At 42.1% G+C, this 57,254-nt stretch carries 65 protein-coding genes; 63 read left to right on the top strand and 2 right to left on the bottom strand.

What is annotated here, in order from left to right:
- Window positions 1-50: 50 nt before the first annotated feature.
- The 28 genes from fliS (LD028_RS12235) to LD028_RS12100 all read left to right on the top strand — a co-directional run bounded on the left by fliS (LD028_RS12235) (window position 51) and on the right by LD028_RS12100 (window position 21,291).
- Window positions 51-464 carry a flagellar export chaperone FliS gene (fliS, locus tag LD028_RS12235; protein WP_237811969.1) on the top strand — a complete coding sequence of 138 codons (414 nt, stop codon included), beginning with the start codon at window positions 51-53 and terminating at the stop codon, window positions 462-464.
- Window positions 465-478: 14 nt separating this feature from the next.
- Window positions 479-1,615 (top strand): flagellin N-terminal helical domain-containing protein, encoded by a 1,137-nt coding sequence (locus tag LD028_RS12230; RefSeq protein WP_237811968.1) that lies wholly within the window; start codon window positions 479-481, stop codon window positions 1,613-1,615.
- A gap of 81 nt (window positions 1,616-1,696) precedes the next feature.
- Window positions 1,697-2,134, top strand: coding sequence for a YaaR family protein (locus LD028_RS12225; protein WP_006320059.1), 438 nt, complete (start codon window positions 1,697-1,699; stop codon window positions 2,132-2,134).
- Window positions 2,135-2,145: 11 nt separating this feature from the next.
- Window positions 2,146-2,553, top strand: coding sequence for a TIGR03826 family flagellar region protein (locus LD028_RS12220; protein WP_237811967.1), 408 nt, complete (start codon window positions 2,146-2,148; stop codon window positions 2,551-2,553).
- Between the two features lie 66 nt (window positions 2,554-2,619).
- Complete coding sequence (gene flgM / locus LD028_RS12215; RefSeq protein ID WP_237811966.1) at window positions 2,620-2,877, top strand: flagellar biosynthesis anti-sigma factor FlgM; 258 nt, start codon at window positions 2,620-2,622, stop codon at window positions 2,875-2,877.
- 14 nt (window positions 2,878-2,891) lie between these two features.
- Window positions 2,892-3,344, top strand: coding sequence for a flagellar protein FlgN (locus tag LD028_RS12210; RefSeq protein ID WP_237811965.1), 453 nt, complete (start codon window positions 2,892-2,894; stop codon window positions 3,342-3,344).
- A 12-nt stretch (window positions 3,345-3,356) separates the two neighbouring features.
- Window positions 3,357-4,898, top strand: a complete 1,542-nt coding sequence (flgK, locus tag LD028_RS12205; RefSeq protein WP_237811964.1) for a flagellar hook-associated protein FlgK — start codon at window positions 3,357-3,359, stop codon at window positions 4,896-4,898.
- Between the two features lie 11 nt (window positions 4,899-4,909).
- On the top strand, window positions 4,910-5,782 hold the full coding sequence (flgL, locus tag LD028_RS12200; protein ID WP_237811963.1) for a flagellar hook-associated protein FlgL: 873 nt from the start codon (window positions 4,910-4,912) through the stop codon (window positions 5,780-5,782).
- Between the two features lie 14 nt (window positions 5,783-5,796).
- On the top strand, window positions 5,797-6,351 hold the full coding sequence (locus LD028_RS12195; RefSeq protein WP_237811962.1) for a DUF6470 family protein: 555 nt from the start codon (window positions 5,797-5,799) through the stop codon (window positions 6,349-6,351).
- Between the two features lie 13 nt (window positions 6,352-6,364).
- Window positions 6,365-6,802 (top strand): flagellar assembly protein FliW, encoded by a 438-nt coding sequence (fliW, locus tag LD028_RS12190; RefSeq protein WP_237811961.1) that lies wholly within the window; start codon window positions 6,365-6,367, stop codon window positions 6,800-6,802.
- A 12-nt stretch (window positions 6,803-6,814) separates the two neighbouring features.
- Window positions 6,815-7,063 (top strand): carbon storage regulator CsrA, encoded by a 249-nt coding sequence (csrA, locus tag LD028_RS12185; protein ID WP_237811960.1) that lies wholly within the window; start codon window positions 6,815-6,817, stop codon window positions 7,061-7,063.
- Window positions 7,053-7,238 carry a hypothetical protein gene (locus LD028_RS12180; RefSeq protein WP_035047206.1) on the top strand — a complete coding sequence of 62 codons (186 nt, stop codon included), beginning with the start codon at window positions 7,053-7,055 and terminating at the stop codon, window positions 7,236-7,238. The genes csrA and LD028_RS12180 overlap by 11 nt, the downstream gene beginning before the upstream one ends.
- A 141-nt stretch (window positions 7,239-7,379) precedes the next feature.
- Window positions 7,380-8,198, top strand: a complete 819-nt coding sequence (locus tag LD028_RS12175; protein WP_237811959.1) for a flagellin N-terminal helical domain-containing protein — start codon at window positions 7,380-7,382, stop codon at window positions 8,196-8,198.
- A gap of 105 nt (window positions 8,199-8,303) precedes the next feature.
- Window positions 8,304-8,555, top strand: a complete 252-nt coding sequence (locus LD028_RS12170; RefSeq protein ID WP_237811958.1) for a hypothetical protein — start codon at window positions 8,304-8,306, stop codon at window positions 8,553-8,555.
- A 21-nt stretch (window positions 8,556-8,576) separates the two neighbouring features.
- Window positions 8,577-10,505, top strand: coding sequence for a motility associated factor glycosyltransferase family protein (locus tag LD028_RS12165; protein WP_237811957.1), 1,929 nt, complete (start codon window positions 8,577-8,579; stop codon window positions 10,503-10,505).
- Window position 10,506: 1 nt separating this feature from the next.
- On the top strand, window positions 10,507-10,869 hold the full coding sequence (locus LD028_RS12160) for a hypothetical protein (RefSeq protein WP_237811956.1): 363 nt from the start codon (window positions 10,507-10,509) through the stop codon (window positions 10,867-10,869).
- Entirely contained in the window at window positions 10,866-12,287 is a 1,422-nt protein-coding gene (locus tag LD028_RS12155; RefSeq protein WP_237811955.1) for a motility associated factor glycosyltransferase family protein, read from the top strand. The genes LD028_RS12160 and LD028_RS12155 overlap by 4 nt, the downstream gene beginning before the upstream one ends.
- Window positions 12,288-12,455: 168 nt before the next feature.
- The gene (gene pseB / locus LD028_RS12150) at window positions 12,456-13,424 is read left to right on the top strand and encodes a UDP-N-acetylglucosamine 4,6-dehydratase (inverting) (RefSeq protein WP_237811954.1); all 969 of its coding nucleotides are present in this window, start codon (window positions 12,456-12,458) and stop codon (window positions 13,422-13,424) included.
- Between the two features lie 18 nt (window positions 13,425-13,442).
- Window positions 13,443-14,624, top strand: coding sequence for a UDP-4-amino-4,6-dideoxy-N-acetyl-beta-L-altrosamine transaminase (pseC, locus tag LD028_RS12145; RefSeq protein WP_237811953.1), 1,182 nt, complete (start codon window positions 13,443-13,445; stop codon window positions 14,622-14,624).
- Between the two features lie 12 nt (window positions 14,625-14,636).
- Complete coding sequence (locus tag LD028_RS12140) at window positions 14,637-15,368, top strand: cytidylyltransferase domain-containing protein (protein WP_237811952.1); 732 nt, start codon at window positions 14,637-14,639, stop codon at window positions 15,366-15,368.
- 14 nt (window positions 15,369-15,382) lie between these two features.
- Entirely contained in the window at window positions 15,383-16,474 is a 1,092-nt protein-coding gene (pseG, locus tag LD028_RS12135) for a UDP-2,4-diacetamido-2,4,6-trideoxy-beta-L-altropyranose hydrolase (protein WP_237811951.1), read from the top strand.
- A complete protein-coding gene (gene pseH, locus LD028_RS12130; protein ID WP_237811950.1) occupies window positions 16,471-17,028 on the top strand; it encodes a UDP-4-amino-4,6-dideoxy-N-acetyl-beta-L-altrosamine N-acetyltransferase in 558 nt (185 codons plus the stop codon). Before pseG ends, pseH begins: the two co-directional genes overlap by 4 nt.
- Window positions 17,025-18,080 carry a pseudaminic acid synthase gene (gene pseI / locus LD028_RS12125; protein ID WP_237811949.1) on the top strand — a complete coding sequence of 352 codons (1,056 nt, stop codon included), beginning with the start codon at window positions 17,025-17,027 and terminating at the stop codon, window positions 18,078-18,080. The genes pseH and pseI overlap by 4 nt, the downstream gene beginning before the upstream one ends.
- A gap of 178 nt (window positions 18,081-18,258) precedes the next feature.
- Window positions 18,259-18,615: a flagellar protein FlaG gene (flaG, locus tag LD028_RS12120; protein WP_237811948.1), complete on the top strand. Its 357-nt coding sequence runs from the start codon at window positions 18,259-18,261 to the stop codon at window positions 18,613-18,615.
- Window positions 18,616-18,632: 17 nt separating this feature from the next.
- Window positions 18,633-20,120 carry a flagellar hook-associated protein 2 gene (locus tag LD028_RS12115; protein ID WP_237811947.1) on the top strand — a complete coding sequence of 496 codons (1,488 nt, stop codon included), beginning with the start codon at window positions 18,633-18,635 and terminating at the stop codon, window positions 20,118-20,120.
- Window positions 20,121-20,140: 20 nt separating this feature from the next.
- Complete coding sequence (gene fliS / locus LD028_RS12110; RefSeq protein WP_237811978.1) at window positions 20,141-20,542, top strand: flagellar export chaperone FliS; 402 nt, start codon at window positions 20,141-20,143, stop codon at window positions 20,540-20,542.
- Window positions 20,542-20,892, top strand: a complete 351-nt coding sequence (gene fliT / locus LD028_RS12105) for a flagellar protein FliT (RefSeq protein ID WP_237811946.1) — start codon at window positions 20,542-20,544, stop codon at window positions 20,890-20,892. Before fliS (LD028_RS12110) ends, fliT begins: the two co-directional genes overlap by 1 nt.
- 9 nt (window positions 20,893-20,901) lie before the next feature.
- Window positions 20,902-21,291, top strand: a complete 390-nt coding sequence (locus tag LD028_RS12100) for a DUF8042 domain-containing protein (RefSeq protein ID WP_237811945.1) — start codon at window positions 20,902-20,904, stop codon at window positions 21,289-21,291.
- A 183-nt stretch (window positions 21,292-21,474) separates the two neighbouring features.
- Here LD028_RS12100 and LD028_RS12095 read toward each other — a convergent pair whose 3' ends face one another.
- Entirely contained in the window at window positions 21,475-22,557 is a 1,083-nt protein-coding gene (locus LD028_RS12095; RefSeq protein WP_094240448.1) for an HD-GYP domain-containing protein, read from the bottom strand.
- 173 nt (window positions 22,558-22,730) lie between these two features.
- On the opposite strand from LD028_RS12095, the gene hpf reads away from it, so the two are divergent.
- The 10 genes from hpf (at window position 22,731) to LD028_RS12045 (ending at window position 33,740) form a co-directional block, all read left to right on the top strand.
- Entirely contained in the window at window positions 22,731-23,279 is a 549-nt protein-coding gene (hpf, locus tag LD028_RS12090) for a ribosome hibernation-promoting factor, HPF/YfiA family (RefSeq protein WP_032101209.1), read from the top strand.
- Window positions 23,280-23,342: 63 nt separating this feature from the next.
- A complete protein-coding gene (locus LD028_RS12085) occupies window positions 23,343-23,924 on the top strand; it encodes a coiled-coil domain-containing protein (RefSeq protein ID WP_237811944.1) in 582 nt (193 codons plus the stop codon).
- A 115-nt stretch (window positions 23,925-24,039) separates the two neighbouring features.
- Entirely contained in the window at window positions 24,040-26,544 is a 2,505-nt protein-coding gene (secA, locus tag LD028_RS12080) for a preprotein translocase subunit SecA (RefSeq protein ID WP_237811943.1), read from the top strand.
- Between the two features lie 80 nt (window positions 26,545-26,624).
- Window positions 26,625-27,732 (top strand): peptide chain release factor 2 gene (gene prfB / locus LD028_RS12075; protein WP_148284872.1). Its coding sequence is split into 2 segments (ribosomal slippage): window positions 26,625-26,696 and window positions 26,698-27,732, totalling 1,107 coding nucleotides; the frame shifts between segments, so codons are not numbered across the junction.
- 142 nt (window positions 27,733-27,874) lie between these two features.
- Window positions 27,875-28,735 carry a YitT family protein gene (locus LD028_RS12070; RefSeq protein WP_237811942.1) on the top strand — a complete coding sequence of 287 codons (861 nt, stop codon included), beginning with the start codon at window positions 27,875-27,877 and terminating at the stop codon, window positions 28,733-28,735.
- A gap of 58 nt (window positions 28,736-28,793) precedes the next feature.
- Entirely contained in the window at window positions 28,794-29,120 is a 327-nt protein-coding gene (gene cccB, locus LD028_RS12065; protein WP_237811941.1) for a cytochrome c551, read from the top strand.
- A gap of 160 nt (window positions 29,121-29,280) precedes the next feature.
- Window positions 29,281-29,967 (top strand): cell division ATP-binding protein FtsE, encoded by a 687-nt coding sequence (gene ftsE, locus LD028_RS12060; RefSeq protein ID WP_035047253.1) that lies wholly within the window; start codon window positions 29,281-29,283, stop codon window positions 29,965-29,967.
- On the top strand, window positions 29,957-30,850 hold the full coding sequence (gene ftsX, locus LD028_RS12055; RefSeq protein ID WP_237811940.1) for a permease-like cell division protein FtsX: 894 nt from the start codon (window positions 29,957-29,959) through the stop codon (window positions 30,848-30,850). Before ftsE ends, ftsX begins: the two co-directional genes overlap by 11 nt.
- Before the next feature lie 19 nt (window positions 30,851-30,869).
- Window positions 30,870-32,129: a murein hydrolase activator EnvC family protein gene (locus tag LD028_RS12050; protein ID WP_237811939.1), complete on the top strand. Its 1,260-nt coding sequence runs from the start codon at window positions 30,870-30,872 to the stop codon at window positions 32,127-32,129.
- 174 nt (window positions 32,130-32,303) lie between these two features.
- On the top strand, window positions 32,304-33,740 hold the full coding sequence (locus LD028_RS12045; RefSeq protein WP_237811938.1) for a S41 family peptidase: 1,437 nt from the start codon (window positions 32,304-32,306) through the stop codon (window positions 33,738-33,740).
- Between the two features lie 40 nt (window positions 33,741-33,780).
- Here the strand turns inward: LD028_RS12045 and LD028_RS12040 are convergent, their stop codons facing one another.
- Entirely contained in the window at window positions 33,781-34,209 is a 429-nt protein-coding gene (locus tag LD028_RS12040; RefSeq protein ID WP_237811937.1) for a MerR family transcriptional regulator, read from the bottom strand.
- A gap of 177 nt (window positions 34,210-34,386) precedes the next feature.
- Between LD028_RS12040 and LD028_RS12035 the strand changes: the two genes are divergently transcribed.
- The 25 genes from LD028_RS12035 to LD028_RS11915 all read left to right on the top strand — a co-directional run bounded on the left by LD028_RS12035 (window position 34,387) and on the right by LD028_RS11915 (window position 57,250).
- Entirely contained in the window at window positions 34,387-35,553 is a 1,167-nt protein-coding gene (locus LD028_RS12035; RefSeq protein WP_237811936.1) for a PDZ domain-containing protein, read from the top strand.
- A 1-nt stretch (window position 35,554) separates the two neighbouring features.
- Complete coding sequence (locus LD028_RS12030; protein ID WP_237811935.1) at window positions 35,555-35,779, top strand: CsbA family protein; 225 nt, start codon at window positions 35,555-35,557, stop codon at window positions 35,777-35,779.
- Window positions 35,780-35,887: 108 nt separating this feature from the next.
- Window positions 35,888-37,861: an excinuclease ABC subunit UvrB gene (uvrB, locus tag LD028_RS12025; RefSeq protein ID WP_237811934.1), complete on the top strand. Its 1,974-nt coding sequence runs from the start codon at window positions 35,888-35,890 to the stop codon at window positions 37,859-37,861.
- A gap of 3 nt (window positions 37,862-37,864) precedes the next feature.
- Complete coding sequence (gene uvrA, locus LD028_RS12020; protein ID WP_237811933.1) at window positions 37,865-40,717, top strand: excinuclease ABC subunit UvrA; 2,853 nt, start codon at window positions 37,865-37,867, stop codon at window positions 40,715-40,717.
- 78 nt (window positions 40,718-40,795) lie between these two features.
- Window positions 40,796-41,125 (top strand): magnetosome magnetite crystal formation protein family, encoded by a 330-nt coding sequence (locus LD028_RS12015; RefSeq protein ID WP_006320154.1) that lies wholly within the window; start codon window positions 40,796-40,798, stop codon window positions 41,123-41,125.
- Window positions 41,122-41,319, top strand: coding sequence for a PspC domain-containing protein (locus LD028_RS12010; RefSeq protein ID WP_006320155.1), 198 nt, complete (start codon window positions 41,122-41,124; stop codon window positions 41,317-41,319). Before LD028_RS12015 ends, LD028_RS12010 begins: the two co-directional genes overlap by 4 nt.
- Window positions 41,316-41,660, top strand: a complete 345-nt coding sequence (locus LD028_RS12005) for a phage holin family protein (RefSeq protein WP_077429045.1) — start codon at window positions 41,316-41,318, stop codon at window positions 41,658-41,660. Before LD028_RS12010 ends, LD028_RS12005 begins: the two co-directional genes overlap by 4 nt.
- Before the next feature lie 75 nt (window positions 41,661-41,735).
- Entirely contained in the window at window positions 41,736-42,671 is a 936-nt protein-coding gene (hprK, locus tag LD028_RS12000) for an HPr(Ser) kinase/phosphatase (RefSeq protein ID WP_035019909.1), read from the top strand.
- A gap of 14 nt (window positions 42,672-42,685) precedes the next feature.
- Window positions 42,686-43,495, top strand: coding sequence for a prolipoprotein diacylglyceryl transferase (gene lgt / locus LD028_RS11995; RefSeq protein WP_237811932.1), 810 nt, complete (start codon window positions 42,686-42,688; stop codon window positions 43,493-43,495).
- 18 nt (window positions 43,496-43,513) lie between these two features.
- Window positions 43,514-44,449 (top strand): nucleoside recognition domain-containing protein, encoded by a 936-nt coding sequence (locus LD028_RS11990; protein WP_237811931.1) that lies wholly within the window; start codon window positions 43,514-43,516, stop codon window positions 44,447-44,449.
- Window positions 44,439-45,086 (top strand): pyrophosphatase PpaX, encoded by a 648-nt coding sequence (gene ppaX / locus LD028_RS11985; RefSeq protein ID WP_077429049.1) that lies wholly within the window; start codon window positions 44,439-44,441, stop codon window positions 45,084-45,086. Before LD028_RS11990 ends, ppaX begins: the two co-directional genes overlap by 11 nt.
- Window positions 45,083-45,571 carry an acyltransferase gene (locus tag LD028_RS11980; protein ID WP_077429050.1) on the top strand — a complete coding sequence of 163 codons (489 nt, stop codon included), beginning with the start codon at window positions 45,083-45,085 and terminating at the stop codon, window positions 45,569-45,571. Before ppaX ends, LD028_RS11980 begins: the two co-directional genes overlap by 4 nt.
- 152 nt (window positions 45,572-45,723) lie before the next feature.
- A complete protein-coding gene (locus LD028_RS11975) occupies window positions 45,724-46,908 on the top strand; it encodes an ATP phosphoribosyltransferase regulatory subunit (RefSeq protein WP_237811930.1) in 1,185 nt (394 codons plus the stop codon).
- Complete coding sequence (hisG, locus tag LD028_RS11970; protein ID WP_012576030.1) at window positions 46,902-47,543, top strand: ATP phosphoribosyltransferase; 642 nt, start codon at window positions 46,902-46,904, stop codon at window positions 47,541-47,543. The genes LD028_RS11975 and hisG overlap by 7 nt, the downstream gene beginning before the upstream one ends.
- Window positions 47,533-48,810, top strand: a complete 1,278-nt coding sequence (gene hisD / locus LD028_RS11965) for a histidinol dehydrogenase (protein ID WP_237811929.1) — start codon at window positions 47,533-47,535, stop codon at window positions 48,808-48,810. The genes hisG and hisD overlap by 11 nt, the downstream gene beginning before the upstream one ends.
- On the top strand, window positions 48,807-49,394 hold the full coding sequence (gene hisB, locus LD028_RS11960; RefSeq protein ID WP_237811977.1) for an imidazoleglycerol-phosphate dehydratase HisB: 588 nt from the start codon (window positions 48,807-48,809) through the stop codon (window positions 49,392-49,394). The genes hisD and hisB overlap by 4 nt, the downstream gene beginning before the upstream one ends.
- Window positions 49,395-50,027 (top strand): imidazole glycerol phosphate synthase subunit HisH, encoded by a 633-nt coding sequence (gene hisH, locus LD028_RS11955; RefSeq protein WP_077429053.1) that lies wholly within the window; start codon window positions 49,395-49,397, stop codon window positions 50,025-50,027.
- Window positions 50,027-50,755, top strand: coding sequence for a 1-(5-phosphoribosyl)-5-[(5-phosphoribosylamino)methylideneamino]imidazole-4-carboxamide isomerase (gene hisA / locus LD028_RS11950; protein ID WP_077429054.1), 729 nt, complete (start codon window positions 50,027-50,029; stop codon window positions 50,753-50,755). Before hisH ends, hisA begins: the two co-directional genes overlap by 1 nt.
- Window positions 50,752-51,510 (top strand): imidazole glycerol phosphate synthase subunit HisF, encoded by a 759-nt coding sequence (gene hisF / locus LD028_RS11945; RefSeq protein ID WP_006320176.1) that lies wholly within the window; start codon window positions 50,752-50,754, stop codon window positions 51,508-51,510. Before hisA ends, hisF begins: the two co-directional genes overlap by 4 nt.
- A complete protein-coding gene (gene hisIE, locus LD028_RS11940) occupies window positions 51,507-52,121 on the top strand; it encodes a bifunctional phosphoribosyl-AMP cyclohydrolase/phosphoribosyl-ATP diphosphatase HisIE (RefSeq protein ID WP_237811928.1) in 615 nt (204 codons plus the stop codon). Before hisF ends, hisIE begins: the two co-directional genes overlap by 4 nt.
- A gap of 83 nt (window positions 52,122-52,204) precedes the next feature.
- On the top strand, window positions 52,205-53,650 hold the full coding sequence (locus tag LD028_RS11935; protein WP_237811927.1) for a tetratricopeptide repeat protein: 1,446 nt from the start codon (window positions 52,205-52,207) through the stop codon (window positions 53,648-53,650).
- Window positions 53,651-53,744: 94 nt separating this feature from the next.
- Complete coding sequence (gene trxB / locus LD028_RS11930; protein WP_006320194.1) at window positions 53,745-54,692, top strand: thioredoxin-disulfide reductase; 948 nt, start codon at window positions 53,745-53,747, stop codon at window positions 54,690-54,692.
- 229 nt (window positions 54,693-54,921) lie between these two features.
- The gene (locus tag LD028_RS11925; RefSeq protein ID WP_237811926.1) at window positions 54,922-55,380 is read left to right on the top strand and encodes an NUDIX hydrolase; all 459 of its coding nucleotides are present in this window, start codon (window positions 54,922-54,924) and stop codon (window positions 55,378-55,380) included.
- A gap of 17 nt (window positions 55,381-55,397) precedes the next feature.
- On the top strand, window positions 55,398-56,288 hold the full coding sequence (gene rapZ / locus LD028_RS11920; protein ID WP_035019915.1) for an RNase adapter RapZ: 891 nt from the start codon (window positions 55,398-55,400) through the stop codon (window positions 56,286-56,288).
- The gene (locus tag LD028_RS11915) at window positions 56,285-57,250 is read left to right on the top strand and encodes a gluconeogenesis factor YvcK family protein (RefSeq protein WP_006320197.1); all 966 of its coding nucleotides are present in this window, start codon (window positions 56,285-56,287) and stop codon (window positions 57,248-57,250) included. Before rapZ ends, LD028_RS11915 begins: the two co-directional genes overlap by 4 nt.
- The last annotated feature ends 4 nt before the right edge of the window (window positions 57,251-57,254 follow it).

Raw genomic sequence — 57,254 nt, 5'->3', positions numbered from 1 at the left:
AATCGTGACGATAAATAAAATAGGTGAACGATGAAAGGGAGAGTGAGCGCGTGGAGTTTTTAACAGAAGAAGTGGTGTATAAAAAAACGCCACAACAATTAACAGCGCTACTTTATGAAGGATTAATGGAAAGTGTAGAAGAAGCGATCGCAAGCACAAAAAAAGGCGACTATATTCATGTCAACAAACGACTACAAAAAGCAAATGATATTTTACGTCGCCTTGGCGTTGGTTTGAAGTATGATGCGGGCATTATCGCCCACCAATTAGACGCGCTATATAACTATATGGCGGAGCGTCTTATCGACGCAAATATGAAAAAAGATGTAGCGATGATGGAAGAAGTGCTCACGATCGCAAAAGAAATCGCGACCGCATGGAATGAAGCGTTGAAAAAACAACCGACAACAAACGTCGCAGCGAAAAAAGCAGCGGCATATGAGCAATTTATTAAGACGGAGTAAGGGAGAGAAAAAAGATGAGAATTAACCATAACATTCAAGCATTGAACGCTTATCGTAACTTGGCAGTGAACCAATCAAACACAGCGAAAAACTTAGAAAAACTTTCTTCTGGCTTGCGCATTAACCGCGCCGCAGACGACGCCGCAGGTTTGGCGATTTCCGAAAAAATGCGCTCGCAAATTCGCGGTTTAGAAGTCGCAGAACGTAATGCGTTAGATGCCATTTCGTTAATTCAGACAGCGGAGGGGGCGCTAAGCTCTGTTCATAGCATGCTCCAACGCATGCGTGAGTTAGCGGTGCAAGCGTCTAACGACACAAATACTGCTGAAGATCGTGCAGCATTAGACCAAGAAATTCAACAGTTGAAAACAGAGATTACACGTGTAGCGACATCAACCGATTTTAACAAAACAGCGTTGCTGGATGGAACTTTTGGAACAAAAGTCGATCAAGATTCATCGAAAACGACTGCTTTATCGGTAACAGGGGTGGCTAATATCACAACTGGCGGTGGTTTGAAAGCAGGAACTTATACAATATCTTGGAATGGTACAGATAACGTTTATGAGTTAACAGATAGTAGCAGTACAGTAATCGGTAAAGCGACTGATTTGGCTACGGACGGTGCAGGTTCCATTACTTTTAAAGGCTGGGATAGCACGAACAGCAAATACACAGGGGTTTCATTAATTACGGTTACTACAAATGGCGCATATACGTTGAATAGTTTAACTGGCAATGTTGAAATCACCGGAACAGAAAGTAACTTCCAAATCGGAGCGAATGAAGGACAAGTAGTTGGACTAAGCATAAGTGATATGACTACAACTGGCTTGGGGATTGATAGCGTAACTGTAACGGATCATGCTTCTGCACAATCTGCAATTTCGGTTATTGACGAAGCGATTCGTAAAGTATCTGAAGAGCGTGGTAAACTTGGTGCCTACCAAAACCGCCTCGAGCACACGATCAACAACTTAAAAACAGCGCATGAAAACTTAACATCGTCCGAATCCCGCATTCGCGATACAGATATGGCGATGGAGATGACGAACTTTACGAAAAACAACATTTTAAACCAAGCGGCACAGGCGATGCTCGCGCAATCGAATCAGTTGCCGCAAGGAATTTTACAATTGTTAAAAAGCTAATGGGTAAAAAGGGTAGGTCGATGCGACCTCGCCCTTTTTTTGTAACTGTGGCATAATAAAAATAAAAAGGTGTGAACGTTGATGGAAGTGCAAAAAGTGTCGCGGGCGTCGTTGAACCGTGTGGCGAAAAAAGAGGATGCACCGATGGAATCGGTGTCGTTTACGGAAGTGATGCATAAGAAAAAAAGCGATGTGTTATTTGAACGTTTTCAAACGATGGCGCAACAAATTGAAGCGCAAGGGAAAAAATTAGCTGAGTCGCAAACGGTGGAAGATTTAAAACAATATAAAAAATTAGTGAAACAATTTTTAGACGATGCGGTGAAAAATAGTTTGCAGCTTGAAGAACAGCGCGGATTTAGCCGAGGGGGACGGTCGAAAATTTATAAGCTTGTAAAAGAAGTCGATCAAAAGTTAGTGGAGCTCACAAACGCCGTACTAGAAAAAGAAAAAAAAGGGCTCGATTTGCTTGGACTTGTCGGTGAAATTCAAGGATTAATTATTAATATTTACACGTAAGGGGGAGCAACATGTTAGATAACTGCCCAAAATGCGGGAGTTTGTTTGTGCGGACGCAATTTCGTGATGTGTGCGAGGCATGCTATAAAGAGGAAGAGAAATTGTTTGAAAAAGTGTATGCATTTATTCGAAAACGAGAAAATCGCACGGCAACAATGCCTCAAGTCGTTGATGCGACGGGGGTAGAAGAAGCGTTAATCATTAAATGGATTAAAAAAGGACGGTTGCAGCTCGTTCATTTTCCAAACCTCGGCTATCCGTGCGAAAAATGTGGGGCAACGATTCGTGAAGGACGTTTATGTGCTAAGTGTATCGGCGGCATTCAAAAAGAGATGACAAAAATTCAACAAGAGGAAGAACGACAAAAACAAGCGAAACATCAGACGACATATTTTACCGAGCGACGCAAAGAGAACTAAACATTTTTTTCTTTTTGCCGATAATAAATATAAGAAAACAAGGCGGGAAAAAAGTGAGGTGGGAATATGAAAATTAATCGCATTCAGCCGATGAACGTTAACCCATATGAGCGGACGTCACGTGTCGAAAAGCCAACGAAGGCGATGAAAAAGATGGATCAAGTTGAAATTTCTAGCGCAGCGAAAGAACTGCAAGAAGCTGCGAAATTTTCTTCGGAACGGTTAGAAAAAGTGGAACGGCTAAAATCAGAAGTTGAAGCAGGTACGTATACAATCGATGCACGAGCGATTGCAGAAAGCGTATTGCGCTATTATAAACGATAACGGAGCGAGTAAATATGATCGATGTGATGCAAAAGTTGCTGACGTTTCATCGTGGGTTATTGCAACTAGCAGAACAAAAAACAGAAGCGATTAAAAAAGGCGATGTCGGTACGTTACAGCAAATGATGATGAAGGAACAAAAATATGTGATGGCCATTCGCCAGCTAGAAAGCGAACGAATGAGCCTTCTGTCGCATTTACCCGAGAAAGAACGAACGGTGAGCCGATATGCTGAACAGGTGGAAGAAAGAGAACGAATGAAGCTTCTTCAACTAGCCAATGAACTAAGCGACACGATTGTACGATTAAAAGAGCAAAACGAACTGAATATGCAACTATTGCAACAATCGCTCCAATTTATTCATTTTACATTAGATTTGATGATACCGAACGAGCAAGATGTGACGTATGACCCGAAGCGAACGGGTGAATTGCCGCCACGGTCGTCATTTGAAGCAAAAACGTAAGGGGGTTTTTTTGTGCTTTCGACATTTCACGGATTAGAAACGGTGCGGCGTGGGATGACTGCCCAACAACAAGCATTATACGTCACCGGTCATAATATCGCGAACGCCAATACGCCAGGTTATTCGCGCCAGCGCGTCAACTTTGAACAAACGCCACCGTATCCGTTTGCCTCGAAAAATCGCCCCGTCATGCCTGGACAAATGGGAACAGGTGTGGAAGGTGGTACGGTGCAACGGATGCGGGAAGAATTTTTAGATGTGCAATATCGCGGCGAAAATATGAAATACGGCTATTGGCATACGCGCGCCGAAGCATTGTATAAAATGGAAGAGATTATGAATGAGCCATCGGATGAAGGATTGGCAAAAACGCTTGATCGCTTTTGGCAATCACTGCAAGATTTAGCGGTAAACCCGTCAAACCCTGGCGCACGTTCGGTCGTTCGTCAGCGCGGCATGGCAGTCGCAGAGACGTTTCATTATTTATCAAGTTCACTTAAGTCGATTCGCGATGATTTAAAAAATGAGTTAGACGTCACAGTAAAAGCGGTAAACTCGTTAGCTCGTCAGCTTAATGATATAAACAAACAAATTAGCGAAGTCGAAGTGCACGGCTATTTGCCGAACGATTTATATGATGAGCGCAATCGGCTGTTAGATGAGTTGTCGCAATATGTGAACGTGAAAGTTACCCCTGTGTCAAGCGGTGGCAGCTCCTTAAAAATTGCGGAAGGACGTTTTACGGTCGAGTTAGTGGATCGTACAGGAAGCACGGTGATTGGGACGCTTGTTGATGGGCGACTAGGACAAGTAAATGAGCTTCAACTAAGCTATCAAGACAATGTGACAAAAACAGGGCCAATTGTTGGCTTTTCACTTGGAAATACACCGTTTTCAACGTTTGAACACTTAAAAGAAAATGGGAAAGTAGGATCGCTTCTTTATTCATACGGATATAGTGAAGATGGGGGTACAACGACGAAAGGGCTATATCCTGAAATGTTAAGCAATTTAAACGCCATGGCAAAAGCGTTTGCGGATGAGTTTAATACCGTTCATTCAAGTGGATGGAGTGTAACGGAGATAAAAAATAATGCTACTGCACCGAGTGCGAAGCCGTTTTTCACTTACGATTCAAATGATCCAGCTGGAACGTTAGATGTCGCACAAATTATTAAAGATTCGCTTGACAACATTGCCGCGTCAGCAACAGGTCAAATCGGTGACGGAAGTAATGCCCAAGCGCTCGCTGAAGTAAAAAACGGAACGATGAATATTGCAGGAAACACAACAACGATTCAAAACTTTTACGAAAGTGTAATTGGACAAATGGCGGTCAACGCGCAAGAAGCGAAACGGTTATCTGAAAATAGCGAAGTGCTTCGCCAATCGGTTGACGAACGCCGCCAGTCGGTCAGCTCCGTATCGCTTGATGAAGAAATGATGAACATGATGAAATTTCAACATGCTTATAACGCCTCTGCGCGTATGATTACAATGATCGATCAAATGTTAGATAAAATTATTAACAATATGGGCATCGTTGGAAGGTAGGTGAATAATGAATGCGCGTCACACAAATGATGCTTGCGAACAATACGCTTCGCAATGTAAGCAAAAGCTATGACAAACTTGGTACGTATCAACAACAACTAGCGACGGGGAAAAAAATTCATCGCCCGTCTGAAGATCCGGTCGTGGCGATGAAAGGAATGCATTATCGTACAAGTTTAACGGAAATCGAGCAATTCCAGCGCAATTTGTCGGAGGCGTATACGTGGATGGAAAACTCGGAATCGGCGCTGAACCATACGACAAACGTCTTGCAGCGTGCCCGTGAACTTGTCGTGCAAGCGAAAAACGGCACGCTCGGTCAAGAAGATCGCCAAGCGATTGCGCGCGAAATTGAACAGTTGAAAAAAGATTTAGTGCAAGTCGCTAACACAAAAGTGGCAGGCAAATATGTTTTCAATGGGACAAACATTGAACAAGCACCTGTGGCGGACGGGACACCACCAACCGTTACTAACAACAACGATGATTTTATGGTCGAGGTAGCCAAAGGAGTTAAACTAAAAATTAACGTTACGCCAAACAATGTATTTAATCAAGGGTTGTTCGATACGTTGCAGCAAATTGAAAACGAACTAGCCAATCCGACAAACAATTTAGATAATTTACTTTCCCAATTAGACACACATATAAACGACGTACTCGCCGAACGTGCAGAACTCGGTGCGCGCGTCAATCGTTTGGAGCTCGTGGAACAGCGTTTGTCGGAACAACAACTGATCGCTAAACGAATGATTTCTGATAACGAAGATGCGGACATTGAAAAAATTATTACAGAATTAAAGTCGCAAGAAAGTGTGCATCGTGCAGCACTCTCTGTCGGAGCACGCATCATTCAACCGACGCTCGTTGACTTTTTACGTTAAGGGGATGAGATAAGATGAAAATCCCGCAACTGACGATGCAAGCGACGTTCCCGCAACTATCCATTACAGTTGAGCGTGGATATATGCATATGCGTCAACAACAAGCCGAGATGTCGATTGAACAACCGAAACCACAGCTTGAGATGAAAACAACGCCACCGCGCCTCACGATTGATCAAACGGAAGCTCGTGCGGATGTCGACTTGAAGCACATTTTTCGTCGCATTGAAGAGGCGGCGCAAGAAGGGTATGCGAGCTGGCTGTCGTATTTAGAAACAACAGCGATACAAGGTGATGAACTCATGCGGATCGAACAAGGTGGTGATGTGCTTGCGATGCAAGCGCAGGCGAATAGCGAGCGCCCACCTCTTGATTATAACGTCGGTCTTGTGCCGCGCCCGTTTAGGGTGAAAGTCGGTTTTGAGCCAGGACATATCAATATGAACTGGCAAACATCAAATGCTCGTATCCATATTGAGCCACGCCCTGTGCAAATCGATTACAAACCAAATGTTGTGCATATTGACTTAGCGCGTCACAACAACTTGCGCATTGACGTGACCGTATAAATGAGGGATGAACATGAATATTGAAACGAAATATCACGGAACGGTTCAGCTTTCTCAGTTGGCGCTCGTTTCATTTGAAAACGGACTACCGGGCTTTGAACATGAAAAACAATTTGCGTTGCTTCCGATTCACGATTCACCATTTACAATTTTACAATCAATACAAAATAAAGACGTGGCGTTTGTCATGATTGAGCCGTTTTCGTACTTCCCAACGTACGAAATTGAATTGGACGATACGACGTGTGACCAATTGAAAATACAAAAAGAAAACGATGTAGCGCTATACGTCATTTTAACGGTCGCAGAGCCGTTTACAAATACGACAGCGAACTTACAAGCGCCTGTCGTCATTAACGTTCATGAACGAATTGGTAAGCAAGTTATTTTAACAAATACACCGTATAAAACGAAACATCGACTTTTTCCAGAAACGGTTGAGGCGAAATAAGGAGGCGAGGACATGCTTGTATTAACACGCAAATTAAAAGAAGCGATTCAAATCGGCGATGACATCGAAGTCGTCGTTCTTGCCATCGATGGCGACCAAGTCAAGCTCGGTATTCGCGCGCCGAAACATATCGATGTGCATCGAAAAGAAATATATCTCGCCATCCAAGCAGAAAATAACGCTGCCTCTCTTGCCTCTATAACTTCGCTTCAACAGTTATCTGATCAATTAAAGAAAGGAGGGGAGTATGATGAGCGTTAGCATCGGCGGTGTTCAAATCCCCGGCGTCATTGCGCGCATTGTTCAAGACAATAAAGCGATCGCCGAACAAGCGTTAAATGAAATCGTAAACAAACATAAAGACGATCCAGCGCGCATCGTCAAAGAAATTCAACAACCATCTCCGTTTTCACAATTTCTTGACATTAAAGTATAAAATTTTTTTCGCAACCTATTAAACTTTGAAAAAACGAGCCGATAATAAATGTGAGAGCAAGAAAGAAGGGCGGCCGACTTCAATCTTGCCAACCAAAAACCACACGGACGTGGGAAAAATAAATTCAAGGAGGAAAAAACAATGAGAATTAACCACAACATTGCGGCATTAAATACGTATCGTCAATTAACGAATGCTAGTAATGCACAAGGCAAGTCTATGGAGAAATTATCTTCTGGTCTTCGTATTAATCGTGCAGGCGACGACGCAGCAGGTCTTGCGATTTCTGAAAAAATGCGTGGACAAATTCGTGGATTAGAGCAAGCATCTCGCAACGCGCAAGATGGCATTTCGTTAATTCAAACAGCTGAAGGTGCATTGAATGAGACACATGCGATTCTCCAACGTATGCGTGAATTAGCAGTTCAGGCTGCGAACGATACGTATACGACTGCAGATCGTCAGAAGATTCGTGATGAAGTTGTTCAACTTTACAAGGAAGTAAACCGTATTGCAAGTCAAACTGAGTTTAATACGAAGTCATTGATTAGATCTGGTATTACAGTTAAATTTCATGTTGGTGCAAACAGTAGCCAGACGATCACATTATCTATCAACAAAATGGTTGCTTCAACTTTACTTGGAGGAAATACTTCTATCATCAAAGTCTCTTCGCAAACAGGATCTGAAGATTTTATCAAAGCAGTTAACAGTGCCATTAACACCGTGTCTAAAGAGCGTGCAAATCTTGGGGCGTACCAGAACCGTTTAGAGTATACGATTAACAACCTAGGCACTTCGGCAGAGAACTTAACAGCAGCTGAGTCACGTATTCGTGATGTAGATATGGCAAAAGAAATGATGAATCAAACGAAGAATTCTATCCTTGCTCAAGCAGCACAAGCGATGTTGGCACAAGCCAACCAACAACCGCAAGGAGTACTTCAGCTATTACGATAAAAAATCTAATGAAAAGCCGACCAACAAGGTCGGTTTTTCATTACTAAATACGAGAATATCACTTCTCTATTATGGGAATAATTTTGAATGGAAGGAGGAGAAAAATTGAAAGGTACGTTAGATGAATTACACGAAATAACAAATAAGCTGTATAGAATCGAAACTCATCAAGCTATGCAAAAATGGAAGAGCGCTTTTGAAAAAATTTATATACATATGGAAGAGTACGATAGAGATATAAATAAAAGTGATGTTTTGGAAATTATCCGATTAATTGTTTTTGCTATGGAAAATAAGGATTATATTTTAATGGCTGACTTAATTCGTTATGAGCTTATTCCGTTGTTGAGTAATTAATAGAAAGAGAGGTGAATGAATATGCATCTGCAATCTAACTTGAAATACTTAAGCCGGTACAACACTACACTCAAGTATGACCTTAATAATGTTGATACAGGTGAAGTTGAGCTTTTAAAGGTAAATAACAATTTTGTTTTCAAGCTTCAAGATGAAGAAGGGAAAGAATTTTATTCTGGTAGTATTTACGACCCAGAATATGAAGCGAATGTATTTTTGGATGGAGTCAATTTTGATAATACAGGATATGTTTTATTAGGGATTAATTCTAACGTAACCCTGACAAAAATCTTAGAGAGAAAAACGGATAATGCTTGGGTGTTTGTCATCGAAAAAGACTTAAGAATTATAAAAAAATTCTTGGAGGAAACAAATTTACGCCCCTATTTAGAAAATAAGCCCGAAAGACTTATTTTCTTCTATGGAGAAGAGGAACAGGTAAAGAATCTTTTGTCGATTTACTTACAATCTCTCGTAGGCTTTTATTTCTTGCAAACAGAAATACTTAGAACATTCCCTACTTACCGTGTCTCCCCTCAATATTACCAAAATGTTTTTGAACATTTTAGCGATATATTGAAAAACCATGTATTCAACATCGGGAATGATCTTAATGATACTTTACTTGGAATTAAAAATGAATTAAAAAATTTGAAACATGTGCTAACAAGACCGTGCTTAAAAGCTTTGAAGGATAAATATAAAGGAAAGCCGATTATATGTGTATCAACAGGCCCCTCTCTGGATAAGCAACTGCCACTACTTAAACAAGTGAAAGGAAAGGCGGTTATTATATGTGCTGAATCGGCTATGCGAGTTTTGTTAAAAAATGGAATTTCACCTGATGTTGTGTGTATCTTAGAGCGCATTGAGAACTCATTTAAGTTAAGCGTAGAAGGTGTGCAAATTCCACAGGAGACAGTGTTGGCTGGATTGACGGTGATTGATCCGCGGATTTTTGACTATTGGCCAAAATATTTTATCCCTATATTCAAAAATAACCTTGCTAATAGTCGCTTCATTAATGATGCATTCGATAATTTAGGGGAATTATACTGTGGTAACTCTGTTGCGCATATGTGTTATATGCTTGCGAACTATATAGGTGGAGATCCGATTATTATCATTGGCCAAGATTTGGCTTATAGTGATGATGGCACAACGCATAGTAAAGACTCATTTTATAATTTTGAGAACGATCAAGGGATTGACGATAACATTAGAACAAAGATTCAAGAAAGCTTGTTGAGTGAAGGGATGCATAACAAAACTGTTTATCTAGATGGTTATTATGGAGGAAAGGTTCGTTCACGTTTGTTGTGGCAGCAATTTCTTATTTGGTATGAACATCATGTTTCAAGTTCACGAGCTCGAACAATCAATGCGACAGAAGGCGGTGTGCATATCAAAGGTACAGAGAGAATGCCATTTAAAGAAGCAATAGAGAACTTCTGCACTGAACCCATTACCCCTATCACCCATTTGTTAGAACATATCGATATGCCAAAGAATTATGCACGAGAAAAGTTGGGAAATTTACGTGAGAAGTACGAGCAATTAAAAGAAGTTCTTCAACAAATTCGGGATTATGCTGAAGAAAATAAAGAATACACATATCAACTGTTACAGGAATTGAGACCCGACTCAAGAAACATGTTTCTATTGGAAATGAAATTAAGTAGGGCTCTATCCCATAATGAAAATGTGGTTAAAATGATTTTGGGAAATGAATTGATTAGTTTTTATTTGAGACCCCTTGTTGCCTATATGCATGTAAGAATTAATCCGATTTCACGTATCAATTCTATCGAGCGTGCCAGAGAGATACTGTCTACTCAAGGATGGTTTATGGAGAATGTTGTGTATGGAATAGATGAGTTTAGATCGTTATATGAACGCGAATTAGAAGAGATTTGGAATATCGTTGTAACTGAGCGAATGGAGGATTAAAATGAAATTTCAAGATTTAATTTTCGAAACAAAGCAAAGTTGTGAAGAGTATTTACCTAAGTTAATCCAAGCTTGTGATATTATATCTGAAAAAATACAATGTAATGACGTAGAGTGGTTTAACGACTACCAGTTATTTTTGGAGGGGTTATCTTGGTTTGTCAGCGCAGTAGAGGGGATTAGAAAGATTTCGGAAATCGAATTGGAAGAAATTGATATGAAAAAAATTAACGCATTGCTCAGGGAAATGGAAAAAACTCTATTTAACAAAGACTATGTGATGTTGGCGGACTTATTAGGATATGAATTAAAAGAGATGTTGAGTAATTATTTAGAAATTATCAAGAGGGATATTAGCTTATGAATTATGAGCGATTAAATTGGGACGCGATTCGATCAAGAACAGATATTTATATAGACGCTCTTTTTCGTGATACGGAGGAACAATTTGAGTTTTTCAGAGCTAAAACAGGGCACTTAACATGTCTTTGCAAAAAAAGTAGTGACGAGGAGCTTTTGATTCATAGTAAATATAATCCAGTTACAGAAGCTGCCCGTATGATACAGGCACAATTAAGAGGGTATGACCTTCTTGATAAGGTGATTTTATACGGGTTTGGTTGTGGGCACCATATTCGGGAATTGCGAAGAATTATTGGTCATGATGTAGAAATTGAAGTATGGGAGACGAACGTAGCATTTTTTTATGAGGTATTAAAACATGATGACTTCACGGATATTTTTAAAGATAGAAGGTTAAAACTAAAAATAACTCAACAGACCAATTTATTTGTTTTGGGCTCTTTGGATCTGAATGTTGACGAGGTGGCCGTTTTTATTCATCAACCTTCATTACGGTTAGTGCCCAAATCTTTATATTCATTTCGACTGGTAATGGAAAAGTTCTTAATGAGAATGACGACAACTAACAATTTTTCTAGTGTGATGAAAGAAAATTTTTTGTCGAACGTTTCGCTAAGACATCCAAGCATTACACCATTTGTACAACAATTCGAGAGAATCCCAATTATCATGGTTTCGGCTGGACCATCTTTAGAGAAGAATGTTCATCTATTAAATAGTGCTAAAAAACATTCTTTCGTTTGCTGTGTCGGTACAGCATTAAAGCCGTTGCTTAATCAAGGGGTTTATCCTGACTTTTTTATGATGATTGATCCGAAAGATTCAGTACTTGAACAAATAGCGGATGTGTGTGATCTCGATATCCCGTTGTTCTACTTATCCACTGTAAATAAAAACGTACCTTGTGAATATAAAGGACCGAAATTTATTGTTTATCAAGAGGGGTATCCGTTAGCTGAAGAATATGCGATTAGAGAGGGAGTTCCTGCGATCCGTAGCGGGGGGTCTGTTGCTACTTCTTTGTTTGACTTGTTGTTGAGGTTTGGCTTTCATCCCATTTGTTTAGTCGGTCAAGATCTTGCTTACACAAATCGAAAAACTCATGTAACTGGGGCCCATAATTTTAGATATATCGATGGCTTCAACAATGATATCATTTATACGTTAAGCTTTGATCAGTCGGGTAAAGTACCGACATCAAGGCAGTTACTTCTATACCGGGATTGGTTTGTAAATATTGCACGTTTAGAGAGACGATCGTTATATAATGCTACGGAGGGAGGAGTATATATTGATGGGTTCGAGCATATTACTCTGGCCGAATTTATAGACAAAAACAAGAAATTTGATATTTCAGTTGTACGTGAAACCTTCAAAAAATCAACAAAACTATTAGCTAGATTCGGCTTTAATTGTTAATGTGACCAATTTTATAAAAAATTATACTTAGATGTACATGAGTGTGTATTTAGTCAGTTGGACATACTCCTTAGATAGATTTTCTTTTTTCATAATCGTTGTTGAAAATATTTATCAAACAGGATAAAAGTTTCTCTTGTTTTCCATAAGATAATGGAGGGTTTGTTTATGTATTTATGTGGTAAAACAATTTTGGTGACAGGCGGTACTGGATCGTTTGGTAAAAAGTTTGTAAAAAAAGTTCTCGAATACGATATAAAAAAGGTAATTATCTTTAGTCGGGATGAGTTAAAGCAGTTCGAAATGGCACAGGAATTCAAGGATCCTAGGATAAGATTTTTCATTGGTGATGTACGTGATAAGGATCGTTTGTATCGTGCTTTTGATGGGGTGGACATTGTTGTTCATGCTGCCGCCATGAAGCAAGTGCCAGCTTGTGAATATAATCCTTTTGAGGCCATTAAAACGAACATTCACGGTGCCCAAAATGTAATTGAGGCTGCTATTGATAGAGAAGTAAAACGGGTTATTGCGTTAAGCACGGATAAGGCTTGTAGCCCAGTCAATTTGTATGGTGCTACAAAACTTGCTTCCGACAAGCTGTTTATTGCAGCGAATTCGTATGTGGGAGAAAAGGAAACAAGGTTTTCGGTCGTTCGTTACGGGAATGTGGTAGGTAGTCGAGGAAGTGTCGTTCCATTTTTTAAGAAAATCAGATCTACCGGTAAATTACCGATTACGGATGAAAGGATGACGCGTTTCTGGATCACGCTTGATCAAGGTGTCCAGTTCGTTCTAGATAGTTTGCAACGTATGAGAGGCGGCGAAATTTTTGTCCCGAAAATCCCGAGTATGAAAGTGGTGGATCTAGCTAAAGCGATCGCTCCTGAGTGTGAAATTGAAATTGTAGGGATTCGTCCGGGGGAAAAGCTGCATGAGGCTATGATTACAGAAGATGATGCAAGGCATACTGTGGAATTTGATACATACTACGTTATTCAGCCGGAATTTCCTTGGTGGAATACAGATCTTGTTGGATTCGGGAAAAGTCTCCCGGAAGGTTTTAAATACACGAGTGATACAAATAAAGAGTGGTTAACAGTAGAACAGTTGCGCACACTAGTAGAGGAAATATAATGTGTTTGGGAGGATTGCATGGGGAAGACGCTTTGGGAACCGCTTCGTCCATCATATTTACCTTATGGAAAACAATGGATTGATGATGGTGATATTGAAGCAGTTGTAGAAGTATTAAAAGGAGATTATTTAACAACCGGTCCGTATATTCCAAAATTTGAACAAGCTGTTGCGCAATATGTTGGTGCTAAATATGCCGTCGCTTTTTCCAATGGTACGGCGGCACTTCATGGTGCTTGTTTTGCGGCGGGGATTGATCAAGGAGATGAAGTGATCACAACACCGATGACCTTTGCAGCAAGTGCGAATTGTGTACTTTATCAAGGTGGAATACCTGTTTTTGTGGATATTGATGAGAAAACGTACAATATTGATCCGAATAAAATTGAAGAAAAGATTACGGATAAAACAAAGGCTATTATCCCTGTTGATTTTACAGGTCAGCCGGTGGAATTAGATCGCATTTTAGAAATCGCCAGAAAGTATAATCTTGTCGTTATTGAAGACGCGGCTCATGCGTTAGGAGCGACATATAAGGGTAGAAAAATCGGCTCTATTAGTGATATGACGATGTTCAGCTTTCACCCAGTAAAACATATTACATCGGGTGAGGGCGGCATTATTACAACGAATAATGAAGAGTATTATGAAAAATTGTTGCAATTCCGTTCTCATGGAATTACACGTGAGAAAGATAAGCTAAATGAATATCATGGTCCTTGGTATTATGAAATGCAGTTTCTTGGTTACAATTATCGAATGACCGATATTCAAGCGGCGCTAGGTACAAGCCAGCTGAAGAAGGTTGATCAGTTTATTGAACTTCGTCGAAAATATGTTGCCATGTATAATGAAGCATTCAAAGATATAGATGAAATTATAACTCCATTTGAACATGAAGACGGACAATCAAGCTGGCATTTATATATTATTCGATTAAAGTTAAATAAATTAAAAGCGTCAAGACTAGAAATTTTTGAAGCATTGCAACAACAAAATATTGGTGTTAATGTTCACTATATTCCCGTTCATTTCCATCCTTATTATCGACAGCTGGGTTACAAAAAAGGAACTTGTCCGAACGCTGAAAAATTGTATGAGGAAATGATTACGTTGCCTCTATTTCCTGCGATGAGTGAAGAAGATGTTCATGATGTAATCAAAGCAGCGAAGAGAACGATTGATTATTATAAGAAGTAAGAAGGTGAAACAGTGAAAGTTGCTGCAATTATTCAAGCGCGGATGGGTTCAACAAGACTTCCGGGGAAAGTGTTGAAAAAAGTACTTGGTAAAACACTACTTGAATATCAAATGGAAAGGGTAAAAAAAGCAAAAACGATTGATGAAATGATTATCGCCACAACGACGAAAGAAAGTGACGATCCAATCGTTCAACTTTGCCAGCAACTTTCGATTCCTTACTATCGTGGTTCGGAAGAGGATGTGTTGTCGCGCTATTACGAAACAGCAACAAAATTTGGTGTAGATGTAGTCGTTCGTTTAACATCTGACTGTCCAATCGTTGATCCAAATGTTATTGATAAAGTGGTTGAACATTATTTAGAAAACAAGGATCAATATGATTATGTTTCAAATACATTGGCTCGTACATATCCACGGGGCATGGATACAGAAGTAATGTCGTATGAAGTGTTAAAAAGAGCTCATAAAGATGCAAAAGAGCTGGTATATCGGGAACATGTAACTGCCTATATATATCATCATCCTGATCAATTTAGACTTTGTAATGTTTCAAATGAAAAGGATGAAAGTAAGCATCGTTGGACAGTAGATACAGAGGAAGATTTTCTATTAATTAAAAACATATTAGAAATATTGTATCCAATAAATCCATTGTTTACGTTAAAAGATGTTATTCAAGTTTTGCAAGACAAACCTGAATGGGTAGAAATTAATGCTCATATCGAACAAAAGAAACTATAGGTTGTGTTTTCAAAATGAATGTTTTATTTAGAGTTGACTCATCGGCAACGATTGGAACTGGTCACGTGATGAGATGTCTAACACTAGCAAAACAACTAAAACAAAAGAATGCTAATATTTCTTTTATATGCAGGGATCTTGAAGGGAATTTAATTAACTTTATTAAAGATCATGGTTTTGCTGTTTATGTTCTGCCGAAAATTAGGATGAATGGGGCAGACAATAATAATACTTTTAAATGGTATAAAGAAAACTGGCAACAAGATGTGCGTGAAACTCTAAACATAGTAGAAGCACAAATTCGTTCAATAGATTTTTTCATTATCGATCACTATGGTTTAGATGAAAAATGGGAGTCTAAGCTTAAGCCTTTTACAAAGAAGTTAATGGTGATTGATGATTTGGCAAATCGGAAGCATGTTTGTGATTTTCTTCTTGATCAAAACTTGTATTTAAATTATCAAGAAAGGTATAAAAATTTAGTTCCTCCTGAATGTAAGCAACTATTAGGACCAAATTATGTGTTGTTAAGGGAAGAATTTATCGAAGCTTCTCGCCAGAAACGCATTCGTAATGGAGAAATTCATAACATCCTTGTTTTTTTTGGAGGAACGGACCCTACCAATGAAACAGTCAAGGTGTTAGATGCTTTAGCATTATTGGACAATAATATAAAAGTAAATGTTGTTGTGGGTTCATCTAATAAAAGAAAAGACGAGATTCAAGAATATTGTGATCGATACTCCAACTTCTTTTTTCATTGCCAAGTGTCAAATATGGCAGAATTGATGAATGAAGCTGATTTAGCAATTGGAGCTGGTGGGACGACAACATGGGAAAGATGTTATTTAGGACTCCCATCCATTACAATTATTGTAGCGGATAATCAAATAGAGTTAACCGATGCCGTTAGCCAATTTGGCGCGACCATTAATCTTGGATTTAGTCATGAAGTCACATCTGATCAAATATTTGAGGTTGTAAAGGATTTAATCAAGCATCCTAAAAAAGTTCAATTACTATCTGAACGTGCTTCTAAACTTGTCAATCACAAAGTTGTAAATACTTATCCAGTTGTTAAGGCAATCATGGAGGAACTAAAATGAACTTATTAGAACGTGCAAGACTGGAAGATATGAATTCTTCACATTTAGAAATGGTTTTAAATTGGAGAAATCAGGAGCATATTCGATCGGTAATGTTCCATGATCAAATTATTTCACTAGAAGAACACAGGAAATGGTTTGACAGAGTGAAAGAAGATCAGCGAACCATTGTAAAGATATTTTATCTCGACAACGTTCCGTTAGGGGTTGTGAATTTTACTAATATAGATTTTAAAAATGGCAAATGTTCTTGGGGATTTTATGTTGGTGATCAAAATGCGCCAAAAGGTTCAGGAACTTTAATGGGATACTTAGCCTTGAATTTTATATTTGAAGGGTTAAACATCCGTAAATTATGTGCAGAGATAATCGGTTTCAATGAAAGAAGCATTCATTATCATCAGCGGTTAGGTTTTAGAACAGAAGGTGTTTTGAGAGAGCACGTCCTTAAAAATAACCAATATGTAGATGTGATATTGATGTCTTTATTTAATAAAGAATGGAAAGAACAAAAAAGTAAAATACGACATATGATAGAAGGAATGAGAGTATGAACGAAATTATTGTTGAAGGAAGAAAGATCGGACCAAATCATAGACCATTTATTATTGCAGAAATGTCTGGAAACCATAATCAATCCTTAGAACGTGCTTTAGCGATTGTTGAGGCAGCTGCCAAGGCTGGAGCACATGCGTTAAAGATTCAAACATATACAGCGGATACAATGACATTAAATTTAGAAAACCCTGAATTTAAAATTGAAGATAGCGATAGTTTATGGAAGGGGAATACGTTATATCAGCTATACCAACAAGCCTATACCCCGTGGGAATGGCACAAACCGATTTTTGATCGCGCCCGGGAATTAGGCATGATTCCTTTTAGCACTCCTTTCGATGAAACAGCAGTAGACTTTTTAGAAGAATTAGATGTACCAATGTATAAGATTGCATCTTTTGAAAGCACCGATATTCCACTCATTAAAAAAGTTGCTTCAACAGGGAAGCCGATGATTATTTCAACGGGAATGGCAACAGTAGCCGAATTGGACGAAACGGTTCGCGCAGCGAGAGAAGCAGGTTGTAAGGATCTAGTTCTTTTAAAATGTACAAGCACCTATCCAGCCTCTCCTGAAAATACAAATATATTAACCATTCCACATATGAGAGAATTGTTTAACTGTCAAGTCGGTTTATCCGATCACACGATGGGAGTAGGGGTTGCAGTTGCCAGTGTTGCGTTAGGAGCAACAGTCATTGAAAAGCATTTCACATTATCAAGAGCAGATGGTGGGGTAGATTCTGCGTTTTCAATGGAACCTGATGAAATGAAAGCATTAGTAATTGAAACAGAAAGGGCATGGCAGGCATTAGGGGAAGTGAAATATGGACCAACTGAGAAAGAAAAGTCATCGTTGAAATTTAGAAGATCGGTTTATGTTGCAAAAGATATTAAAGCTGGAGAAAAGTTTACTAAAGAAAATATTCGAGTGATTCGACCGGGATATGGTTTAGAGCCAAAGTATTTTGAAAAAATTATTGGATTAACGGCGAAGCAAGATTTAAAAGCTGGTACTCCTTTATCGTTTGACTTACTCTTTGAATAGCAGAAAACCATTCAGCTTCACAAGTATTACCAAAGGGGTGAGTGATTAAATGTGTTATAGCGTAGTAACCGTGGCCCCTCTCCAATACGGGGGACTTTCTTTTTCCTCTCCCCTTCAAATTTCCCTTCTTCTATCCGATATAAACAGTAGGAACGTATATGCAAAGGAGCGAACGATGATGATTGAACGTATTTCTTCTCTTTCTCCCACATATATGTACGAAAAAACGACAAAGCGTCCAGCAGAACAACAAAAACAAGAGCAAACCACTGTACAGCAAATGAACGCAAAACAAGAAGAAGAGCGCATCTCGAAAGAAAAACTTGAAGAAATCGTCAAAGGAATGAATGAATTTTTACAACCGAGCCATACGTCGTTAAAATTTGCGGTACATGAAGATTTAAAAGAGTATTACGTCCAGCTCATTGACGATCGCACGAAAGAAGTCGTGCGCGAAATTCCGCCGAAAAAACTGTTAGATATGTATGCGGCGATGATGAAGTTTGTCGGATTAATTGTTGATCGAAAAATTTGAGAGGATGGTGAGAGGGCATGAGTACAATGCGTATCGGTGGCTTAGCGAGTGGTATGGATATTGATCAACTCGTCAGCGATTTAATGAAAGCGGAGCGCATACCTCTTGATAAGTTGTATCAGAAAAAGCAAATTTTAGAATGGCAACGCGATGACTATCGTTCGATGAATACGTTGCTTCAAGATTTGGATAGTTATATTTTTAATAACTTAACGCTGCAAAGTAATATACTCAAAAAAAAGACAACAAGTTCTGATGAGAGTGTTGTGACGGCGACAGCGGATGCTTCTGCAGCGAATATTAGCACGAATTTAACGGTTACGAAAGTCGCTACGTCGGCCACTTGGGTTTCTGCTGCTTCAGCTAGTTATACACCGAGCGGTACAGATACGACGTTGAAAATTAACGTAACAAATGGGGACGGCACGAGCCCAACAAACCCTGTAACCATTACAATTGCAGCGAACTCATCGTTAGATTCAGTCATTGCTCAATTGAACAGCAATAACGACCTCGGCATTAGTGTGTTCCACGATACGCAAACAGGGAAAATTTCGATTATGAAGAAAGATACAGGTGCCGCAGCAAGTTTAGTCATGGGGGATGCAACGACAGCTTCCTTTTTTCAAAGCCTCGGGTTTACAGGTGCTGCAGATGGCGGGGAACTCACAGGAAAAACGGCAGGAGAAGATGCTCAATTTACAATTAATGGATTAACGACATCGCGTTCGTCAAATACGTTTACCATTAATGGTGTGACTTATACGTTGAAAAAACCAGGATCATCGACGATCACCACTTCGACAGATACAGATCATATGTTTAATACCATTAAAGGTTTTGTGGATAAATACAATGAAGTCATTGGCAAAATTAACGCAAAAATATCGGAAGAGCGTTATCGTGACTATACGCCGTTAACGGATGAGCAAAAAGAAGCGATGACAGAAAAACAAATTGAATTATGGGAAGAAAAAGCGAAAAGTGGACTTCTGCGTCGAGATTCGATTTTATCAAGCGGTTTAAGTCAAATGCGGTTAGATTTGTATAGCCAAGTGAGTGATCCAAGTGTTAACAGTAATTATGACACGCTCTCTGAAATTGGGATTACGACATCAAGTAACTATTTGGAAAACGGAAAACTGATTATTGATGAGACAAAGTTACGTGATGCAATCGAAAGAGATCCAAATGCCATTTATCAACTGTTTAACGCTAGTGGGGCTGATTTCGACACCAAAGGGATTGCGAAACGTTTGCGTGATACGATCAAAAATACGATCGGAAAAATTGAAGCGAAAGCTGGGAAAACGATTTGGACGAACAATCAGTTTGAAATTGGGAAAAGCTTAAACGATTTGGATCAGCGTATTGATGACTTCGAGGATCGATTAAAACAAATCGAAGATCGATATTGGCGTCAGTTCACTGCGATGGAGAAAGCCATCCAACGTGCCAATGAACAAAGTATGTATCTAATGAATGCCTTTGGTGGCGGAGTATAATGGGGTAGGAGGAAATGAATATGACGATGAATAATCCGTATCAATCATATCAAACGAACGCGGTGCAAACGGCGTCACCAGGAGAATTAACGCTTATGCTTTACAACGGTTGTTTGAAATTTATTGCACAAGCGAAAAAAGCGATTGAGGAGAAAGATATTGAAGCGCGCAACACAAACTTGTTAAAAGCGCAAAAAATTATTCAAGAGCTGATGGTGACGCTCAATATGGAATATGAAGTGGCAAAGTCGATGATGACGATGTATGACTATATATATCGTCGTCTCGTTGAAGCAAATATTAAAAGCGATATTTCTATTTTAGAGGAAGTTGAAGGGTATGTGAAAGAATTTCGCGATACGTGGAAGCAAGTCATTCAAATGAATCGTCAGCGTCAATACGCGCAAGGCGGTCACGTGTAATGAGCGTTGTGTCGGAACTTTTGGATATCACGAAAGCGATGGTAAAGTTGCTTCGTGAGCCGATCGAGAAAGAAAAGCGTGATGGCGTCATTGAACAAGTTGAACAACTGCTGGAGAAGCGTGAACAGCTTCTTCAGCACCTTCCAAACGTATTGACAGATGAAGAAAAACAAATGGGAAAAGAGCTGCTTATGCTTGATCGCGAGGCAAACGCTCTTCTCCAACAATTGAAGCAACAAATTCAACAAGATTTAAAGCAAATGAAACAAACGAAAGTGGCAGCACACCGATATCATGATTTGTATGAGCCGTTATCGATTGACGGTATGTTTTATGATAAACGAAGGTAGGTAGAACATATGGTACATTTAACTCCAGAACAATTAACAGTCGTTCGTCAATATGCGGCGCTACTAGACACAATTGAAGAAGGCTTTCAATATGTCATTGAAAGTTTTGCGAATTACGAACGTACGCAAGGAGATGTCGTGCTCGCTGATATTTTTACAGCGTTCGGTCAAATTGATACGACAAATGAGCGTTCGCTTGCGCATTTTTTCGCTGATGATACGGCGTTGTTGAATGAACTTCAACGTTTTTCTTCTGTCGTCGAAGAAGCGTGGAAATTAGACGGAAAGCTACATGATCCAAACGCGAAGCAACAAATTGTCGAAAAACATGTAGCGCCAGCGTTTGAAGCGTGGAAAGTAAGCGTGATGCAACATCTTCGTCCGTATGTGGAGCAATAATAAAAAGGTGCGAGTGGCTCGCACCTTTCTTGAAAGATAAGAAAGTATAAAATTTTGAGTTCATGTCTAGCTCCAAGCGCCATCGGCTCGAGTCGCTCCGCCCCACACTGCGGCGGCGACAGCCTCCTCGGTGGGGCTTGTGCGATCTTCGCCGATAGGCGGGCGCTTTGCGCTTTTCTTCATTTAAAACGCTTCGACAATCGTGACATTCACTTCTTTTCGTAAGTCAATTTCAAACGGTGATTTCAGCACTTCCCCGTTTGGATTTTGTAAAATGCGAACGACAGGGCGAAGCGGGTATTCAGGGAAAATGTTTGAGACGACACCTCGGTATCCTGTGTTTAATACGACGTTTGTGCCGAGCGGGTAAATAGCAACATATTTTAAAAACGTTTTAATGAGTTCATAGTCAAACAACGTATTGCCGGCTGCGCATAAATATTCAGCTGCTTCGTGCGGTGAATGTTGTTGGCGATGGTCACGCGGAGAAGTGAGCGCATCGAACACGTCAGCAATGGCGATAATGCGCGCAAATTCATGAATGTATTTTCCGGCTGCTTGATGCGGATATCCGCTCCCATCAAAACGCTCATGGTGTTGAAGTGCACAATAAGCGGATGACGGTGAAACGTTGTTTTGTTTTTTCAATAATTCAAAGCCAAACTCGGTATGATGAGAAACGATTCGACGTTCTTCAGGGCTAAGCGGTCCTTTTTTGCCCCAAAGCGCACTCGGAATTTGTGTCATGCCGATGTCAAATAAAAGCGCCCCGACCCCTAAATCGAGCAATTGTTGAGATGAGTATCCTTTTGCCAATCCGATGACACCTGCGATCGTTGCTACGTTAACCGAGTGGTGAAAGAAATATCCTTTTGAAATAACAAGATCAGATAAGTTAATAAGCAAGTTTTCACGACTTAATAAATAATCTAAAATTTCCTTAAATATTTTTTGATATTCTTGACCGAGGTCAAGTGAGGATACACGCTGGACAGCTTTTTGTTCCTCGATTAGCTCTGTCATTGTTTCATACACTTTTTTTACTGCTTGTTGTCGCACGACTGGGCTAATCATCGGTTTTTCTTCAATATCAAACGTAAAAATGTCGTGAATATAAATATGACGAATGCCATTTTCACGCAATCCGCGAATGTATGAGTCGGTCAGTTTAACTCCCTTTGCAAGCAAAACTGCACCGTTCGGTCCGTAAATATCAACGGCGAGCACATCACCACTTTTTGCTTCAAATATGTGCACTTTACGCATGCGATCACACCTCAGTAGAAAAATACGAACAATTTTCATCATCTATAAATTATAGCATAATTATCCATTGTTTTGTTCATCATTTTTTCACAAAAAATGTGACGATTGAGAAGGAGTTTTGTAGGGAATTGTAGAAATAAGTAAACAACCTTTCATAAAAGGAGGAACAGCGTATGAAATACAACATTCGCGGAGAAAACATCGAGGTTACACAAGCGATTCGAGAGTATGTCGAGAAGAAAATCGGAAAATTAGAGCGCTATTTTGAATCAACGGAAGGAGTAACGGTTCACGTTAATTTAAAAGTATATAACGATAAACAGGCGAAAATTGAAGTAACGATCCCGATGCCACAAATTGTGTTGCGTGCCGAAGAGCGTCATGATGATATGTATGCCGCCATCGATTTGGTTGTCGATAAACTCGAACGCCAAATTCGTAAACATAAAACAAAAGTAAATCGAAAAATGCGTGAAAAAGAAGCGAATGGCGTCACGCTAACAGCAACTGCTCCTGTCGCAACAGAAGAGCATGAAGAAGAGGAATTTGAAGTTGTACGTACGAAGCGCTTCAGCTTAAAACCGATGGATAGCGAAGAAGCCATTTTACAAATGAATATGCTTGGTCATAACTTTTACGTCTTTATTAACGCGGAAACAAACCGCACAAACGTCGTTTACAAACGAAAAGACGGTAAATACGGCTTAATCGAAGCGAACTAACCTATTCACCCTCTGTCGAATGAAGACAGAGGGTGGTATAATGTGAAAGGAGGTGAAAAAAGGATGGAAGCGATTTTACGTGAAATTTTAGGGAAGTTGACGAATATCGAAAGTCATTTTCTACAGTTTCAACAAGAAGTGCGTAACCAATTTGCTCGAATTGACGAACGATTCGCACAGATAGATAGACGATTTGAGCAAATGGAAGCGCGATTTGCCCAGATTGATGAACGATTCGCGCAAATTGACGAACGATTCGCGCAAATTGACGAACGATTCGCGCAAATTGACGAACGTTTCGCACAAATTGATGAACGTTTCGCACAAATTGAGGCGCGATTTGCTAACATGGAAGCTCGTTTAACCGCACTTGAACAAGAGATGAAAGAGGTAAACACGCGCATTAGTCGTCTCGAAGAAGAAATGTGTGATGTCAAAAAACGTCTGGAACATGTCGAGATGCAACTAAGCGACGTAAAGGAAACAGTGCATCGTTTAGAAATTCAACTAGCTAACGATGTACAAACATTACTGCAACATATTTATAAAAAGATTGACGAAAAAGGTTTTGAAATTTATGCTCTCAACAAACGACTCCACCATGTCGAAGCAACGATCGAACAACTTCAATCACCTCCACGATAACATCTCCCCAGCGTCCCCTACGCTGGCTTTTTCTTTTCTTTCGTATGAGTTGTCACCTTTTCTTGTAAGTGATATGATGGTAATTAGCGACTATATAAGCAAGGGGCGTTTTTGTATGCTTGGAATGTTGAAAAAAGTGTTTGACCCGAATAAACGACAAATTGCGCGATTAGAGAAAATCGCGAATGAAATTGATGCGCTCGGTCCGCAAATGGCGCAGCTTTCTGATGACGAGTTGCGTCAAAAAACAGAAGAGTTTAAGGCGCGTCTTGAAAAAGGCGAAACGCTTGATGATTTACTTGTTGAGGCGTTTGCGGTCGTTCGCGAAGCAGCGAAGCGCGTGCTTGGCATGTATCCATATAAAGTGCAATTAATGGGGGGCATCGCCCTTCATGAAGGCAACATTGCTGAAATGAAGACAGGGGAAGGAAAAACGTTAACCGCAACGATGCCGGTATATTTAAACGCATTAACAGGAAAAGGCGTCCATGTCGTCACGGTAAACGAATATTTAGCAAGCCGTGACGCAAACGAAATGGGTAGATTGTATCAGTTTTTAGGTTTATCTGTCGGGCTAAATTTAAGCAATATGTCGCGCGAAGAAAAGCAAGCGGCTTACAACGCCGACATTACATACGGAACGAATAACGAATTTGGTTTCGACTATTTGCGCGATAACATGGTGCTATATAAAGAACATATGGTGCAACGTCCGCTTCATTATGCGATCATTGACGAAGTCGACTCCATTTTAATTGACGAAGCCCGTACACCGCTCATTATTTCTGGGACGGCGCAAAAGTCTACAAAATTGTACATTCAAGCAAACGCGTTTGTGCGTACATTAAAACGCGATGTCGATTATACGTACGATGAAAAAACGAAAAGCGTGCAGCTGACGGAAGAAGGAATGAACAAAGCAGAGCGTGCGTTTGGAATCGACAACTTATTTGATTTAAAACATGTGACGTTAAACCACCATATTAACCAAGCGTTGCGTGCGCACGTTGTCATGCAGCGCGACGTCGATTACGTTGTCGAAGATGGAAAAATCGTCATCGTCGACCCGTTTACAGGCCGTTTGATGCGCGGACGTCGTTATAGCGACGGGCTTCATCAAGCAATTGAAGCAAAAGAAGGGCTTGAAATTCAAAACGAATCGATGACGCTTGCGACGATCACGTTCCAAAACTATTTCCGCATGTATGAAAAGCTCGCGGGGATGACGGGAACGGCGAAAACAGAGGAAGAAGAATTTCGCAACATTTACAATATGCAAGTGGTCGTCATTCCGACAAATAAACCTGTTATTCGCGATGATCGTCCAGACTTAATTTATCGCACGATGGAAGGAAAGTTTCGTGCGGTTGTTGAAGATATTGCGGAACGTCATGCGAAAGGACAACCTGTTCTCGTCGGTACGGTGTCGATTGAAACGTCTGAATTGTTATCGAGCATGTTAACGAAGCGCGGCATTCGCCATAACGTGTTAAACGCGAAAAACCATGCGAAAGAGGCAGAAATTATTGCGCAAGCTGGTCAAAAAGGGGCCGTAACGATTGCGACAAACATGGCAGGACGCGGAACGGATATTAAACTCGGCGAAGGAGTGCGCGAACTTGGCGGTTTAGCGGTCATCGGTACGGAGCGTCACGAAAGCCGCCGCATCGACAACCAGTTGCGCGGACGTTCCGGCCGTCAAGGTGACCCTGGGGTATCGCAATTTTACTTGTCGCTTGAAGATGAACTCATGCGTCGCTTCGGCTCAGAAAATATGATGGCAATGATGGATCGTTTAGGCATGGACGATTCACAGCCAATTCAAAGCAAAATCGTATCTAAAGCGGTCGAGTCGGCACAAAAACGTGTCGAAGGAAACAACTTTGATGCGCGTAAACAACTATTGCAGTACGACGACGTATTGCGTGAACAACGTGAAATTATTTATCGTCAACGCTTCCAAGTACTTGATTCAGAAAACTTGCGTGACATCGTTGAAAAAATGATTCAATCGGTTATCGAGCGCGTCGTACGCATGCATACACCAGATGAAGAAATGCCAGAAGAATGGAACGTGCAAGCGATCGTTGATTATGTGCAAGCGAACCTCCTTCCAGAAGGAGATGTGACTGTCAACGACTTGCGCGGCAAAGATCCAGAAGAAATGATTGAATTCATTTGGAATAAAGTACGTACACGTTACGATGAAAAAGAAAGCCGCATTCCAGCGGAGCAAATGCGCGAGTTTGAACGCGTCATCGTGTTGCGTGCGGTCGATATGAAATGGATGGAACATATCGATGCGATGGAACAGCTTCGTCAAGGCATCCATTTACGTGCGTACGGTCAAATTGATCCGTTGCGCGAATATCAAATGGAAGGATATGCGATGTTTGAAGCGATGATCGCTTCCATTGAAGAAGAAGTCGCTCGTTACATTATGAAAGCGGAAATCGAAAGCAATCTTGAGCGACAAGAAGTCGCGAAAGGTGAGGCTGTCCATCCGAAAGAAGGCGAAGAAGTAAAACGCAAGCCGGTGAAAAAAGCGGTGGAAGTCGGTCGAAACGATCCATGCCCGTGCGGAAGCGGAAAAAAATATAAACATTGTTGCGGACGATAAGTGAGGGATGTTCCCTCGCTTTCGTTATGTTGCGTCCGCCGAGATGTTTGCATACAATAATGGTTGAGGTGAAGGACATGATCGATTTAGTAGAAATTAAGCAAGAGCTTGAAAAAATGGCTAAGCGATTAGCGGATATTAGGGGGTCTCTTTGACCTCGAAACGAAAGAAGCCCGCATTGAACAACTAGAAGCGCAAATGGCTGCCCCTGACTTTTGGGACGATCAAAAAGCGGCTCAAGCGGTCATTAGTGAGGCGAATGCGCTCAAAGATTTAGTCGGCGAGTTTCGTTCACTTGAAGAGCGATTTGAAAATTTAGAAGTGACATACGAACTTGTCAAAGAAGAACCAGATGAAGAATTACAAAAAGAGCTCGTAGCTGAAGCGAAAAAACTATCAAAAGACTTTAGCGAATTTGAACTGCAGTTACTATTAAATGAACCGTACGATAAAAATAATGCTATTTTAGAACTTCATCCTGGCGCAGGTGGAACGGAGTCACAAGACTGGGCGTCGATGTTGTTGCGTATGTATACGCGCTGGGCGGAGAAAAAAGGGTACAAAGTGGAAACGCTCGATTATTTGCCTGGTGAGGAAGCGGGAATTAAAAGCGTCACGTTGTTAATTAAAGGGCATAATGCATACGGATATTTAAAAGCGGAAAAAGGTGTGCATCGTCTCGTTCGCATTTCTCCGTTTGACGCTTCCGGTCGCCGTCATACGTCGTTCGTTTCGTGTGAAGTGGTACCTGAGTTTGATGACAACATTGAAATTGACGTGCGTCCGGATGAAATAAAAGTGGATACGTATCGTTCGAGCGGTGCGGGTGGTCAGCACGTCAATACGACTGACTCGGCGGTACGTATTACACATATCCCGACAGGTATTGTCGTCACATGCCAATCGGAGCGTTCGCAAATTAAAAACCGCGAAAAAGCGATGAATATGTTGAAAGCGAAGTTGTACCAAAAGAAACTAGAAGAACAACAAGCGGAACTTGCTGAAATTCGCGGTGAACAAAAAGAAATCGGTTGGGGAAGCCAAATTCGTTCTTACGTGTTTCATCCATACTCGCTTGTAAAAGATCATCGAACAAATACCGAAGTCGGAAACGTGCAAGCGGTAATGGACGGCGAAATAGACGTCTTTATTGACGCCTATTTACGTTCGAAGTTAAAACAAGGGTAAGGTGTCCGGTATGGGCACCTTTTTTTGTATATGTTGAAAGAACATATTTTAACTTCACTATATTAAATCATTATTGCGTTAATTCGATGTCATTTACTTCCTACATGGGGGCATGCTATACTCACGAGGGAAGGTGAGAAGCATGCGTAAACGAAACAACATAACAAATCCAGTCGTTGAAAAAATATTGGAATACGTATACATTCTTGTCGGTTCAGCTGTTGTGGCGATCGCATTCAATTTATTTTTACTTCCGAATCGTGTCGCATCAGGTGGGGTGAGCGGCATTAGTACGATTTTACATGCGATGCTCGGTTGGCAACCAGCGTATGTACAATGGGCGCTTAACATTCCATTATTTATCGCAGGTGTGCTATTGCTCGGAAAGCAGTTTGGTGTCAAAACATTAGTTGGTACTGCCTTTTTACCGTTTGTCGTTTATTTGACACATGATGTGGCGCCAGCAACGCACGATCCATTGCTTGGGGCGCTTTTTGGCGGCATTGGCGTCGGCATCGGATTAGGCATTGTGTTCCGCGGTCGTGCATCAACAGGAGGCACCGACTTAGCTGCTCAAATTATTCATAAATATACCGGTTTATCGTTAGGGACGTGCGTCATTTTAATTGATGGCTTAATTGTTTTAACAGCTGCACTCGTCTTTGACTTAGAACGGGCGTTATATGCACTCATCGCGTTATTTGTGACGAGCAAAACGATTGATTTTGTTCAAGTTGGTTTCGGTAATTCAAAAATGGCGATGATTATTACAGAAAAAGAAGAACAAGTGCGGGAAGCGATTTTGCATAAAATTGACCGCGGTGTGACAAAACTACATGCATACGGTGGATACACAGAACAAGAGCGTACAATGCTTATGTGCGTTGTGGCACAAAGTGAGTTCACAAAATTGAAACAATTAGTGAAAACCATTGATCCGTCTGCATTTGTCGTTGTTATGGATGCGGCAGAAGTGCTAGGCGAAGGATTTAAACGTGCCTAACGTAAAAATGATGCGATATAATAGAAATGTATGAAAATGTTGACAAGGGGGATTTCGTATGAAGAAAAAGCTACTGAGCTTATTTGCTGGTACAGCGATTGTGTTAGCAGCCTGTGGTGGAGGGGATAGCACGAGCGAAAAACCAGCTAATGGCGACGGAGATACTGCTTCAGCTGCAGAAGCGGTTTACAAAAAATCGTGTGCAAGCTGTCATGGACAAAATTTAGAAGGTGGCGTTGGACCTGCCCTTGATAAAGTAGGCGGAAAATATTCACAAGACGAAATTAAAAACATTATCACAAACGGTCGCGGTGGTATGCCGGGCGGCTTACTCCAAGGAGACGATGTCGATAAAGTAGCGGAGTGGCTAGCAGCGAAAAAGTAAGAGGATGCTCATTGACGCATCCTCTTTTCATTTGTAACAGTGTTGAAATATAACTGTAAATAAAATTCGCCCCCTTTTTGTCGGAAATGATGATATAATGAACAAGGTAAGAATTTTGCAGGAATATGTAGAAAAACATCGAATACTTAGGTGGTTGCTTATGATTGAGATGCAAGATGTATATAAAACATACCCGAACGGAGTCATCGCATTAAACGGGATTTCCGTTCGTATTAAGCAAGGCGAATTTGTATATGTCGTCGGTCCGAGCGGTGCTGGGAAATCGACGTTTATTAAAATGATGTATCGCGAAGAAAAACCGACAAGTGGCAAAATTATGATTAATGGGGTTAACTTAGCGAATATAAAAGACAGTAAAGTGCCGTTGCTTCGCCGAAATATCGGGATTGTCTTTCAAGACTTCAAGCTTCTTCCAAAGTTAACGGTATATGAAAACGTCGCGTTTGCTTTGGAAGTCATTGAAGAATCGCCAAAAAACATTCGCAAACGCGTCATGGAAGTGCTTGACTTAGTGCGACTAAAACATAAAGCGCGCTTTTATCCAGACGAATTGTCTGGAGGGGAACAGCAACGTGTGTCAATTGCGCGTTCGATCGTCAATAATCCGTCGATTGTCATTGCGGACGAGCCGACAGGAAACTTAGATCCAGATACATCGTGGGAAATTATGGACATTTTCGAACGCATTAACGATCGTGGAACGACGATTGTCATGGCAACACATAACCGTGAAATCGTCAATACGATTCGCAAGCGCGTCATTGCGATTGAACGCGGGAAAATTGCACGCGACGAAGTGAAGGGGGAATACGGTTATGAAGCTTAACACCCTTCGTCGTCATTTTCGTGAAAGTTTAAAAAGTCTCGGACGAAACGGTTGGATGACATTTGCATCCATTAGTGCTGTTACGGTGACGCTTTTGCTTGTCGGTGTGTTTCTCGTCATTATGCTCAATATCCAACATATTACAAAGCAAATTGAGCGCGACGTTGAGATTCGTGTGCATGTTGATTTAAGTGCAACAGACGCAGACAAAGATGCGCTTCGAGCCAAGCTTGAAGCTCTTTCTGGCGTGGAAAAAGTGACGTATTCATCTAAAGATGAAGAGCTACAAAAATTGATTGAAAGCTTTGGAGAAGATGGTCAATCGTTTCGTCTATTTGAACAAGACAATCCATTGAGTGACGTATTTATTGTGAAAGCAAAAAATCCGCTTGATACAGCGAAAATTGCCAAACAAATCGAAAAACTCCCATCTGTTGGAAAAGTGAAATACGGAAAAGGACAAATCGAAAAATTGTTTGCTGCAACGAAAACGATTCGCAATGTCGGATTAGCGCTTATTATTGGACTGCTATTTACAGCGATGTTTCTCATCTCCAACACAATTAAAATTACGATTTTTGCCCGTCGTCGTGAAATTGAGATTATGAGATTAGTAGGTGCGACAAACGGATTCATTCGCTGGCCGTTTTTCCTCGAAGGGCTATGGCTTGGCGTTTTCGGAGCAGTTGTTCCGATTGTGATCGTTCTTTCAGCGTACTCGTACGTATTTGATTTATTATATCCAAAGTTGAAAGATACATTTTTCCAATTGCTTCCGTTTTATCCGTTCGCATGGCAGTTGGCAGCTGTGCTCGTCTTATTAGGTGCATGTATCGGCATATGGGGAAGCATGATGTCCGTCAGACGATTTTTAAAAGTATAGAAAGAGAGAGGGGTTTACGGTGCGAAAAAGATGGGGAACGATGGTAGCTACTGCAATACTTCTTTTTTCAAGCGTTGTTGCGCCTGCATATGCGGTAACGAATCGGGACATTCAACAAAAGAAACAAGAAATTCAAAACGTACAACAAAAGCAGTCTTCGATTGAAAGTAAACTACAACAGTCGCAACAAGAAATTGAGCGATTGAAAGCAGAACAAGAGCAATTAGATGTAGAAATTAAAAAGCTAGATTTAGCGGTAGAAGAAACGAGCGTCAATATTCGTACAAAACAGCAAAACATTGAAGAAACGAAACAGCAAATTGTTGCGCTTCGAAGAGAGATTGAGGAAGTAAAAGAGCGAATTGAGCAGCGCAATGAACTGTTAAAAGAACGCGCCCGCTCGCTGCAAGAAAGTGGCGGAGTAGTAAGTTATTTAGACGTGTTGCTTGGGGCGAAAAGCTTTAGCGATTTTATTGACCGCATGAGTGCAGTTGCGACGATTTTTGAAGCGGATCGTCAAATGATTAAAGAGCAAGAAGCGGATAAAGCGTTAAAAGAAGCAAAAGAAAAGCAATTACATGACAAGTTAGTCAGCTTACAAGAACAACTTGCTGAGTTACAAAAATTAAAGCAAGAATTAAACGAACAAATTGCAGCAAAAGAAAAATTAATGGCACAATTAAAAGAGGAACAGGAGCATGAGGAAGAAAGACAGCTCGCTTTAGAAGAAGAAAAAGAGTTGCTTGAAAAACAAGAAGCGGCGATGAAAAATCAACTACAAGAAATGATTCGTCGCCAAAAAGAACAAGAAGAAGCAAAGAAGAACACATTGTCAAGCCGTGGCTCTTCATCTGGGGGTGCTTTGCCTCCTGTATCTGACGGGGCGTTTATGCGTCCAGCGAACGGTCCAATTACATCGACATTTGGCCCGCGTTGGGGTGAATTCCACTACGGTGTAGACATTGGTAAGCGTGGTGCTAGCGTTCCTGTCGTGGCAGCTGCTGACGGGTATGTGTATCGCTCCTATTACTCCTCAAGCTATGGGAACGTTATTTTTATCATGCATTATATTAATGGACAAGTATATACGACCGTATATGCTCACTTAGAATCGCGTCTTGTCGGTGAAGGACAAAACGTCAGCAAAGGTCAAATGATCGGCTATATGGGCAACACAGGTCGTTCGTTTGGTGCGCACTTACATTTTGAGTTGCATCGTGGGCCTTGGAATGCATCAAAATCGAATGCGGTAAATCCAATGCAATACGTTCCGTTTTAAAGCACAGCTTGCCTGCTGTGCTTTTGCGTATTGGTTGAGAAAATGGTACGCTCGGTGTAAAATAAATACATCTTCATCAGTTATGAACAGTACAAGCTATTCATATAATGAAAACAAACAGGCATCGCACACGGTGTGATGCCTTTCATGTATCGAAGGGTGAGGAGGCAAAACATGAATAAAAAAACAATCGCAGCACTCATGGCTTTATCGATGTTGTTCGGCTCTGGGGTGACGTATGTCGGGATGCAGTCGCTTTCTTCCGATACGTCAACGATGACGATCAACATCCCAACAACAACGGAGAAGCCATCGAACGAAGAACTACAAAAAATTGAACAAGCATACAGCATGATTAAACAAAAATACGTTCAAAACGTAGATGAAAAGCAGCTCATTGACGGTGCGATTCAAGGAATGATTGCGACGTTAAAAGACCCATACTCCGTTTATATGGATAAAGAAACAGCAGAGCGGTTTAACGAGTCGCTTGATTCTTCTTTCGAAGGAATTGGAGCGGAAGTAAGCATGGTCGACGGCAAAGTGACGATCGTGGCTCCATTTAAAGGGTCGCCTGCGGAAAAAGCAGGGCTTCGTCCGAACGATCAAATTATGAAGGTCAATGGTGAAAGTTTAGAAGGACTTGATTTATATGAAGCGGTACTAAAAATTCGCGGAAAAAAAGGAACGATCGCTCGTTTAGAAGTCATTCGTCCGGGAGTTAGCGGCGTTTTAACGATTGAAGTCGTTCGTGACGAAATTCCGATTGAAACCGTATATGCATCAATGAAAGAAGTAAATGGCAAACAAATTGGCTACATTGAAATTACATCATTTGCAGAAAAAACAGCTGAAGATTTCAAAAAGAAGTTAGCTGATTTCGAGAAAAAAGGAATCGCGGGACTAATCATCGACGTGCGCGGCAACCCAGGTGGATATTTACAAAGTGTGGAAGACATTTTGCAAGTGCTTGTGCCAAAAGATAAACCGTACGTCCAAATTGAAGAACGCGATGGGGATAAACAGCAATTTTTCTCAAATATGACGAAGAAAAAAGAGTATCCGATTGCTGTGCTCATTGATAACGGCAGCGCCTCAGCGTCAGAAATTTTAGCAGCGGCATTAAAAGAAGCGGGCGGTTATATGCTCGTTGGTGAAAAAACGTTCGGAAAAGGAACGGTACAACAGGCGTTGCCGATGGATGACGGTAGCCATATTAAATTAACGTTATATAAATGGCTAACACCGAATGGAAATTGGATTCATCAAAAAGGCATTGAACCAGATGTGAAAGTAAAACAGCCTGACTTTTTCTATGCTCATCCGCTTCAAATCGATAAGCCGTTGGCATATGACATGAACAACGAACAAGTGAAAAGCGCACAACAAATGTTAAAAGGTCTCGGTTTTGACCCGGGTCGCGAAGATGGCTACTTCAGCAAACAAACGGAGCAAGCTGTTCAATCGTTCCAAAAAGCGAATGGCTTACAAGTGACAGGAAAAATTGATAAGCAAACAGCGAATATGTTGCAAACAAGAGTGATGGAAGCCGTTCGCGACGAACGATACGATGAACAATTGAAACGGGCATTGCAACTCATTGCGAAATAAAACATATCCCCCTGCCCATGTTGAAGGCAGGGGGAAACTATTATAAAAAGAAGCTAATAATGCCACGTCGTTTTTGTTTTGTTGGTTGCTCGATAGCTGGTTCGATTTGTTTTTGTTTTTCAAGTTGTGCGATGCGTTGTTCGAGCTGTTGCATATATTGAAGCATTTCTTCCATTTCGCGGCGATGTTGCAGCAATTGAAAGGAGACGACGTCATCTGCTTTTTGTTCGATTTTCCGTTCCAGTTCGTGTAATCGTTGTTCTACTTCTTCCCACTCAACATGTTCTTTTTCTTCTTCATCGATACTGAGAAACTTATATTTTTCTAATTGTTCAATCGCTTCGCTCGTAAATACGTAATGCCCTGCTTCATTTTTTGTGCATGGAATGTTATATTTTTTCACCCAACGTTGCACCGTTTTTGTCGATACTCCAAGCCGCTTTGCCACTGCGCTCGTCTTTAGTTCCATGTTTCCACGCCCCTTCCGATCATGTTAAGAAAAAAGTTAGACATGTTTTATAAAATTCCTTGCTTATTGACAAAACTAGTGTTCATTCGTCAAAGAAAGTGGATTTTCGTCAACCATAACTGTTTGAAATTTGTTACAATACAACATAGAGGATCGGAAAAAATGGAGATGATGGAGATGGAAGTATGGGGATGGACGTCGCTGCAGGCGTTCGGAACGTTTTGGTTGCAACCTTTACTATATTACGCGTTCATCTTTGCGTTGTTTATTGGTTGGCGTCGTGTACAAAGGGAAAGACGACATTTTCATACGCGCGTCTACCGAACATCGCGTGAGTGGCGTGCGCTCATTCGTTCACGCAGCTGGTTCGCACTCATCTTTTCAATTGTGACTGTTGGGGCAGGGATTGTGCTTCCAAACGATACGCTCGTCTTTTGGGCAATGGTGACGATCATATGTAGTTTTTTTATGCAACTTCGATTGTTATCACCTGCATATGTAGGGAGCATCGTTATATTTACCGTTAGTTTTTTGGCGCAAATGAAGTGGGCACAGCCGTTTTTTGTTCGTTTCTTCCCACACGTCGCACAAACGAGTGTAACCGCCTTAGCGCTTCTTATGGGGTTGCTTTTGTTTATTGAAACGTGGCTCGTTCACCGTGAAGGAGCAGAACTCAGCTCTCCGCAACTTGTGACGAGTAAGCGAGGGCTTACGATCGGTGAGCAAGTTGTTCAACGGCTTTGGATTGTTCCATTAATGATTCCTGTACCAGGAGATGGTGTGCAATCGTTTGCTGCTTGGTGGCCGATCATTGCAGGTGGTGACGCATATTCTTTTGTGCTAGTACCGTTTTTACTCGGTTTTTCTCAACGCGTACAAACAGGAATGCCTGTTCATTTGACGAAATGGACAGCAAGACGTATCGGTTGGTTAGCATCAGTTGTCAGTTTATTGGCTATCGGTAGTTATTGGTTTAATCCACTCGCGATCGTTAGTGCTGTTGTAGCAATCGTATGGAGAGAGTGGATTGCCTTATCAGCGAAGTTGTATGAACAAAAATTCCCACCCTATTTTACAAAGCGAACGAATGGACTTGTGATTTTAGGAGTGTTGCCTGACACGCCAGCGCATAAAATGGCGCTTTCGGTTGGGGAAGTGATCGCGAAGGTAAACGGTACACCTGTGGCAACAGAAGACGAATTTTACACAGCATTGCAACAAAACCGTGCGTTTTGTAAGCTAGAAGTATTGAATGAAAGTGGAGAAGTTCGCTTTGCACAAACGGCTTTATTTGAAGGCGAACATCACGAGCTTGGACTGTTATTCGTAAGAGATGAGGGATAGTATGTGGTTTGTATTAGCATTAATTGTACCGGCATTGTTAGTGATTTTATTTACAAGAGTGACGTATAACCATTATGTTGGCACGTTGCTTACTGTTGCATTACTAATTGCGTCGTATGTGAAAGGATATACCGATCAATTGTACGAAATTGCAGCCGATTTGGCATCACTTATTGTCGGATTTTTATATGCGAAACACATGGTGGAGAAACAAAAACAATCGTAAACCTGTCCAAATGGGCAGGTTTTTTCATAGAATATTTGTTCGTATTTTTCGCTTTTCGCTTTCGTTATGTGGTACAATACGAAGTAGAAATGAAGTGGAGGGAAGAATGTGGACGCCTTTCAATTAGTATCCGCTTATGAGCCGCAAGGTGATCAGCCGAAAGCGATCGCGAAGCTTGTCGAAGGGATTCAACAAGGGAAAAAGCATCAAACATTGCTTGGAGCAACAGGAACAGGTAAAACGTTTACGATTTCTAATGTCATTCAACAAGTCAATAAACCAACGCTCGTCATCGCTCATAATAAAACGTTAGCGGGGCAGCTATATAGCGAGTTTAAACAATTTTTTCCTAACAATGCTGTTGAATACTTTGTCAGCTACTATGACTATTATCAGCCGGAAGCGTATGTGCCGCAGACGGATACGTACATTGAAAAAGATGCAAGCATTAACGATGAAATTGATAAATTACGCCATTCGGCTACTTCAGCGCTATTTGAACGACGCGATGTCATTATTATCGCGAGCGTTTCATGTATTTACGGGTTAGGTTCGCCTGAAGAATATCGCGAACTTGTCGTTTCGCTTCGTGTCGGCATGGAAATCGAGCGGGATCATTTGCTTCGTCGCCTTGTCGACATCCAATATGAACGAAACGATATTGATTTTCGCCGCGGAACGTTTCGCGTGCGCGGAGATGTCGTTGAAATTTTCCCTGCGTCACGTGATGAGCATTGCATTCGCATTGAGTTTTTTGGTGACGAAATTGAACGCATTCGCGAAGTAGATGCATTGACGGGGCATGTGATGGCAGAGCGAGAACATGTGGCGATTTTCCCAGCATCGCACTTCGTCACGCGTGAAGAGAAAATGAAGCTAGCCATCGAAAATATTGAAAAGGAATTAGAAGAACGGCTTCGCCAGTTGCGTGAACAAGGAAAATTGCTTGAAGCGCAGCGATTAGAACAACGGACGCGCTACGATATTGAAATGATGAAAGAAATGGGTTTTTGTTCAGGCATCGAAAACTATTCACGCCATTTAACGTTGCGTCCACCGGGTTCAACGCCTTATACGTTACTAGATTATTTTCCTGACGACTTTTTAATTGTCATCGATGAATCGCATGTGACATTGCCGCAAATTCGCGGCATGTATAACGGTGACAAGGCGAGAAAAGAAGTGCTTGTTGAACATGGCTTCCGTTTGCCGTCGGCGCTCGATAACCGGCCGTTGACATTTGAAGAATTTGAACAAAAAGTCAATCAAGTCATTTACGTATCTGCGACGCCAGGTCCGTACGAACTAGAGCATTGTCCAGAAGTCGTCGAGCAAATTATTCGTCCGACAGGGTTGCTTGATCCAACGATCGACGTACGGCCAATTGCGGGACAAATTGACGATTTAGTCGATGAGATTCAAAAACGCATCGCTCGTAAAGAACGAACGCTCGTGACGACGTTGACGAAAAAAATGGCGGAAGACTTAACCGATTACTTAAAAGATATTGGCATTCAAGTGGCATATTTGCATTCAGAAATTAAAACGCTTGAGCGAATTGAAATTATTCGTAATTTACGATTAGGAAAATATGATGTGCTCGTCGGCATTAACTTATTGCGAGAAGGGCTTGATATTCCAGAAGTATCGCTTGTCGCCATTTTAGATGCGGATAAAGAAGGCTTTTTACGTTCTGAGCGTTCACTTATTCAAACGATCGGACGAGCGGCGCGCAACGCTAACGGTCACGTCATTATGTATGCCGATACGATCACAAAGTCGATGGAAATTGCGATCAATGAAACGAAGCGACGTCGCGCGATTCAAGAAGCGTATAATCGCGAGCATGGCATCGTACCGAAAACGATTCAAAAAGACATTCCAGATGTCATTCGTGCGACATTTGCCGCGGAAGAAAAAGAAACGTATGAAACGAAAGATGTTCGTCATTTATCAAAAGAAGAGCGTGTTGCGTTCATCGCCCAACTTGAACAAGAAATGAAAGAAGCTGCAAAAGCGCTTCATTTTGAACGTGCGGCAGAACTGCGCGATCTCATTTTACAATTGAAAGCGGAGGTGTAACGAATGGATCATATCGTTGTCAAAGGTGCACGAGCACACAATTTAAAAAATATTGATGTCGTCATTCCGCGCAACAAGCTCGTCGTGTTGACGGGATTGTCTGGATCAGGCAAATCATCGCTTGCATTTGATACGATTTATGCAGAAGGACAGCGGCGGTATGTCGAATCGTTGTCGGCATACGCCCGTCAATTTTTAGGGCAAATGGATAAACCGGATGTCGATTCGATTGAAGGTTTGTCACCTGCCATTTCAATTGATCAAAAAACGACAAGCCGCAACCCACGATCAACAGTTGGAACAGTCACAGAAATTTACGATTACTTGCGCTTATTGTTTGCACGCATCGGTCGCCCTGTTTGTCCAACACACGGCATCGAAATTACGTCGCAAACAATTGAACAAATGGTTGACCGCCTGATGCAATATCCAGAGCGGACGAAAATGCAAATTTTAGCGCCCATCGTCTCTGGCCGAAAAGGGACACATGTAAAGACGTTAGAGGAGATTAAAAAACAAGGATATGTGCGCGTCCGAGTTGATGGGGAATTGCGCGATGTATCAGAAAACATCGTACTTGAAAAAAATAAGAAGCATTCGATTGAAGTGGTCATCGACCGCATCATCATGAAAGAAGGGATTCAGTCGCGCCTGTCTGATTCGCTTGAAGCGGCGTTGAAGCTTGCGGACGGTAAAGTGCTCGTCGATGTCATCGGACAAGAAGAGTTGTTATTTAGTGAACATCACGCTTGTCCGCACTGCGGTTTTTCAATCGGTGAACTAGAGCCGCGTTTATTTTCGTTTAACAGCCCGTACGGTGCGTGTCCATCGTGCGACGGGTTAGGGGCAAAGTTGGAAGTCGATCTCGATTTAGTCATTCCAAATAAAGAACTGACGATTCGTGAGCATGCGCTCGCGCCATGGGAGCCGCAAAGCTCGCAATATTATCCACAACTGTTAGAGACGGTATGCCGTCATTACGGCATCGATATGGACGTGCCTGTGAAGCAATTGCCAAAACAACAGCTCGATCTTTTATTGTACGGATCAAATGGAGAGAAAATACATTTCCGCTATGAAAACGACTTCGGTCATGTGCGCGAAACGTATGTGGAATTTGAAGGTGTCGTGCGCAACGTTGAACGCCGCTATCGTGAAACGACGTCCGATTACGTGCGTGAACAAATGGAAAAATATATGACCGAACAGCCGTGTCCGACTTGTCATGGCAACCGATTGAAAAAAGAAAGTTTAGCGGTTTTCGTTGGCGGCAAACATATCGGTAAAGTGACGGCGATGTCGGTGAACGAAGCGCTGACGTTTTTTGAAACGCTTCAGCTAACGGAAAAAGAACAAAAAATCGCTCATCTCATTTTACGTGAAATTGTTGAGCGACTCGGCTTTTTAAAAAATGTTGGGCTCGATTATTTAACGTTAAACCGCGCGGCAGGGACATTGTCAGGTGGAGAAGCGCAACGTATTCGATTAGCGACGCAAATCGGATCGCGGTTAACAGGTGTATTATACGTATTAGACGAACCGTCAATCGGACTTCATCAGCGTGATAACGATCGGTTAATTGCGACGTTGCAAAACATGCGTGATTTAGGAAATACGCTCATTGTCGTCGAGCACGATGAAGATACGATGCTTGCGGCAGATTATTTAATTGACATCGGACCGGGAGCAGGGGCGCACGGCGGACAAGTAGTATCCGCAGGCACACCTGAACAAGTGATGAACGATCCACATTCGTTAACCGGTCAATATTTATCTGGGAAAAAGTTTATTCCGCTCCCGATTGAACGAAGAACGCCAGATGGTCGTTGGCTTGAAGTCGTTGGAGCCCGGGAAAACAACTTAAAAAACGTCGATGTTCGCATTCCTCTCGGGCTGTTTGTTGCGGTGACGGGGGTATCCGGTTCGGGAAAAAGTACGCTCATTAATGAAATTTTGCATAAAGCGTTAGCGCAAAAGTTACATCATGCAAAAGTAAAGCCGGGAGAGCATACGGACATTCGCGGCATTCATTATTTAGATAAAGTGATTGATATCGACCAGTCGCCAATCGGCCGAACACCGCGCTCCAATCCGGCGACGTATACGGGCGTTTTTGATGATATTCGCGATTTGTTTGCGACGACAAATGAAGCGAAAATGCGTGGATATCAAAAAGGACGGTTTAGTTTTAATGTGAAAGGCGGTCGTTGTGAAGCATGTCGTGGCGATGGGATTATTAAAATCGAAATGCACTTTTTGCCGGACGTATACGTGCCATGTGAAGTATGTCACGGTAAACGATATAATCGCGAAACGTTGGAAGTGAAATATAAAGATAAAAATATCGCTGAAGTGCTCGATATGACAGTAGAAGAAGCGCTGACGTTTTTTGAAAATATCCCGAAAATTAAACGAAAGTTGCAAACACTTTACGACGTCGGGCTCGGCTATATGCAACTCGGGCAACCAGCTACAACGCTTTCTGGTGGCGAGGCGCAACGAGTAAAGCTAGCATCTGAGTTGCATCGTCGTTCAACCGGAAGAACGTTATACATTTTAGACGAACCGACAACAGGTTTGCATGTGGATGATATTGCCCGTTTATTACATGTTCTGCAACGGCTTGTCGAACAAGGAGATACGGTGCTTGTCATCGAGCATAACTTAGATGTCATTAAAACGGCAGACTATATTATTGATCTTGGACCAGAAGGCGGCGATGGGGGCGGACAAATCGTTGCAGTAGGTACGCCAGAAGAAGTAGCGCAAGTTGAGCGATCGTATACTGGGAAGTATTTGCAGCCAATTTTGGCACGTGATCGCGAACGCATGCGCCAACGTATACCGAGCGTATAATGCGCTCGGCTTTTTTTATACGAAACTTTCCTTTCCGACAATCGTATGTATAAGTAAAGAAAAAGGGAGATGATGCGAATGGAAGGAAATAAATTGCTTGCGGCTTTATGTTATTTCAGCGTATTTTTTGCCCCGTTTTTATTTCCGATTATCGTTTATTTTGTCACGAAACATGAACGAGTGAAAGAACATGCGAAAAAATCGTTTTTATCTCATCTCATCCCTATTGCAATTGTGGTTGCTACGGGTGGACTGTTTATGATTTTCGCTATCGCAGGAGTAGACGGATGGATCGGTCTTCCGTTTATCGGCATTGTGATCGGTGGCATTGTACATGTTGTCGTTATTGTTTGGAATATTATTAAAGGAGTTCAAGTGTTACAACAATCGGGAGGGATGTACGAATGAAAAAGCTTGTAAGGCTTCGCCATGATCGCATGATTGCAGGTGTGTTAAGCGGATTAGCCGCTTATATGAATATGGACGCTACGGTTGTACGTTTATTGTTTGTCGCGCTATTATTAATTACCGGCATTATGCCGTTTGCGCTTTTATACGCGCTTGCGGTATTTATTATTCCGAGTGAGGAGAACGTCATATGAGATGGCTAGCACATATAGTGATTAACGCTGTTTTATTATTAGCGTTAGCTGGGTATTTTGATTCGATTTATTTATCAAGCGTTGGTGCCGCGCTCGTTGCAAGCGTTCTTTTGTCTTTTCTCAATACGTTCGTTCGCCCGTTACTTATTTTACTGACGCTCCCTGTGACCGTATTGACGTTCGGGTTGTTTTTATTCATCATTAACGCAATGACGCTAGCAATGACAGCTTCGCTCATGGGCAGTTCGTTTGACATTGGTGGCTTTAGCAACGCGTTATTTGCGTCGCTTGCGATCTCACTTTTTCATTTACTCATTGAGTCAGTACGAAAAGAAAAGTAAAACGTTCCGCTTCGTGCGTGAGCGTTTTTATTTTGACGGGAAAGTGTTACAATGAGAAAAAAGGAGGGGGTTCATGTGCCAAAAGTACGGACAAAAGATTTAATTGATGAGTTTCAATTTGAACTTGTAAGCGGGGCAGAGGGGATTCATCGCCCGATTACAACGAGTGATTTATCCCGTCCGGGCATTGAAATGGCCGGTTATTTTGCATATTATCCTGCTGAGCGCATACAGTTGCTTGGTATGACTGAACTATCTTTTTTCGAACGATTAACGCCCGTAGAAAAACGATTGCGTATGGAAAAGTTATGTACGGATATTACACCTGCGATTATCGTTTCACGTGGACTAGACGTACCAAAGGAGCTTATCGAGGCATCGGAAAAAAGAGAAGTGCCTGTCATGCGTTCAACGATGAAAACGACGCGATTGGCTAGCCGCCTGACAAACTATTTAGAAAGTAAACTCGCACCGACGACAGCTGTGCACGGCGTGCTCGTTGATGTGTACGGCGTTGGTGTACTTATTACAGGAAAAAGCGGGGTCGGAAAAAGCGAGACGGCGCTTGAGCTCGTGAAGCGCGGACATCGTCTCGTGGCAGATGATTGTGTCGAAATTCGCCAAGAGGATGAAAATTTGCTTATTGGTAGCGCACCAGAGCTCATTGAACATTTGCTTGAAATTCGTGGGCTCGGCATTATTAACGTCATGACGTTATTTGGGGCAGGGGCGGTGCGTCCACATAAGCGCATTTCGCTTGTCATTGATTTAGAGTTATGGGATCCAAACAAACAGTACGATCGTCTCGGTTTGGAAGAAGAAAAGGTAAAAATTATTGATACGGAAGTGACGAAATTGACGATTCCTGTTCGTCCAGGTCGAAATTTAGCGGTCATTATCGAAGTCGCAGCGATGAATTTCCGCTTAAAGCGCATGGGTGTCAATGCAGCGGAAGAATTTTCTGCGCGGTTGGCGGATGCGATTGGCGATGCGGAGCACGATTATGAATGAGAGGATGAGTGTTGATGTTGTTGCATATTGAACCGCTTGATCGCGTTTTTCTTCAACTCGGACCAATTACAATTTATTGGTACGGTGTCATTATTGCGACAGGCGTCTTGCTTGGTCTTTGGCTCGCGACACGAGAAAGCGAGCGGTTAGGGATACGAAAAGAAACATTTGTTGATCTTGTGTTAATTGCTGTGCCGATTGCGATTGTATGTGCACGGGCGTATTACGTTATTTTTCAATGGGACTATTATTCGCAACATATAAGCGAAATTCCACAAATTTGGCATGGTGGATTGGCAATTCATGGTGGTTTAATTGGTGCTATTGTGACAGGTATCATTTTCGCGAAAAAACGCCAACTGTCGTTTTGGAAACTAGCGGATATTGCGGCACCGAGTATTATTTTAGGGCAAGCGATAGGTCGTTGGGGCAATTTTATGAACCAAGAAGCGCACGGCGGACCTGTATCGCGTGCGTTTTTAGAAAGCTTACATTTGCCGGATTGGATTATTAATCAAATGTACATACAAGGGCAATATTACCATCCGACGTTTTTATACGAATCGTTATGGAATGTGCTTGGGTTTCTCGTTTTGCTTGCGTTGCGGAGAAGAAATTTGCGACGAGGGGAATTATTTTTCACGTACGTGATTTGGTATTCGATTGGGCGCTTTTTCATTGAAGGATTGCGAACAGATAGTTTAATGTTAACAGAAACGATTCGCATGGCGCAGTTTATCTCAGCTTTGCTTATCGTGTTTGCGGTCATGATGATCGTTGTACGTCGCATGCGCGGTTTAGCGAATGAGCGGTACAACGATTAAACGAAGGGGGAGAGCGAGATGCTCCAAAGGGGTTTGTTTGTTGGGTTAAAAACGACATGGACGCTCGGAAAAGTGATTTTTCCGATTACGGTTATTGTGACGCTTTTACAATACTCCCCCGTTTTGCCGTGGGTGACAAATGTGTTAACGCCGATGATGCGATGGATCGGTTTACCGGGAGATGCTGCGGTCGTTTTAGTGCTCGGCAATTTTTTAAATTTATACGCAGGCATTGGTGCGATGTTAACGATGGATTTGACAGTGAAAGAAGTGTTTATTTTAGCGGTCATGCTGTCGTTTTCACACAATATGCTCGTTGAGTCTGCGGTTGCTGCACAAGTAGGTGTTCGCGTTTGGTGGACGGTCGCCGTGCGCGTCGGTTTAGCGTTCGTTTCGGCATGGCTCATTCACGTTTCATGGGATGGCGGCGAACAAATGGCGAAATACGGACTTATGCCGCAATCTTCAACAGTGCCTCATACGTGGGGAGAAATCATTTGGACAGGAATGGAAAAAGCGATATACGGCATTGGACAGCTCGCGCTCATCATTATTCCACTTATGATTGCGATTCAAGTGTTAAAAGAATTAAAGTGGCTTGACACGTTTTCGAAGTGGCTATCGCCATTTGCTCGCTTGCTTGGCATTCGTGAAAACGCCTCGCTTACGATGGCAGCAGGCTTATTGTTCGGTCTTGCTTACGGGGCTGGTGTTATGATTCAAGCGGTGAAAGAAGACGGGGTATCTAAAAAAGATTTAACGTTGACGTTTTTATTTTTAGTGGCGTGCCATGCGGTAGTAGAAGATACGTTATTGTTCGTGCCGCTTGGAATTCCTGTATGGCCGCTTCTCGTTATTCGTCTTGCGACGGCTATTTTACTAACGGTTGCGCTCAGTTTTATTTGGAGCCGAATAGAACATCGAAAAAGAAAGGAAGCAACATATGAATATTAATACAATTTTGTTTGATTTAGATGGGACGCTCATTAATACGAACGATTTAATTATTGAATCGTTTTTGCATACGCTCAATCATTATTATCCAAATCAATATACGCGCGAAGATGTGCTCGCCTTTATTGGCCCGCCATTGCGTGATACGTTTGAAGCGATTGATCCAGAGCGCGTTGATGAAATGATTGAAACGTATCGGGCGTTTAATCATGCACATCACGATGCGTTAGTGAAAGAATACGAAACGGTATATGATACTGTACAAACGCTACATGAAAAAGGTTTTAAACTTGGCATTGTCACAACAAAAATCCGCCATACGGTCAATATGGGATTGAAGTTAACAAAGTTAGACTCGTTTTTCGAATGTGTGATTACGCTTGATGACGTCGAGCATGCGAAACCGCATCCGGAGCCGATTGAAAAGGCGCTCGCTTGTTTACAGGCAAAACCGGAAGAAACGTTAATGGTCGGCGATAACCACCATGACATTTTAGCAGGAAAGCATGCGGGAACGAAAACGGCGGGAGTTGCTTGGACGATCAAAGGTCGCGAACATTTAGCCACATACGAACCAGACTTTATGCTTGAAAAAATGAGCGATTTATTAAGCATTTTAGGGGTGACATCGCGTTGAGAAAAACCGAACGCTATGTTGTAACCGGAACGAACTCTTTGTGGCAACTATATCGAACCGTTTCGTTTTGGAAAGTATTGAAAAATGTCATCGTCATTTTGATCGGGCGCTATACTCCCTTTTTCCCGTTGAAAAACTGGCTATATCGCACGTTTTTACGGATGGACATTGGTCAGCATACAGCACTTGCGTTTATGGTAATGCCAGATATTTTGTTTCCGGAAAAAATTCACATCGGTAACAACACGATTATTGGCTACAATACGACCATTTTAGCACATGAATATTTAGTGAACGAATATCGGCTTGGGGATGTCATTATTGGAAACGACGTTATGATTGGAGCCAATTCAACGATTTTGCCGGGGGTGACGATCGGGGATCGTGCTGTTGTTTCCGCAGGCACGCTCGTGCATCGTGATGTACCAGCTGGTGCATTTGTCGGCGGCAATCCGATGCAAATCATTCGTCTTAGCGAACGCTAAGGCGTTTTTTTTATGAATAAAAAGGAATGAAGTCGAAAAAAATCGAATGAGTTTGTAGTTGACGAAATGAAAAATGGGGAGTAAACTACAAATAACAAACTTTACTTTGCTAATATATTAGCGAACTAAAGTAAAAGAAGGACGGGACAAAAATGAGAGTATTTATGTTTGAGAAACCACTTGGCATGCGAGATACGTTGCCAGATGTATACAAAACAAAACGAGCGTTGCGGGAAGCGATGATGGAAGAAATGGAAATGTGGGGGTATTCGTTTATTGAAACGCCGACGTTAGAATATGACGAAACGGTTGGAGCTGCTTCTGCCATTTTAGATCAGCAATTATTTAAATTGCTTGATCGGGAAGGACATACGCTCGTGTTGCGCCCAGATATGACTGCGCCCATTGCGCGTTTAGCGGCATCGAAATTATATAAAGAAGGGTGTCCGCTTCGTTTAGCGTATGCAGCAAATGTGTTTCGTGCTCAGCAGCGTGAAGGCGGGAGACCGGCAGAGTTTGAGCAAGTGGGAGTGGAATATATTGGTGATGGTACGATGTATGCTGATGCAGAAGTGATCAGTTTAATGATTTTTGCTTTAAAGCGAGCAGGATTGCGCGACTTTACGGTGACAATCGGGCATATTGGTTATGTGGATGCGTTGTTTTTTGATATTTTGCGCCACGAACAACGGGTAGAAACGTTGCGTCGCTTTTTATATGAAAAAAATTATGTCGGTTATCGCGAACACGTCAAATCGTTGCCGCTCTCCTCGATTGATCGTGATCGCCTTTTACGACTCTTAACGTTAAGAGGGGGAGAGGAAGTCGTTGCGGAAGCAAAAGCATTCGCAACAACAGAGGAGGAGCGACGGGCAGTCGACGAACTAGAGCAATTATGGATGCATGTAAAACAATATGGTGTCACCGACATGGTGAAATTAGACATGAGCTTAGTGAGCCATATGAGTTACTATACTGGCGTCCTTTTTGAAGTGTATGCGAAGAACGTTGGATTTTTACTTGGAAATGGCGGTCGATATGATGAATTGTTAGGAAAATTCCATCGTCCATCGCCTGCGACGGGATTTAGCGTCCGTTTAGATCGTTTAATGGAGGCGATTGGTGAGCAACACCGTAGAGAAAAGACGACGTGCATTATTTTTAGTCAAGAACGTTTTGCGGAGGCGTATGCGAAAGCAGCGGAAATGAGAAAAAAAGGGGAAAAAGTTGTATTGCAACACGTTGCTGGTGTAGGAGATATGGATCAATTTACTGCATCATTTGACGATGTAGAGTACGTATTAGGGAAACGCGGAAAGGATGAACAATCATGCTGACGGTTGCGATGCCAAAAGGTCGTATTTTTTCAGAGGCGCTTGCTTTGTTAAAACAAGCAGGTTATGACATTCCTGATGACCTAGAACATTCTCGAAAACTAATGATTGACGTGCCAAGTGAGCAGCTGCGTTTTATTTTAGCGAAGCCGATGGATGTTGTCACATATGTCGAACATGGGGTCGCAGATGTTGGCATTGCCGGTAAAGATGTGCTCCTTGAAGAAGAGCGCGATGTGTATGAAATGTTAGATTTGCGCATTAGCCCTTGCTATTTGGCGGTGGCAGGACTTCCGAATACGCACGTTCATCCGATTGCGCCAAGGGTGGCGACAAAATATCCAAATATTGCATCGACCTATTTTCGCGAACAAGGGGAGCAAGTAGAAATTATTAAACTAAATGGGTCTGTTGAATTAGCACCGCTTATCGGTTTAGCGGAACGAATTGTCGACATTGTTTCGACAGGGCGAACGTTAAAAGAAAATGGGCTTGTTGAGCTCGAACGAATTGTTGATGTGACATCGCGTTTTATTGTCAATCCAGTGAGTTATCGCATGCAAGATCGGGCGATTGAACGAATGGTTGATCGTTTAACGTACGCGATCGAGAAAGTGGGGGAAAATGATGAAAATTGAACGTGTACAAGGAGTTGTATCGCTTCGACGGACGATTGAAAATGGGACGGAAGAGCAACGACAAGCGGTAAAGCGAATCATTGATGACGTACGCAGCAATGGGGATGCGGCGTTAAAAAAGTATACGGAAATGTTTGACGGCATTTCACTTCATACGCTTGCTGTTACACAAGAAGAAATTGAAGAGGCGTATTGGCTTGTGGATGAAAACATCGTTCAAATTATTCGCGAGGCGGCACAAAACATTCGCGAATATCACGAACGTCAACGTGCGACATCATGGTTTATGACGCGTGACGATGGAACGATTCTCGGACAAAAAGTTACCCCGCTTGATGCAGTCGGGTTATATGTGCCGGGGGGGACAGCGGCTTATCCGTCTTCGGTGCTTATGAATGTCATTCCTGCACAAGTGGCTGGAGTGAAACGCATCGTCATCGTTTCTCCACCAAATGAACGAGGCACGTTGCCAGCGGCGGTGCTTGTTGCGGCGTGTGAACTCGGTGTGCAAGAAATATATAAAGTAGGCGGTGCTCAAGCGATCGCTGCATTAGCATACGGTACGGAAACGATCGAGCCGGTCGATAAAATTTTTGGGCCTGGAAACATTTACGTCGCACTTGCCAAAAGGGAAGTGTTCGGTCAAGTCGATATTGATATGATTGCGGGACCGAGTGAAATTGTTGTGCTCGCTGATGAAACAGCAAAGCCGAATGAAATTGCGGCGGATTTATTATCGCAGGCAGAACATGATGAGCGGGCGGTAAGTATATTGGTGACACCGTCTTTACAACTCGCTTTAAAAGTAGAGGAAGAGGTGGAAAAACAGCTTGTTACCCTTCCAAGAAAAGAAATTGCCCAAAAAGCGATCAATGAATATGGCGCCATTTACGTAACTGATACGATGAAACAGGCGATTGATGTTGTGAACGAATTAGCGCCTGAACATTTAGAAGTGATGACGGCAGAGCCGTTTGAAATATTAAGTGACATTCGACATGCAGGAGCGATCTTTTTAGGTCCGTACAGTTCTGAACCGGTAGGAGATTATTTTGCAGGGACGAATCATGTGTTGCCGACAAATGGAACCGCCCGTTTTTCGTCTGGGCTAACAGTTGAGGCATTTATGAAGAAATCAAGCATCATTTTTTATAGCGAGCAAGCTTGGCAACAACATGCGGCAAAAATTGCGGCGTTTGCACGACTAGAAGGGCTTGAAGCACATGCACGAGCAGTAGAGGAACGGTTGAAAAGGGGAGGAAAATAATGCGAACAGCAACCATTCAACGAGCGACAAATGAAACACAAATTGAGCTTACGTTTGCGGTGGACGGAGAAGGAAAAGCGGAGTTGGAAACAGGTGTGCCGTTTTTAACACATATGCTTGATTTATTCACCAAGCATGGGCATTTTAATTTGTCCGTTCACGCCAAAGGGGATACACATATTGACGACCATCATACGACAGAAGATATCGGCATTTGTTTAGGACAAGCAATTCGCCAAGCACTTGGTGATAAAAAAGGAATTAGACGATACGGAAATGCATTCGTTCCGATGGATGATGCGCTTGCGCAAGTCGTCATCGATGTGAGCAATCGCCCGCATCTTGAGTTTCGTGGGGAGTTTCCGAGCCAAAAAGTAGGGACGTTTGATGTCGAGCTCGTACATGAATTTTTATGGAAATTAGCATTAGAAGCGCGAATGAATGTGCATGTCATCGTTCATTATGGGCGCAATACACATCATATGATTGAGGCGGTGTTTAAGGCACTTGCGCGTGCGCTTGATGAGGCAACAATGATCGATCCACGCGTCAAATCTGTACCGTCAACGAAGGGAATGTTGTAAATGATCGGCATTATTGATTATGGCATGGGAAATTTATATAGCGTCAGCAAAGCGTTAGAACGGTTAAACGTGCCGTATATCGTTGAAAGCGATCAAAACAAGTTGAGTCAAGCAGATGGTTTCATTTTGCCTGGTGTTGGTTCATTTAAAGATGCGATGCACATGTTAACAGAAACGAAGCTGGACTCGTTTATCCACGAACAAGTTGCAGCAGGCAAGCCGCTTCTTGGCATTTGTTTAGGCATGCAGTTGTTGTTTGAAGAAAGCGAAGAAAACGGTTTGACGGCTGGGCTAAAGTTGCTCCCGGGTCGTGTCGTTCGCTTTACGGGCATGACAAAAGAAGGAAAACGATATAAAGTGCCGCATATGGGATGGAACGAGCTTGCTTTCCATCAGTCCTCTCCGCTTTTTGATGGCGTTGAACGAGGGCATGTATATTTTGTTCACTCGTATTATGTACAAACAGATGATCGAACCGTTTTGCTAGCAAGTGCGCAATATGATGTAGAAGTTCCTGCGGTCGTTGGACGTGGAAAGATATTCGGGACACAATTTCATCCGGAGAAAAGTGGGGCACTCGGCATACGTCTATTGCAAAATTATGCAAGGCTTGTAGAAAGGGAGAGAAACTAATGTTTACGATTTATCCAGCCATCGACATGCGTGACGGAAAATGTGTTCGTCTCGTGCAAGGAGACTATAACAAAGAAACGGTATATGGACATTCGCCAGTCGAAATGGCGCGCTCGTTTGTTTCACAAGGGGCGACATGGATTCATATGGTCGATTTAGACGGGGCGAAAGAAGGAAGACGGGTGAATGATGCATTCGTCGTCGAAGTGGCACAAACGCTTGCGGTGAACGTTCAAATTGGCGGTGGTATTCGTACAGAAGAAGACGTGGCATATTACTTAGAACAAGGTGTATCGCGCGTCATTTTAGGAAGTGCTGCGATTTCGAATCCTTCGTTTGTGAAAGCGATGCTTCGCGCGTATGGTGAACGCATTGTCATCGGTATTGATGCAAAAAACGGATTTGTTGCGACAGAAGGATGGACACATACGTCGACGATCGAAGCGGTTGAACTCGGGAGACAGCTTGCGGACGCTGGAGCAGAAACGTTTATTTTTACCGATATTGCGACAGACGGGATGTTATCCGGTCCAAATATTGAGGCGGTTGTTCGTCTGGCTCAGGCGACGAACAAACGTGTTATTGCTTCTGGCGGCATTCGTTCGCTCGATGATTTACACGCCTTAAAGCAATTCGAAAATGAAGGAGTGGCTGGAGCGATTGTTGGTAAAGCGTTATATACAGGGCAATTTACTGTTGCTGAAGCGTTAAAGGCGGTGGAACAATGATTACAAAACGCATTATTCCTTGTTTAGACGTGAAAGATGGTCGTGTTGTCAAGGGGGTGCAATTTGTTTCGTTGCGCGATGCGGGTGATCCGGTTGAGCTCGCGCGTGCATATGATGAACAAGGAGCTGACGAGCTTGTTTTTTTAGATATTTCAGCGTCACATGAAGGACGAAAAACAATGGTACACGTCGTTCAGCGTGTCGCTGCACAGCTGGCCATTCCGTTTACGGTCGGGGGCGGAATTAGCACATTAGAAGATATGAAAACGATTTTGCGTGCGGGAGCGGACAAAGTGTCAGTTAATACGGCCGCGTTATTACGCCCAGAGTTGATTACAGAAGGAGCGAATTTTTTTGGTTCGCAATGTATCGTCGTGGCGATTGATGCTAAATATGATGAAACGATGCAATCGTGGCGCGTGTATACGCATGGCGGTCGCCGTCCAACGAATTGGGAAGTTGTTGCATGGGCGAAAGAGGCTGTCAAACGTGGAGCAGGAGAAATTTTATTAACGAGCATGGATCGTGACGGTGGAAAAGACGGTTTTGATTTGGCGTTGACGAAACGAGTAAGTGAAGCTGTTTCTGTTCCTGTTATTGCATCAGGAGGGGCTGGGTGCGCCCAACATTTTGTTGATGTGTTTCAAACCGCTCAAGCAGATGCCGCATTAGCCGCTTCGATTTTTCATTATAAAGAAACGTCCGTCCAGCAAGTGAAACAGTACGTGCGTGAACAGGGGGTAAACGTCCGATGAATATTCGATTTAATGAACAAGGACTTGTGCCGGCGATCGTCCAAGATGCACACAGTAAAGAAGTGTTGACGTTAGCGTATATGAACGAGCAATCGTTGCAAAAGACGTTAGAAACGAAAGAAACATGGTTTTATAGCCGCTCGCGGCAACAGTTATGGCATAAGGGAGAAACGTCCGGAAACGTACAAAAAGTTGTTGATATTCGTTATGACTGTGATGCGGATGCCCTTCTTATACTCGTTGAGCCGAAAGGACCGGCATGCCACACAGGGGAATACTCTTGTTTTCATCATCGGTTAAACGATGAAAAGCCAGTTGCTACGCCGAATCGTTTCGCGATTTTAAACGTGTTAGAGTCGCTTATTGCGGAACGTGAGGCAAAACGTCCTGAAGGGTCGTATACAACATATTTATTTGAAAAGGGAATTGATAAGATCGCAAAAAAAGTTGGGGAGGAAGCGGCAGAAGTCATTATTGCAGCTAAAAACCGCTCAAAAGAAGAACTACGATGGGAAGCGGCAGATTTATTATATCATTTACTCGTTTTGTTGCGTGAACAGCGTGTGTCGCTCGATGATGTGCTTTCCGTATTAGCGGAGCGTCATCGGTAACGCTTTTTTCTCCATCCATGTTGTTCTGAAGCGAAAATGTGGTATACTTTCTTTCGGTGAAAGAAATCAACATGGAGGGTTCGATGAAAAAACATTTGCAAAAACGTGTCGGGAAAGTCATTCCGTTTATTCAAGACGGTACGTACTTTTTTAATAAAGGTGTCACATATTATCGTCGTCGCGATTTACGTAAAGCGAAAGCGTATTTGCAACGGGCAGTGCAACTGGAGCCAGAACAAAGCACATTTGCGTGCCAATTGGCGATTGTATTGTCAGAATTGGGGGAATATGCGCAATCGAACGAATGGTTATTACGCATTATTGAACAAGACGACGATTTAGCGGAATGTTTTTACTTTTTAGCGAACAACTATGCTCATTTAGGGTTGTTTGGTGAGGCGACGAAATATGCGGAGCAGTATATGGAACGCGAACCGGATGGAGAGTTTGCGGAGTATACGCTCGATTTATTAGATATTTTAACGATTGAACAAGATGACGAGTGGCTGAATTATGATGATATGTTAATGAAGCAAGAACAGGCTCGTACGTTGCTTGAAAAAGGCGAGTTTCAAGAAGCGATTGTTTTGTTTGAAGAAATGATTAAAGAGCATCCAGAACATTGGGCGGCTTACAACAATTTAGCGCTCGCTTATTTTTATCAAGGGAATGTCGGGAAAGCGAAACAAACGATCGAATACATTTTAAAGCAAAATCCAGGTAATTTACATGCTCTTTGCAATGATGCGGTGTTTTCGTATTATTTACAAGAACAAGAGCGACTATTTTCACTTATTCAGTCGTTACAACGCGTACATCCGATTTCATTTGAGCATCGCTATAAGCTTGGGGTGACGTTTGCAATTGTCGGACGCTATGATTTAGCGTTTCAATGGTTGCGACAGTTACAACGCCGCGGTTTTGAAGGGGATGCACCGTTTTATTATTGGTACGCATATGCTGCATATCATATGGGATATCGCATGCTAGCGGAGTCGATGTGGAAAAAGTTCATTGCGCTTCACCCAGATAAAAAAGGAAGCGAGCCGTGGCGTTATCGTGAACAGACGATTGAACACATTCAGTCATTATTTACAAAACAAGATATTGCTTCTTCATTGTATGCGTTATATTTAATAGGCAAATCGTTTATAGCAAGCGATTGTCCGTTTCCAAAACAATCATGGTCTCATCCGTTTTTGCAGGAATGGAGCGACTACGTATACGGATATGAACATGAACCATCCGCGCATGTTGTCGATGCGCATCGCATCGTGACGTTGCTTATTCAACATAACGGGTTTGAATACGAGCCTTTATATATTGCTTGGTTTTCTTTTTTTATCGAGGCAATAAAGGAAATCGATTCGTTTTCTAATCACGAAGGATGGGCAGCGGCGTTTGAATATATGTTTCGTAAACGTCGTGGTGAGCGTGTGACACAGCGAATGATTGCAGAACGTTATGGGGTGTCAGTAGCAACGATCGGAAAGTATGTGAAAGTTATGAAACAGAAGTGGCACGGATGAGCAAGTTAATAGACCCTTTTGTTTTGTTGTATTACGATAGAAATATGGAAACGATAAAATGGAGAGTCATGCATAAAGAAAGGGTGGAAGAAACGTGTCACAAGAAAATATTTATGACGTCATTATTATTGGCGCAGGTCCAGCAGGGATGACGGCAGCGGTGTACACATCGCGAGCGAACTTATCGACGCTTATGCTTGAACGCGGGGTTCCTGGCGGTCAAATGGCAAATACAGAGGAAGTAGAGAACTATCCAGGGTATGAACATATTCTTGGGCCAGAGCTCGCGACGAAGATGTTTGAACATGCGAAAAAATTTGGTGCTGAATATGCGTACGGTGATGTAAAAGAAGTGATTGACGGCGAAGCGTATAAGACGGTTGTCACAAGCAATCAACAATACAAAGCTCGTGCCGTTATTATTGCGACAGGTGCAGAGTATAAAAAGCTTGGCGTTCCTGGTGAAAAAGAATTGGGGGGACGCGGCGTTTCGTATTGTGCGGTATGTGACGGAGCGTTTTTTAAAGGCAAAGAGCTTGTCGTTGTCGGTGGAGGGGATTCAGCCGTTGAAGAAGGTGTGTATTTAACACGTTTTGCAAGTAAAGTGACGATCGTTCACCGTCGCGACCAGTTGCGTGCGCAAAAAATTTTACAGCAACGAGCGTTTGCGAATGAGAAGGTTGATTTTATTTGGAATCATACAGTCAAGCAAATTAACGAAAAAGATGGTCGTGTCGGCAGCGTGACGCTCGTTCATACACAAACAGGGGAAGAGCGTGAGTTCCCATGTGATGGCGTGTTTATTTACATCGGTATGGTGCCGCTAACAAAGCCGTTTGCTTCACTTGGCATTACGAACGAAAACGGCTATATTGAAACGAACGAATTAATGGAAACGAAAGTGCCTGGCATTTTTGCAGCAGGGGATGTGCGTGAAAAGTCGCTTCGTCAAATTGTTACCGCAACAGGTGACGGAAGTATTGCGGCACAAAGCGCCCAACATTACGTAGAAGAATTAAAGGAAAAGCTTAACATTCAGTAATGAAAACGTAATGTGGCTTTAATTGAACTGTAACACGCTTGAAACAATAAAAGAGTATGATAAAAGTAAGTAATTGACCCCCTTTTTATATATACTTGTTGGCACGGGCTTTCGTCCCGTGCTTTCTTTTTGTTACGGTTATGAAAACGTTTCAAAATTTATACTTTGTGACCGTTTGTAAGAAATAGTATAATGAAAAAAATATATTCATTATTGAGGTGAACGGACGTTGCAACGAGTGACGAACTGTGTATTAGTGAAAGACGGACACGTTCTTTTGTTAAAGAAACCTCGGCGCGGTTGGTGGGTAGCGCCGGGGGGGAAAATGGAACAAGGAGAATCAGTACGGGAAGCTTGTGTGCGAGAATATCGTGAGGAAACAGGTATTTATTTGAAAAACCCAAAATTAAAAGGGGTATTTACGTTTGTCATGAAGCGAGGAGAAGAAGTCGTTTCTGAATGGATGATGTTTACGTTTTTTGCGGAACATTTTGATGGCGAAAACGTAGTACAATGTGAAGAAGGGGAGCTCGCTTGGCATCCAATTGAACAGATTCCAACGTTGCCGATGGCGCCAGGCGATTATCATATTATTGATTATGTCATTAAAGGAACGGGAATGATGTACGGCACGTTTACGTATACAGAGGAATTTGAATTGTTATCGTACCGACTAGATCCGAGTTGAAGAAAGGAGAGAGGGCGATGAGCACAGGTTCAGCACATGTTCATATGGTGATTATTACAGGGATGTCGGGAGCAGGAAAAACGGTAGCGATCCAAAGTTTTGAGGATTTAGGCTATTTTTGTGTCGATAATTTGCCACCGACGTTGTTACCAAAGTTTCTTGAATTAATTCGAGAGTCAGGAAATAAAATGAATAAAATTGCTCTCGTCATGGATTTGCGGAGCCGTGATTTTTTCGATCGTCTTTTTGCAGCGCTCGATGATTTGGCAGAAACATCGTGGGTGACGCCACAAATTTTATTTTTAGATGCAAACGATACGACACTTGTTAGCCGTTATAAAGAAACGCGGCGCTCGCATCCGCTTGCTCCAAGTGGATTGCCACTTGAAGGAATTAAGTTGGAGCGCCAGTTGCTCGAGGAATTGAAAGGGCGCGCGCAAATGATTATCGACACATCCAACTTAAAACCGCGCGAACTGCGCGAAAAAATTGTTCAAACATTTGCGACACCAGCTACGACAACGTTTTCTGTCAATGTTGTTTCATTTGGCTTTAAATATGGGTTGCCGATTGATGCGGATCTCGTCTTTGATGTTCGTTTTTTACCGAATCCGCATTATATCGAGCATATGCGTCCGAAAACAGGACTAGATGAGGAAGTATCATCTTACGTTTTGAAATGGACGGAGACGCAAAAATTTATTGAAAAAGTAACGGATTTACTTTCGTTTATGCTTCCACATTATAAGCGAGAAGGAAAAAGTCAAGTCGTCATTGCTATTGGATGTACAGGTGGACAGCATCGTTCTGTAACGTTAGCGGAGTATATCGCACGTTATTTTGCTGACGAATATACAACGCATGTATCACATCGAGATATTGCAAAAAGAAAGGATACGCACCGATGAAAAAAATTGTTGTCATTGGCGGGGGCACAGGGCTTCCTGTTTTGCTTCGGGGGCTCAAACAATATGATGTCGATTTGACAGCGATCGTCACCGTTGCAGATGATGGCGGAAGCTCGGGGAGATTACGTGATGAACTGGATATGCCTCCGCCCGGAGATATTCGTAACGTACTTGCGGCTCTTTCTGATGTAGAACCACTCATTATCGAATTGTTTCAACATCGATTTGAAAACGGGAACGGGTTATCCGGTCATTCGCTTGGCAATTTAATTTTAGCGGCGATGACGGCCATCACTGGCGATTTCGTGCATGCGGTTCGTGAAATGGGAAAAGTGTTAAATGTGCGTGGAAAAGTGTTGCCAGCCGCAAATGAAAGTGTTGTTTTGCATGCAGAAATGGAAGACGGGACGATCGTATCGGGTGAGTCAAAAATTCCGTATTCCGGAAAAAAAATTAAACGTGTATTTTTAACTCCATCAAATATTGAGCCGCTCGAAGAAACGATTACAGAATTACAAATGGCAGATTTAATTGTGATTGGACCCGGGAGTTTATATACGAGCATTTTACCGAATTTACTCGTTCCTAAAATTGGCGAAGAGGTATGTCAATCAAAGGCGAAAAAAGTATATATATGCAACGTCATGACTCAAGCAGGAGAAACGTTAAACTATACGGCGAGCGATCATGTAAAAGCGCTGTATGATCATATGGCTTGTGCATTTTTAGATGCTATCATTGTCAATAATGCGCCTATTTTGCCAGAAACGAAAGAGCGATATGCGAAAGAACTGGCGACACCGGTCATTTGTGATATGGAAGAATTAGAGAAGCTCGGTTTACAAGTCATTTGTGATGCGATCATTGATGAGCGAGATGGAACGGTGCGTCACGATACGAAAAAAGTAGCGGCGTTGCTCGTTTCGCTTCTAGCACCTCCTTCGCACGACGTATATTTATAGGAGG

This window comes from Anoxybacillus sp. LAT27 (genome assembly GCF_022030075.1).
In the GTDB taxonomy this organism is placed as follows: domain Bacteria; phylum Bacillota; class Bacilli; order Bacillales; family Anoxybacillaceae; genus Anoxybacillus; species Anoxybacillus kestanbolensis.
This window is presented reverse-complemented; position numbering and strand designations above follow the sequence as displayed.

Excerpts from the sequence above, each read along its gene's own strand:
- LD028_RS12230 (WP_237811968.1), top strand. The coding sequence starts at position 479 with ATGAGAATTAACCATAACATTCAAGCATTGAACGCTTATCGTAACTTG.
- LD028_RS12225 (WP_006320059.1), top strand. The coding sequence starts at position 1,697 with ATGGAAGTGCAAAAAGTGTCGCGGGCGTCGTTGAACCGTGTGGCGAAA.
- LD028_RS12220 (WP_237811967.1), top strand. The coding sequence starts at position 2,146 with ATGTTAGATAACTGCCCAAAATGCGGGAGTTTGTTTGTGCGGACGCAA.
- flgM (WP_237811966.1), top strand. The coding sequence starts at position 2,620 with ATGAAAATTAATCGCATTCAGCCGATGAACGTTAACCCATATGAGCGG.
- LD028_RS12210 (WP_237811965.1), top strand. The coding sequence starts at position 2,892 with ATGATCGATGTGATGCAAAAGTTGCTGACGTTTCATCGTGGGTTATTG.
- flgL (WP_237811963.1), top strand. The coding sequence starts at position 4,910 with ATGCGCGTCACACAAATGATGCTTGCGAACAATACGCTTCGCAATGTA.
- LD028_RS12195 (WP_237811962.1), top strand. The coding sequence starts at position 5,797 with ATGAAAATCCCGCAACTGACGATGCAAGCGACGTTCCCGCAACTATCC.
- fliW (WP_237811961.1), top strand. The coding sequence starts at position 6,365 with ATGAATATTGAAACGAAATATCACGGAACGGTTCAGCTTTCTCAGTTG.
- csrA (WP_237811960.1), top strand. The coding sequence starts at position 6,815 with ATGCTTGTATTAACACGCAAATTAAAAGAAGCGATTCAAATCGGCGAT.
- LD028_RS12180 (WP_035047206.1), top strand. The coding sequence starts at position 7,053 with ATGAGCGTTAGCATCGGCGGTGTTCAAATCCCCGGCGTCATTGCGCGC.
- LD028_RS12175 (WP_237811959.1), top strand. The coding sequence starts at position 7,380 with ATGAGAATTAACCACAACATTGCGGCATTAAATACGTATCGTCAATTA.
- LD028_RS12165 (WP_237811957.1), top strand. The coding sequence starts at position 8,577 with ATGCATCTGCAATCTAACTTGAAATACTTAAGCCGGTACAACACTACA.
- LD028_RS12160 (WP_237811956.1), top strand. The coding sequence starts at position 10,507 with ATGAAATTTCAAGATTTAATTTTCGAAACAAAGCAAAGTTGTGAAGAG.
- LD028_RS12155 (WP_237811955.1), top strand. The coding sequence starts at position 10,866 with ATGAATTATGAGCGATTAAATTGGGACGCGATTCGATCAAGAACAGAT.
- pseB (WP_237811954.1), top strand. The coding sequence starts at position 12,456 with ATGTATTTATGTGGTAAAACAATTTTGGTGACAGGCGGTACTGGATCG.
- pseC (WP_237811953.1), top strand. The coding sequence starts at position 13,443 with ATGGGGAAGACGCTTTGGGAACCGCTTCGTCCATCATATTTACCTTAT.
- pseG (WP_237811951.1), top strand. The coding sequence starts at position 15,383 with ATGAATGTTTTATTTAGAGTTGACTCATCGGCAACGATTGGAACTGGT.
- pseH (WP_237811950.1), top strand. The coding sequence starts at position 16,471 with ATGAACTTATTAGAACGTGCAAGACTGGAAGATATGAATTCTTCACAT.
- pseI (WP_237811949.1), top strand. The coding sequence starts at position 17,025 with ATGAACGAAATTATTGTTGAAGGAAGAAAGATCGGACCAAATCATAGA.
- flaG (WP_237811948.1), top strand. The coding sequence starts at position 18,259 with ATGATTGAACGTATTTCTTCTCTTTCTCCCACATATATGTACGAAAAA.
- LD028_RS12115 (WP_237811947.1), top strand. The coding sequence starts at position 18,633 with ATGAGTACAATGCGTATCGGTGGCTTAGCGAGTGGTATGGATATTGAT.
- fliS (WP_237811978.1), top strand. The coding sequence starts at position 20,141 with ATGACGATGAATAATCCGTATCAATCATATCAAACGAACGCGGTGCAA.
- fliT (WP_237811946.1), top strand. The coding sequence starts at position 20,542 with ATGAGCGTTGTGTCGGAACTTTTGGATATCACGAAAGCGATGGTAAAG.
- LD028_RS12100 (WP_237811945.1), top strand. The coding sequence starts at position 20,902 with ATGGTACATTTAACTCCAGAACAATTAACAGTCGTTCGTCAATATGCG.
- LD028_RS12095 (WP_094240448.1), bottom strand. The coding sequence starts at position 22,557 with ATGCGTAAAGTGCACATATTTGAAGCAAAAAGTGGTGATGTGCTCGCC.
- hpf (WP_032101209.1), top strand. The coding sequence starts at position 22,731 with ATGAAATACAACATTCGCGGAGAAAACATCGAGGTTACACAAGCGATT.
- LD028_RS12085 (WP_237811944.1), top strand. The coding sequence starts at position 23,343 with ATGGAAGCGATTTTACGTGAAATTTTAGGGAAGTTGACGAATATCGAA.
- secA (WP_237811943.1), top strand. The coding sequence starts at position 24,040 with ATGCTTGGAATGTTGAAAAAAGTGTTTGACCCGAATAAACGACAAATT.
- LD028_RS12070 (WP_237811942.1), top strand. The coding sequence starts at position 27,875 with ATGCGTAAACGAAACAACATAACAAATCCAGTCGTTGAAAAAATATTG.
- cccB (WP_237811941.1), top strand. The coding sequence starts at position 28,794 with ATGAAGAAAAAGCTACTGAGCTTATTTGCTGGTACAGCGATTGTGTTA.
- ftsE (WP_035047253.1), top strand. The coding sequence starts at position 29,281 with ATGATTGAGATGCAAGATGTATATAAAACATACCCGAACGGAGTCATC.
- ftsX (WP_237811940.1), top strand. The coding sequence starts at position 29,957 with ATGAAGCTTAACACCCTTCGTCGTCATTTTCGTGAAAGTTTAAAAAGT.
- LD028_RS12045 (WP_237811938.1), top strand. The coding sequence starts at position 32,304 with ATGAATAAAAAAACAATCGCAGCACTCATGGCTTTATCGATGTTGTTC.
- LD028_RS12040 (WP_237811937.1), bottom strand. The coding sequence starts at position 34,209 with ATGGAACTAAAGACGAGCGCAGTGGCAAAGCGGCTTGGAGTATCGACA.
- LD028_RS12035 (WP_237811936.1), top strand. The coding sequence starts at position 34,387 with ATGGAAGTATGGGGATGGACGTCGCTGCAGGCGTTCGGAACGTTTTGG.
- LD028_RS12030 (WP_237811935.1), top strand. The coding sequence starts at position 35,555 with ATGTGGTTTGTATTAGCATTAATTGTACCGGCATTGTTAGTGATTTTA.
- uvrA (WP_237811933.1), top strand. The coding sequence starts at position 37,865 with ATGGATCATATCGTTGTCAAAGGTGCACGAGCACACAATTTAAAAAAT.
- LD028_RS12015 (WP_006320154.1), top strand. The coding sequence starts at position 40,796 with ATGGAAGGAAATAAATTGCTTGCGGCTTTATGTTATTTCAGCGTATTT.
- LD028_RS12010 (WP_006320155.1), top strand. The coding sequence starts at position 41,122 with ATGAAAAAGCTTGTAAGGCTTCGCCATGATCGCATGATTGCAGGTGTG.
- LD028_RS12005 (WP_077429045.1), top strand. The coding sequence starts at position 41,316 with ATGAGATGGCTAGCACATATAGTGATTAACGCTGTTTTATTATTAGCG.
- lgt (WP_237811932.1), top strand. The coding sequence starts at position 42,686 with ATGTTGTTGCATATTGAACCGCTTGATCGCGTTTTTCTTCAACTCGGA.
- LD028_RS11990 (WP_237811931.1), top strand. The coding sequence starts at position 43,514 with ATGCTCCAAAGGGGTTTGTTTGTTGGGTTAAAAACGACATGGACGCTC.
- ppaX (WP_077429049.1), top strand. The coding sequence starts at position 44,439 with ATGAATATTAATACAATTTTGTTTGATTTAGATGGGACGCTCATTAAT.
- LD028_RS11975 (WP_237811930.1), top strand. The coding sequence starts at position 45,724 with ATGAGAGTATTTATGTTTGAGAAACCACTTGGCATGCGAGATACGTTG.
- hisG (WP_012576030.1), top strand. The coding sequence starts at position 46,902 with ATGCTGACGGTTGCGATGCCAAAAGGTCGTATTTTTTCAGAGGCGCTT.
- hisD (WP_237811929.1), top strand. The coding sequence starts at position 47,533 with ATGAAAATTGAACGTGTACAAGGAGTTGTATCGCTTCGACGGACGATT.
- hisH (WP_077429053.1), top strand. The coding sequence starts at position 49,395 with ATGATCGGCATTATTGATTATGGCATGGGAAATTTATATAGCGTCAGC.
- hisA (WP_077429054.1), top strand. The coding sequence starts at position 50,027 with ATGTTTACGATTTATCCAGCCATCGACATGCGTGACGGAAAATGTGTT.
- hisF (WP_006320176.1), top strand. The coding sequence starts at position 50,752 with ATGATTACAAAACGCATTATTCCTTGTTTAGACGTGAAAGATGGTCGT.
- hisIE (WP_237811928.1), top strand. The coding sequence starts at position 51,507 with ATGAATATTCGATTTAATGAACAAGGACTTGTGCCGGCGATCGTCCAA.
- LD028_RS11935 (WP_237811927.1), top strand. The coding sequence starts at position 52,205 with ATGAAAAAACATTTGCAAAAACGTGTCGGGAAAGTCATTCCGTTTATT.
- rapZ (WP_035019915.1), top strand. The coding sequence starts at position 55,398 with ATGAGCACAGGTTCAGCACATGTTCATATGGTGATTATTACAGGGATG.
- LD028_RS11915 (WP_006320197.1), top strand. The coding sequence starts at position 56,285 with ATGAAAAAAATTGTTGTCATTGGCGGGGGCACAGGGCTTCCTGTTTTG.